Below are 56,781 nucleotides of genomic sequence, written 5' to 3'. Positions count from 1 at the left end.
CCTTTGATGCAAATGCAGGCTTAGTCAATGGTGATAACGGTCTGGTAATCAATGCTAACAAAGATGGCGCAATTACTAGTGGCACTCTTACCAACGTTAAGAAGACCAACAACGTAGGCAGCTACGAGTGGAATGGTACTGCCAGCGGCGTAGAGAACCTGAACACTAACTACGATGTAACAGTTAAGGCAGGTAAGTCTGACGTAACAAAAGCTAACCTCGTAGTAAATCTGAATGACATCACCCGCGTATACGGCAACCTTGATGCGAAGGACTACAGCAACGCATATACCTTTGATGCAAATGCAGGCTTAGTCAATGGTGATAACGGTCTGGTAATCAATGCTAACAAAGATGGCGCAATTACTAGTGGCACTCTTACCAACGTTAAGAAGACCAACAACGTAGGCAGCTACGAGTGGAATGGTACTGCCAGCGGCGTAGAGAACCTGAACACTAACTACGATGTAACAGTTAAGGCAGGTAAGTCTGACGTAACAAAAGCTAACCTCGTAGTAAATCTGAATGACATCACCCGCGTATACGGCAACCTTGATGCGAAGGACTACAGCAACGCATTCACCTTTGGTAACAATGCAGGCTTAGTCAATGGTGATAACGGTCTGGTAATCAACGCTAACACTGATGGCGCAATTGTTGGCGGTACTCTCACCAACGTAGAGAAGACCAATAACGTAGGCAGCTACGAATGGAATGGTACTGCCAGCGGCGTAGAGAACCTGAACAATAACTACGATTTAACAGTGAACGCAGGTAAGTCTGACGTAACACCTGCTAAGCTGACCTTTGTGGTAGATGACAAAACCATTACCCAGGGCGTACCGACAGAATACACCGGCAAAGCCAACGGCCTAACCAATGGCGACACCTTGGCTGGCATCGGCGTAGGCGGTTATGAGCTGGACAGCTCGGTAAATCCGTTAATTGTTGGCGTTTACGAAGACAAAATCGGCGTCCTGATTAATGGCAGCGTACATCTGACAGGTGGCGACGACCTGCTCAAAAACTACAAGGTGGAAATTGACCCCGGCACCCTGACAGTTTTGGCAAGCTTTAACCCGGCTGACGATTACTGGTTCGGCACTGCACCCTGGGATAAGGAACGCAACCTGCGTGAGCGCAAGGCTGAATTCCATTATGTAGCTGGCGGCATGAGCCTCTAAGCAAAATTGAATATTGACGGTTGAAGCACTTCAGGCAATCATAGTCGAAGCGCAGCTAAAGCAAAACCCCGGCATTTGCCGCATCGTCAACGATGCGCCTGTGCCGGGGCTTTTGTCAGGATGCAGCATTACCCGAAGTAAAGCAAAGCTTAATATAAGCACTCTTTTTTTGCAAGTTAACTAGAAAAACACAGCTTTTTTCAAAAAAATGTGCTACAATATATTTACGAAAAACGAAAGGAGTGTTTCGTATGTCTGAAGTATCCCAAGAAACTATGATGTTCAAACGTGAGCCGGAAAAGCTGAACGTTGCTGAAACTATAAAAGAAGTATATGCTGCCCTGGAAAAGAAGGGCTATAACCCTGTGGACCAATTGGCAGGCTACCTGCTGAGCGGTGACCCCACTTATATCACCAGCTTTGAGGATGCGCGCACCAAGCTGCGCCGCCACGAGCGTTATGAGCTGATTGAAGAGCTGGTAAAGAATTATCTGCAGCAGATTAACAAGTAAAAGGAGAATTTGACTTAATGCGAAAAATGTCCCTAGATGTAGGAACAAGAACTATCGGTATCGCCGTGAGCGATTTGCTGGGCATGATTGCCAACGGCGTGGAAACCATCCACCGTACTACGGAAGAACGCGACTATGCCCGCATTGCCGAGCTGATCGCTGAGCATGAGGTAGACACGCTGGTTGTAGGCTATCCCAAAAACATGAACGGTACTATCGGCGAACGCGCGCAGGCCTGTGAAGCAATGGCCGAAAAGCTCCGCACCATGTTCCCGAAGGTGCAGGTTGTGCTGTGGGATGAACGCCTGAGCACAGTGGCTGCCGAAAAGGTGCTGGTTGATGCGGACTTGCGCCGCAAAAAGCGTAAAAAGGTTATTGATATGATGGCGGCAGTAGTTATTCTGCAAAATTATCTGGACAGCAAGAGCTTTAAAATTTGACAGATAGCGTTACCTATTATACAATATGGTTAGATTAAAATTGGGCTTTTTATTTATTGAGCTATAACGAAAGAGGTGCCTTTATGGAAAAAGACATTAGAGATGAAGAATTAGCAGCTATGCAAGCTGAAGGTGAAGAAGAAGTTATCTGCGTTATTCTGACTGACGAGCAAGGCAACGAGCACGAGTTCTATCAGGATATGGTTATCACTGTTGATGACAAGCAATTTGCAGTACTCGTTCCGATGGAAGACTGCTGCTGCGAGGATGACGACTGCGATTGCCATGACGAAGATGAAGATACCTGCGTTATCGCACGCATTGACTTTGACGAAAACGGCGAAGCTGTTTACACCGCTCCGACTGATGAAGAATACGAAGCAGTTGCTGCTAAGTATGACGAAATGTTTGAGGACGAGGAGTAATTCACAGTCAATAATTTTACCGGACTTCGGTCCGGTATTTTTATGCGATGTGACGATGTTTTCTGATGGATATAGAAAAGCTGAAAAAACTGGTGCGCGACAATCCGGTGCAGGCTGCAGCAGGCGCTTTGGCGGTGCTGTTGGTGGCCGGAGTGGTAGCGTTTACAATTTATCTTAATGGACAGGGCAATAATAAGGGCTTTGCTGTAGAAGGCTCACGCCTGATAGTTGTCAAGGACGGCATGACTACGGCGGATATTGCCGAGCTGCTGCATGAAAAAAAGCTGGTAAAAAATCCCGCTGCCTTTAAAATGGAAGCACGCTGGAAGGGACTGGCGACTAAGCTGCAGGCAGGTGCCTACCAGATTGACGGCGGCATGAGCAACCAGCAGATTGTTGATGTTATGGTCAAGGGACGCATCAAACAGGTGCGCTTTACCGTACCGGAAGGCTACAGCGTGGTGAAAACTGCGAAAAAGCTGGAGGCGGAAGGCCTTGGCAGTGCTGACAAGTTCATCGCAGCGGCGAAGGATTATGCGCCCTATTCCTATATGCAGACCGATGACAGCAATGTGCTGTTTAAGGCCGAGGGCTTTATCTATCCGGCAACCTATGATTTCCCAGTGGGAATCAGCGAGCAGGAGATGCTCAAAATGATGGTTGCACAGTTTGATAAGGAAATGCAGAGCAGTGGTATTGCCAAAACTGTGGCAGAACGTAATCTATCCTTGCGTGATGTAGTCAACATGGCTGCAATGGTAGAGCTGGAGGCCGTTTTTGCCGAGGAGCAGCCGAAAATCGCCGGTGTTTTCCTCAAGCGCGTGGCCATCGGCATGCCGATTCAGTCTGATACGACGATCCAGTATCTTTTGGGAACGCAGAAGGAAGTAGTTACCTTTGCGGATACCAAAATCCAAAGTCCGTACAACACTTATCAAAATCCCGGCTTGCCTCCGGGACCGATTGGCAGTCCTGGACTGACCGCGATTAAGGCGGTGTTGCAGCCGGAACAGACAGAATATCTGTACTTTGTTGCGGAAAAGGACGGACACCATCGTTTTACCAAAACCTACGCCGAGCATCTGAAGGCGATTGAGGAAATAGGTTAACAACAGTTTATTACATATTTCTGCGCTGTCAGTGTGGCAGAGCAGAGAAGTGTTTTAAGGAGAATTAATGAGCAGAAACTTAGTTAAACCCGAATTACTGGCACCTGCCGGTAATATGGAAAAAGGAAAAATGGCACTGCTGTATGGTGCTGATGCTATTTATCTGGGCGGCAAGCTGTTCGGCCTGCGTGCCTTTGCCAACAATTTCTCTTTAGAGGAAATTGCGGAGATGGCAGAGTATGCGCACAGCCTCGGCAAAAAGGTTTATGTAACGGTAAATATTTTTGCGCATAACGAGGATATCGACAGATTGCCGGATTATCTGCGCGGTCTGCAACAGGCCAAGGTTGACGCTTTGCTGATTAGCGATTTGGGCGTATGGAGCACTGCCCGTCAGGTTGTGCCTGATATGCCGCTGCACGTGAGCACACAGGCTAATACCACCAACTACGCCGCTGTACAGGCGTGGGAGCAGCTGGGCGCTGAACGCGTGGTGCTGGCGCGTGAGCTGTCCTTGGCAGAAATCAGCGAAATCAGCGAAAAAACGTCGGTAGAGCTGGAAACCTTCGTGCATGGCGCGATGTGCATTTCCTACAGCGGACGTTGCCTTTTGAGCGCCTATCTGACAGGGCGCGACGGCAACCGCGGTGCCTGCACTCAGGCCTGCCGTTGGGAATATAATATGTATAAGCTGGGCGAGCAAAAGCGCCCGGGCGAATACTTCGACCTCGAGGAGGACGAACGCGGTACCTATGTGATGAACTCCAAGGACCTGTGCCTGATTGAGTATCTGCCGGAGCTGATGCGTGCCGGTGTGTGCAGCCTGAAGATTGAAGGCCGCATGAAGAGCGTGCATTATGTAGCAACGGTAGTCAGCGTTTACCGCAAGGCTATCGACCAATGCTGGGCAGATATGGAGCATTACAGTGTGCCGGAGGCGTGGATTACCGAGCTGAACAAGGTTTCCCACCGCCAGTACACCACAGGCTTTGCTGTGGCTAAGCCTGACAGAGATGCGCAGGTTTATACCAGCTCGAAGTACGAGCAGACACATGATTTTGTCGGTATCGTTACAGGCTACGATGTTGAGAAAAAGCGCGCTTATTTTGAGCAGCGCAATAATGTAAAGGCAGGCGAGCCGCTGGAGCTTTTGATGCCCGATGGCAGCACAATGCCCTTTGTTTTGACAGAAATGCTGGATGAAGCAGGTACGCCGATTGACTGCGCACCGCATGCCCAGCAGAAATTTTCCGCAGCCAGCGACAAGCCGCTGCTGCAATTCAGCTTATTACGCAGAAAGGTTGTAAAAGAATGAGTGACAATGACCCCGGACCCCACAGTATGATCTACGCGCAGGTTGAGCCTGAGCGTATTGCAGATGTTAACTGGATTATGGAAGGCTATGAGCATCTGGCCATGGTGAGCACCGTAGACGGCACCAGCGGACTGATTAAGTTTTATGCTACGCCGGATACGTATTTTGATACACTGGATATTATTGAAAATATGCCGTTTAAGGTAGATGTAATCGATAATATGGAAAACGGAGTGTACCACAGACTTTGGCAGATTTAAACTGCAGGGAAAGGATTGCTGTAAGCAGCTTTCGTTTTTTCTACAATCGCATATCGTACAAGGCTGAGAGCTTTGCTCTCAGCCTTTTTATATGTTTACGGCTCCTTGCTTTTCTGATATAATGGTAACAAAAAGGCAGAACAATACTGCCATGTTGTGAAAGGAGGGAGAAAAATGGAAGCTTTATATGATTACTTGTTGAAAAACTTTGAGCCCAATAAGCCTATCTTCTTAAGTGATGTTAAGACTAGCGGTATCAATTATGCTAATATCAGAAAACAGATGAAGAAGCTGGTTGATTCCGGGAAAATCAAACGGTTTGATAGTGGCATTTATTTTCTTACGACTAAGACTGTTTTTAAGTCAGGTTCTGAGCTTTCTCCTGATGATGTTCTTGAATATAAATATCTTTTGAGTGACAATAAGCGCTGCGGTTATATTAGCGGCCTTATGTTTTTTAATCAGCTAGGCCTGTCGACGCAACTGCCGATGGTTTATGAGGTAGTTTCCAACAAGGCTACAAAAGACCGCCGCGAGACTACTCTCGGAGGCTCAAAGGTTGTTGTTCGTCGCCCTAAGGTGACTGTAACTGAGGGGAACTATAAGATCCTGCAGTTTTTGGATCTTCTCAGAGACATTGATATGTATTCTGAGGTTACTGGCGATTCTTTAAAGGAAAAGCTTTACCGGTACATGGATAAGTCTGGGCTGACTGTCAACGAAATGAAACCTTATTTTTCTTATTATCCCGATAAGCTGTATAAGAATCTTGTGGAAACGGGGGTTATCTTTAATGGTATATTTGCATGAGGATCGTGAACAATTTCTTCAGGCGCTCAGATTAACATATAAACAGACCAGGCAGATGATGCAGATTATAGAAAAGGATTATTATGTAACTGTATTGCTTAAACTGCTAGCCGAAAAAATTCCTTTTATTGTTTTTAAAGGCGGGACTTCACTCAGTAAATGTCATAAGGTAATTCGTAGATTTTCCGAGGATATAGATCTTACAATTGATGTTTCTTTATCCCAAGGACAGAAAAAGAAAGTCAAAAAAGCAATACTTGATTCCGCTGAAGAACTGGGAATGGTAATTGAAAATGTCGATGAAACCAGAAGCCGTCGTGATTATAATCGTTATGTTGTTGCGTATGATTCGGTTTTGGCTTCTTCTAGTTCCATTGTGAAATCTGCGGTTTTATTGGAAACATCTTATACGGCAGTATCTTTCCCGACTGTTTTACTGCCTGTATATAGTTATGTTGGTAATATGATGCAGCATGAGGCTCCTGAATTTATTGATACTTTTGGCTTAGCTCCTTTTATGATGAAAGTCCAGGGAATAGACCGTACTTTAGTTGACAAAGTTTTTGCTGTTTGTGATTATTATTTATCTGGAAAGGTTGCTAAGCATTCTCGTCATCTTTATGACATTTATAAATTATTACCATTGGTATCGCAAGATGATACGTTCAAAGATTTGATTAAGGAAGTGCGCGAAGTTCGAGCACAATCCGCTATTTGTTTTTCTGCTTTGCCAGATGTTGATGTGAGTGGATTGCTTAAAGAAATAATTAAGGAAAATGTTTACAGGAAGGATTATGAAAATCTGACAATACAGTTATTAGAAGAAAATATTTCGTATGATACGGCTATAGAATCATTAAAAAAATTGGCTGAAAGCAAGTTTTTTGATTCTTAGCTTACACAAAAAAACTCAACACCGCCCGACAGTATTACCAAGTGATGCTGCCGGGCTCTTTTACTCCTGTTAATTTTTTTACCTAAATTTAACAGGAAAAAATTCCGCTTTGCGTATATAATAATGCATAAGAGTATAGATTGGTGGTGTTTTTCATGATTTTCTGCGTGGAAGATGAACAAAATATTTGCGAGCTGGAGGTTTACACCCTGCAGTCCGTTGGCATGGAGGCACAGGGCTGCGGCAGTGGCCGCGAGCTTTTCGCTTTGTTGGAAAAGCAGGTTCCTGAGCTGATTGTTTTAGATATTATGCTGCCGGATGAGGATGGTGTAAGCATTCTCAGACGTTTGCGTGCCGATAAACGTTATGCTAATATCCCTGTGATTATGGCTACAGCCAAGGGCTCGGAGTTTGATAAGGTCAAGGGCCTGGACAGCGGTGCCGACGATTATATTGCCAAGCCCTTCGGAATGCTGGAGATGGTGGCGCGCATCAAGGCAGTACTGCGCCGTTGCGCAGCACCACGCCCCAGTGAGAATGAAGAGGAAACTATCCGCATCGGCTGCCTGGAGGTCAACCAGCTGGAGCATAAGGTGAGCGTAGGCGGCAGTGAGGTTGTGCTGACGCTGAAGGAATACGAGCTGTTGCGCAAGTTTTTGCAGCATCCGGGCATTGTCTTTTCGCGTGACAAGCTGCTCAACGATATCTGGGGCTATGAATTCAGCGGTGAAACCCGCACCGTTGATGTGCATATCCGTACCCTGCGCCAGAAGCTGGGCGATGCAGGTGAGCTGATTGAAACTATCCGTGGCGTTGGCTACAGAATGGCGGGCGTAAAATGAAGCAGAGGCTTTTCCGCAGCATACTGCTGCTGACAGGGGCAGCGGTAGGCCTTGTTTTGCTGCTCTTCTTCTGGGTTTCCTGCCAATATATTACGCAGGACAGCTTCGCCAGCCTTAAGCGTGAGGCGAATCTGCTGATTGTGGCTGACGGCGAGGGCAATGTGCCGGTGAGCGAGCTGCAGCGTCTGCAGCTTGCCGACCGCGTAACGCTGATTGCACCTGACGGTCACGCTTTGTACGACAATTATGCTGATGCTGTATCAATGGAAAACCATTTGGAGCGCGAGGAGGTGCAGGAGGCGCTGACAAGCGGCGAAGGCCGCAGCCAGCGTGCATCCGAAACCATCGGCAAGAATATTTTGTACTATGCTGTGCGCCTGCCGGACGGTAATGTACTGCGCCTGTCACGCACGAATGACGCTGTTTTTCAACAGTATAAGATAATTCTTGGTTACTTTGTGCTGTTGGCACTGGTAGTTTTGTGCGGTGCGTTTTGGGCAGCCAAAACAATTACCGCCAGAGTACTGCGGCCGTTGGAAAATCTTAATCTGGAGCAGCCTGATTCTGAGGCGGCAGTATATCCTGAGCTGAAGCCGATTGTGGAATATTTTGAGCTGCAGCAGGAAAAGCTGCAGAAGGAAATGCGCCGCTATAAAAATAAAAAGCAGGAGCTGAAGGCCGTAACCAATAATATGGATGAAGGCATGATGTTCCTTAATCCCGTGTGGGAAATCGAATCGGTCAATAAAAGCGTTACGAAATTCTTCGGCAAGGAAAAGCAGGAGCTTTTGGGCAAGAGCTTTTACATGATTGATGACAGCGACGAAATTCGGGAGTTTTTTGCCAAGATTGAGCAGGAGGGCAAGGGACGCATTGTAATCGACCGCGGCAGCAGCTATTACCAGCTCAACGGCAGCAGAATTACCGATAAGGGCTTTGTACTATTGATTATGGATGTAACGGAACGCACGGCCTCGGAGAAAATCCGCCGTGAGTTTTCGGCTAATGTTTCGCATGAGCTGAAGACGCCGCTGCAATCGGTATTGGGCTATTCGGAAATTATGCTCAGCGGCCTGGTGAAGCCGGAGGATACCAAGCGCTTTCTGCAGAAAATCAATGACGAGGCACACAATCTGCTGCGTCTGATTGATGATATCATGCAGCTGTCGAAGCTTGATGAGCTGACGCATGATATGATGGAGGAATTTACCCTGCAGGATGTGGCACAGAGTGCGTTGGCACGCCTGAAGGATAAGGCAGGCAGATTGCAGGTCAATCTGCAGCTTATCGATAACACTAGTGGCAGCTGTAAGCTACTGGGTATTTCTTCGCTGATGGAGGAGATTTTCTTCAATCTGCTTGATAACGGCCTGAAGTACAATCATCCCGGCGGTGAGGTGACGCTGCGCCTGAGCGAAGGTGAAAATAAATATACTGTCAGCGTGGCAGATACCGGCATTGGTATTGCCGGTGACGAGCTGCCGCATATCTTTGAACGCTTTTACCGCGTCGACCGCAGCCGTCATAAGGCGATTGAGGGCACGGGCTTAGGCCTTTCCATCGTCAAGCATGGCGTCAGCTTCCATGGCGGCAGTATCCGTGTGTTGAGCACAGTGGGACAGGGGACGGAGTTCATTATGAAGTTCCCTAAGCCGAAGTATGAGGCTGAAAAATAAGCGCCTTCTTCATGTATACAACACAGAACTTCAAAGATGTGATACAATAAGAGCAGTACTATGAGTGCTGCTCTTAATTTATTTTGAAGGAGGACGCAGATATGCGAGTTGTTTTAACTATCGTAGGTAAGGATAAGGTAGGTATTACCGCTAAAGTCAGCAATGCTTTGGCAGAAATGAATATTAACATTATCAACATCAATCAAAACATTATGCAAGGCTTTTTCAATATGGTGCTGATTGCTGATATGGCAGAGGCTAACGTGCCCATTGCCGAAGCACGTGACAAAATGGCTGCGCTGGGCGAAGAAATCGGTGTAGAAATCCGTCTGCAGAGTGAAGAGATTTTCAGCGCAATGCATCGTATATAGGAGGCTGTCATGTTATTCAATACTGACGATATTTTAGAAACTACGCGCATGATTACCCAAAATAAGCTGGACGTGCGTACTATCACCATGGGCATCAGCCTGCGTGATTGCGGTCATCCGGATATTAAGGTAACAGCGCAAAAGATTTATGATAAGATTTGCCGTAAGGCAGAGCATCTGGTAAAAACCGGTGAGGATATCGAGGTTGAGCTGGGCGTGCCCATCATCAACAAGCGTATTTCCGTAACGCCGATTTCCATGGTTGGTGAAAGCTGTGACAGCAACGATTATGTACCGCTGGCACAGGCTTTGGACAATGCAGGCAAGCAGGTCGGCGTCAACTTCATCGGCGGTTTTTCCGCTCTCGTGGACAAGGGCTACACCAAAGGCGACCGCAATCTGATTGCGTCCATTCCGGAAGCACTGGCAGTTACTGATATTGTCTGCTCCTCTGTAAGCGTAGGTTCTACCAAATGCGGCATCAACATGGATGCTGTAAAACAGATGGGCGAGGTTGTGAAGGCTGCCGCTGAGCGTACTGCTGACCGCGATGCGATTGGCTGCGCTAAGCTGGTAGTATTCTGCAACGCTGTGCCAGATAACCCGTTCATGGCAGGTGCCTTCCATGGCGTAACAGAGCCGGAAAGCGTTATCAATGTTGGCGTCAGCGGCCCGGGCGTTGTTAAATACGCACTGGAGCAGGTGCGTGACGGCGATATCGGTATGGTTGCCGAAACGATTAAGAAAACTGCCTTCAAGATTACCCGCGTTGGCCAGCTGGTAGCACAGGAGGCTGCACGTCGCCTGAATACCCAGTTCGGTATTATCGATCTGTCCTTGGCGCCGACTCCGGCAATCGGCGACAGTGTTGCGCATATTCTGGAGGAAATCGGTCTGGAAAGCTGCGGTGGTCCTGGCACTACCGCGACATTGGCTATGCTGAACGACGCAGTTAAAAAGGGTGGCCTGATGGCTTCCAGCTACGTTGGCGGTCTGAGCGGTGCGTTTATCCCTGTAAGTGAGGACGCTGGTATGATTGCTGCGGTAGAGCGCGGTGCCCTGTCTTTGGAAAAACTGGAGGCTATGACCTGCGTATGCTCCGTTGGCCTTGATATGATTGCCATTCCGGGAGATACTACGGCAGCAACTATTTCCGCAATTATTGCCGATGAAGCTGCAATCGGTATGATTAACAATAAAACTACTGCTGTACGTCTGATTCCTGTTCCGGGCAAGGACGTAGGCGATCGTGTTGAATTCGGCGGCCTGCTGGGTTATGCGCCTGTTCTTGGTGTGAAGAAGTTCAGCGCTGAAAAATTCATCAACCGCGGCGGACGTATTCCTGCACCGGTAAGGAGCCTGACCAACTAATGCGTAAGGCTCAAAGAGAAGCTATTCTGGCCAAGCTGGAGGAAACCTACAAGGGCAGCAAGACGGCGCTGAATTATAGTTCGCCGTTTGAGCTTTTGGTAGCGGTAATCCTTTCGGCCCAATGTACGGATGAACGCGTAAATGTGATTACGGCGCGTATGTTTCCGCGTCTGAATACGCCGGAAAAAATGGGCGCACTGACGCAGGAGGAAATGGAAGCGGAAATCCGCGACTGCGGTCTGTACCATGCCAAGGCCAAAAACCTGCTGGGCATGTGCCACATGCTGACGGAGCGCTTTAACAGCGTGATTCCTAATGATATCAAAACGCTGATGGAATTACCCGGCGTGGGGCAGAAAACGGCGAACGTTATTGCCAGCATTATCTACAACATTCCGGCGCTGGCTGTAGATACGCATGTTTTCCGCGTGTCGCACCGTCTGGGGCTGGCAAAGGGCAAGGACCCGCTGACTACGGAAAAGGAGCTGGAAAAAATCATTCCGCGTGAAAAGTGGAGTGAGGCGCATCACTGGTTTATCTGGCACGGGCGCAAAATCTGCAAGGCACGCAAGCCGCTGTGCCGCGGTTGTGTGGTTGTAGAGGAATGCCCGTTCAAAGAGAAAAACTTTGAGTAAGTCTGCCTGCTGCTAAACGCGTAAGCGTTTACAGGCGGTGCTTGCGGTAGAAGTGCTGACAGAAGTGATAAGTAAAAAGCGAAGCAAAAAAATTGGCCTGCAACCCGCGAGGGTGGCAGGCCTTTTTGCGGTGTGTTGATTTGCTTTTTCAGTGTCTATCTGTGATGTACTTTTTTGCACTGTATTTTTATGACGCACACGGTTAGCAGAGGCTTTGCCTTGCTACAGGTGCAGTTCACACGTATGTCAAAAAAATGTCCACTGTGACAAAAATCTTTTACATATTTTTGCTCATAATTATCGTTAAAATAAAGAGTATATTAAGGAAAAAGAATGATAATTCCTGTTAATTTAAAAAGTTACAAATTAATTATTCTTAACGTGTGAAAATTGATTTTGATGTCTTCTTCAAAAATATAAAAGTTTGACCGAAGAAGATAATTAGCGTACAATAAAAGTAGGTAAAGGAGACGAACTGCTAAATTTTCAAGGCCTTGAATTTTAGTACCACCTTATCTGAGTTATATTTGATTAGTGAAATGCTTTGTAACGAGGATTAAGCTTGCGCCACTGTGGCGCAGCGTGGAAAAGGGGGATTGAAAATGAAAAAAACTAGAAAGCAAACTGCTTTGGCAAAGTGCGTGCTGGCGACAATTATGGCGATGGGCATGATGGGTTACACTACTGTGTGGGCTGAAGATACTGTTACGCCTACGCCGTCTCCGATTGATAAGACTGTTTCTAAAGACGCTGCAGGACATATCTATGATGCTTCTCATAATTATGGTAGGGGTTATTTCTGGACGGATTTAGGACATGCACAGGTACAGATCGGCTCCGACAAGCAGATTGAATTGTTTACACCTTTTATTTATCATACTAATAATGCTCAATGGGAAAATGGTGGTGCTAACTGGAGTCCTGTACATGAGGGCGACAATTCCGAAATGCAGTGCGAAGAGTCTATGAGTAATATCACTGTAGGCGAATTCGACAGAATTATCAAATCTCTCTATACCAATGATATCACCATGGCAAAGACCATTTACGGTGAAGAAGGTCAGGCAGGCTTGCAGGATAAGCTTATTAAAGAGGTAATGGCAACTGCAGGGCAGGGCGCAATAGTTAATACCTATACATTGGTACGCGAAAATGGTACAGAGGTTGAAACCAGTATTGTTGATACCAACACCATTACTACTGTAGCAGATGACGAGAATGGTTATGTAACTGTTAGCGGCGGAATGGGTGAAGATGGCAATTATAATTACACTGTAGGCTTTGACGAAACACAACTTGACAATAGGATTGCCGAGAAGGACAAATATGTTATCGGAGGCAGCATCAGCAATGACGGCAAAATCAGCCTGAACCTGCGTAATGTCGAAGCGCCTATTGAGCTGACAGGCCAACTGAAGGATGCACAGCTGACTGAAATTGCGAGAGATAAGGAAGCCGGAACTGCTACATTGGTAGTAAAAGATGGCTATACCAATGACGAAGTACGCAGACTGAAGATTGAAGATATCGCAAGCAAGGAACAAAATGATAGAGACCATGCTGAATTCAGAGAGCATTTTAATGAGCTCGATCATCGCGTTGACAGCCTCGGCAGCCGCGTTGACAAGGTTGGCGCCGGTGCCGCCGCTCTCGCAGCGCTGCACCCGATGGATTTCGATCCCGATGATAAGCTGACCTTTGCTGCAGGCTACGGCAACTACAAGGGCAAAAACGCTGCTGCGGTAGGCGCGTTCTACCGTCCGGATGAAAAGGTTATGTTCAGCATTGGCGGAACCTTTGGCAACGGCGAGAACATGGTGAATGCAGGTATTTCCTTCTCCCTGGACCGCACCGCACGCGTAAGCAATTCCCGTACAGCGATGGCTAAGGAAATCGTAGACCTGAGAGCGAATGTAGCTAACCTCACCGCGCTGGTAGGCCAGCTGACCGCAGGCATGGGCGGCACGATTGAGATGGATAGAATGAAGCTCTTCCCGGATGTTCCCGAAAACCATTGGGCTTACGAGTACATCGGACGTCTGGCAGCAGCAGGCATCATCGAGGGCTATCCCGATGGCATGTTCAACGGCAACCGCATGATGAGCCGCTACGAATTCGCAGCAATGCTGTACAGAGCACTGGAAAAAGGCGTGAAGCTGGACCACAAGCTGGTACGCGAATTTGAGCCTGAAATGGGACGTATCCATGTTGCCCGCATCTCCGGTGCGGATGGCGACAGAGGCAAGATTGAGCGTGTACGCGTATATGGCGGCGACAACCGTGACCATTACGGCAGCAAGCTGAAATAAGGCTGGCTGTATAGCTTGAGCTTTACATAACACTCCCTTTTCTATACTAAAAAGAGGAGAGCACCAAAATCCCCTATAGGATTTCAGGTGTTCTCCTCTTGCTTTTGTTTTACACAGTGTTTGGCTTAATCCCAGCGCTTGAGCATGTCCTCAATAATTTCCTTATTGGTTTTGCGGCGCTTCTTCTCGTAGTTACGGAAGTTATTATCTCTGTGGTCGGTGGAGTAGTCGGCGTAGTCAAAGTCGTCATCGCTGCGTTCGTAGCTGCGGTTGTAGTCGCCGTGGCCATCGTCCAGGGAAAGCGGGATTTGCTGTGTGTAGGTATAGGGTTGTGTGTACATGATTGACCTCTGAAGATGGGAAGTTATTTGCTTTTATTCAGCTTCTTTCATAACTGAAAGAAGCTGGCAAGAAAGGTTCGCGCTTTTTGTAAAGCGCGGCAAAACAAAAACTTTTTCGAGAAAAAGTTTTACCAAAAAGCTTTATAAATAGGGTTGCTTTGCTGTTACTAGCGCCTGTTCGAAATTCTTTCGAATGTTCTTCGTAACCTATGAAGTGCTTTGTTGTTTGTCTAAGCCTTGTTTTCGGTGACTAAACTTCGCGTTAGTCTAAACCTCAAAAAATGCTTGTACATTCGTCAATTCGTTGTAATAGCCTTTCGCTTATCACGAACCAAGGAGAATATGGTAAAGCATTTTTTGCTAAGCTTTTTTGTGCGAGCAAAAAAGCGACTGTTTCCCGCGCTTTCGCAAAGCGCGCCCCTTTCTTGTTACTTCTTTCGGGGACGAAAGAAGTAAAACTAGAGCAAGCAGTAACAACTTCCCTTTTTTAACTTACATATAATTATGCTCTTTTACATGGTCAGAGTGCAGCAGCTGCTCTGCCTTCTCACTCAGCGGTTTTTCTAGGAAGTCCTTATAAAGCTCCTGTACATCCGGATTGTTGTGGGACTGGTGCAGAGGACGGTTGCTGTCGATGGCATAGAGCTTATTGCCAAGTACGTCGGCACGTTCTTCGCCGTCATGAATCGGCTGACCGCCGCCGCCAACGCAGCCGCCGGGGCAGGCCATGACTTCTACGAAGTCATAATGAACCTTGCCTGCTTTCAGCTCGTCGAGCAGCTTGCTTGCATTACCCAGACCGCTTACCGTGCAGGTGCGCAGAGTTGCACCGCCAAGGGTGAATTCACGTACCTTGCGGCCTTCTGTACCGCGAACGTCGGTGAAGGCATCCTCAGGAGCTTCCTTGCCTTCGATTACATGGTAAGCGGTACGCAGTGCTGCTTCCATAACGCCGCCGCTGGCACCGAAGATAACTGCAGCGCCGGTGCTTTGGCCGAGCGGATTATCAAAGGGCAGTTCACCCAGCATTGCCGGGTTGATGTGCTCGGCACGCAACAGTCGGATAAGCTCGCGGGTGGTGAGTACGATATCTACATCATGGGTACCACTGCTGCGCATAGAGAAGAGAGCGGCTTCGCGTTTTTTGGAAACGCAGGGCATGATAGAAATAGAGCAGATTTCCTTTGGCTTCAGGCCTTTCTTCTGTGCAAAATAGGATTTTGCCAGCGCACCGAAAATCTGTTGCGGAGATTTGGTGGTGGAAAGGTTAGGCACGAAGTACGGATGAGTTTTGTTTACATAGCTTACCCAGCCGGGGCAGCAGGAGGTGAACATGGGCCAGCTGTGGTCCTGCGGATTTTGCAGATGCTCTAACAGCTCGCTTGCTTCCTCCATGATGGTAACGTCGGCAGCGTAGCAGGTGTCGAATACATAGTCGAAGCCGATTTTCTTCAGTGCTGCAACCATGCGGCCTTCTGTTGCCAGCTCGGGCGGCAGGTTAAAGGCTTCGGCCCAGGCGGTGCGAACTGCAGGTGCAACCTGTACTACGGTTACCTTATTGGGATCGGCCAATACGTCATAAATTTTGGGAACGTCGTTACGCTCCTTCAGCGCGCCAACGGGGCAGTGGGTGATACACTGACCGCAGAGACTGCAGTCACTGTCCTCAATGGAAACATTGCCGGCAACGTCTACAGTAGTACGGGAGCCGGTGTTCTGTACGTCCCAGATATGCAGCTTTTGCACCTTGTCACAAATCTGGACACAGCGCATGCATTTGATGCATTTTTTTGAATCGCGGATGAGCGGGAACTCCTGGTTCCAGGGAGTGTCGACAACATCACGCTCATAGGGAATATCGTAAATGCCAAGGTCATTAGCCAAAGTCTGCAGGCTGCAGTTGCCGCTGCGCACGCAGGTTGCGCACATGCAGTCATGCTGGGATAAAATCAGCTCCACGTTGGTGCGGCGGATGCTGCGGGCCTTAGGGGAGTTGGTGAATACTACAAGTCCTTCCTGTACCGGAGTGGTGCAGGCGGTAACTACACGGTTCTGTCCCTGAATTTCAACTACGCAGACCTTGCAGGCACTGATTTCGTTGATGCCTTTAAGATAACACAGGCGGGGGATTTCGATGCCGACGGTGGCAGCAGCCTGCATGATTGTTGTCCCCTGGGGAACGGAAACTTTTTGTCCGTCGATTGTCAGGTTTACCATTTTAAGGTTCTGCCTCCTTTCAGTGTGCTGAAGCCGAATTTGTCGCAGCGCAGGCAGCGTCCTGCTTCCTGGCAGGCTTCCTGCTTGGTCATGCCGCATTCAATCGGCTCAAAGGTATGCTTGCGTTCGCCTGCTTCGGTTTCGTGCATCTGGATACGGCCGCAGGGACGTTTATCGTCAATAGACGGGTCGGGGATAACTACATCACAGGAAATGGTGTGGTTATAGCCCAGATATTCATCAATATTAGCGGCAGCAACCTTACCGGCAGCAATAGCGCGGATTACGGTTGCAGGACCGGTTACGCAGTCGCCGCCGGCGAATACGCCTTCATTGTTGGCAAGCTCACTGCTGGAGAGGGCGGAAATAGTACCGCGTTTGATTTTGATGCCGGCCTCCTCGAACGGACGCAGCTCAATGCCCTGGCCGATAGCAACAACGATAACGTCGCAGGGAATGCGCTCTAGCTCTACGTCAGCGTGAATCGGACGCGCACGTCCCCAGGCATCGATAGGACCGATGATTTGCGGTTCAGCCCAGAGAGCGGCCACATTACCTTCGGCATCTGCTTCGATGTGGTGCGGAGCCTTTAAGCCGTACAGCTCAGCGCCCTCGGCGATAGCGCCTTCGATTTCCTCAGGCAGTGCAGTCATATCGTCCTGACGACGGCGGTAGGCGATGATAACCTTCTTGGCACCGAGGCGGATAGAGCTGCGGGTGCAGTCCATAGCAACGTTGCCGCCGCCGATAACGACAACGGTTTTATCCTTAAAGTCAGGCATTTTTTCCTCACCGATGTTGCGCAGCATTTCTACCGCACTGATAACACCGTGGGAATTCTCGCCTTCAATACCGATTTTTTTGTCGGTGTGGGCACCGATGGCAATATAAACTGCGTCAAATTCCTCACGCAGCTTTTCAAAGGGGATATCGCCCTCCTCGTTGCCGATTCTGGTGTTGCGATGTACCTCTACGCCGGTGGACAAAATAGCGTCCAGGTCCTCCTGCAGACGTTCACGCGGGAAGCGGTAAGCAGGAATGCCGTAGCGCAGCATGCCGCCGAGCTTGCTCTTTTCTTCGAATACAACAGCATGGTGTCCCATCAGCTCCAGGTAGTAGGCTGCGGACATACCGCTGGGGCCGCCACCGATGATGGCGATACGTTTGTTGGTAGCAGGCTGTTTTTCGGGCAGCGGCACAGTGTTGCTGGGCGCATTGTCGACAGCCATACGCTTCAGACCGCGGATGTTGATAGGAGCATCAATCATGCTGCGGCGGCAGCGTGCTTCGCAGGGGTGCTCGCAGATAAGACCGCAGGCAGTAGGGAAGGGGTTATCCTTGCGGATGAGCTTGACAGCGTCAGCATAACGGCCTGCGCCAACCAGCGCAATGTAGCCGGGGATATCAACCTGTGCCGGGCACAAAGCAACGCAGGGGATAGAATGATGAACGTTGACAGAGCATTTGCCCTTCTTTATGTGGTTAATGTAATCTTCACGGAAGCCTTCCAGACCGGCCAAAACCATTTTGGCTGCTTCGAAGCCGATGGCGCAGTCAGCGCTGTTGGCAACATTTTGTGCGGTGCTTTCGATTAAATCCAGAGTGTGCATGTCAGCCTTGCCGGCGAGCACGTCTTCCATAAGATTCTGCAGCTGCGCGAGGCCTACACGGCAGGGCACGCATTTGCCACATGTTTGTGCGTGGCAGACTTTGAGGAACGACAGCTGCAGGTCAACAGGGCACAGTCCCGGGGGGCTGGCGATGATGTGTCGTTCCAGGTCCTTGTACAAGCGCTCGACCGTAAGCTGTGCCTGGTCGGGTGTTTCAATTCTTAAACGGCTCATAATTTTCCTCCAAAAAGCATACACTAAATATATAAAGGTATAAACTATATTATACAGAAAAAAGCTGAATTTCGCAATAATAAAGAAGATAGTTTTTCTGTAACAATCTGAGCAGAAAACAGGCCGCAAGCGCTTTTTTTGCCTGCTGTAGCAGGCAAGCACGCTTGCGGGGGCTATGCTTTTTTTGCCTTGTTTTTTGTGTTATACTAATACTAAGCTTTAGAGCATTAATGCTGTCGGCAGAAACGTTTGCATCCGGCGGCTTAAAATATTGGAGGGTTAGATATGCAGCTTACTGCTACACATTATATCAGCCTGGCGGTGACGCTTTTGGTGACGCTGCTGCCGGGGCTTTTGGCAGCCAGAAGGGTGAAATCTGCCGATGATTATAACGTAGGCGGTCGCAGCTCGGGCGCAGGCCTTGTCGCCGGTACCATTATCGGCACGATTGTCGGCGGCGCTGCTACCGTTGGCACGGCGCAGCTTGGCTTTAAGCTGGGACTGACGGCCTGGTGGTTTACGCTGGGCAGCGGCATTGCGCTTTTGCTGATGGCGGCGTTTTACGCTGTGCCCTTGCGCCGCAGCTCACTGACCACAGTAGCGGAGTACCTCGTTACGGATTACGGCAAGCCTGCGGGGTGGCTGGCGACCTTCAGCGCCTGCGCCGGTATTTTTTTCAGCATCGTAGCGAGCACGCTGACGGCGTTGCATCTCATTGCAGGCTTGTTCGGCGTACCACTTTTGGCTGCATCGGGCATCGTTATCGCTGTTACCTTGCTGCTGGTGTTTTTCGGCGGCCTCAGCAGCAGCGGTATGGCGGGTATTTTCAAGATTGTGCTGATTTTCGCCAGCATTTTCGTCGGCGGCTTGCTGGCCTACGCCGATATGGGACAGTGGCAGGGCATGACGCAGAGCTTTGCGCCGTATCCCTGGTTCAGCCTTTTCGGGCGCGGGATGGAGGATGGACTTGTCAGCCTCGGCTCGATGATTGTGGGCGTTATTTCTACGCAGACCTATGTGCAGGCGCTGTTTTCGGCGCGCGACACCAAAACAGCAGCTGTTGGCTGCTGTGTTGCCGCTCTGATTGTCATTCCCGTGGGATTACCGTCGGTGCTGATTGGTATGTTCATGCATCTGCATCACCCGGAAATTAATTCTATCGACGCATTGCCGCTGTATCTTGTTACTTATCTGCCGCAATGGCTTGGCGGTATCGGTCTGGGCGCTGTGCTGCTTTCGGCCTTAGGCTCAATTGCCGGTCTGGCGCTGGGTGTAGGCACGATGATTTCGCGTGACATCGTCAGCAAAATCTGGCTGAAGGCTACGGCTGTAGGCCAGCTGTGGGCAAGCCGCCTGAGCGTGCTGGCCGTTTCTGTTGCTGCAATGGTGTTCGTCTTTATGCATCTTGATTCGTCGGTGCTGGAGTGGAATTACCTGTCCATGGCGCTGCGGGGCAGCGGTATCTTTCTGCCGCTGACGTTCTGCATCTTCTTCCCGGGCAGGGTGCGCGCTTCGATGGGCGTGGCTGCTATGGGTGCAGGCATTTTTGCGGCGCTCTTCTGGAAGCATATCAGCCCGTGGGAAATCAACAGTCTGCTGCCGGCGCTCGTGTATAATCTGTTCTTTTTACTCATCGGTTTAGCGTGGGGCAAGGAAGGTGAATAGAAAAGAAAAAGCTGCTTTTACAGCAAGCGGTTGCTTGCAAAAAGCAGCGTGATATGCTATGTTATAGGCAAAGGACAACTGCCTATGCGGTGAGTTGCCTTAGTGGAAAATCAGTTCAAGAAGCCACTCCGCCACGGGGCAATGTGTAGGAGTGGTTTTCTTGTATCCGGTTGTTTGTTCTAAAGAAAAAGCTGCTTTTACAGCAAGCTGTTTGCTTGCAAAAAGCAGCGTAATGTGCTATATTATAGACAAAGGACAACCGCCCACGTCGGTGGGTTGCCAAAGCTTTTATTGCGGAAGAACCGCCCTGTCACTAGGCAAAGATTAAGGGCGGTTTTCCTATGTCTGGGCTATTTACTGAACTGAAAAATAAATGTCAGCAACGCCAGAATGAATACGCCAAAGGCCATCAGGTCCTTAAAGTCGTAGTTCTTCATAGGCATCACCTCCATTCTGTTGGAGAATGATGGCAATGCCCACCCGTAAGCACGATTGTCCAAAGTCTGAATATATTGTAACATAGATAAAGAGAACATACAACGAACGAATTGTGAATTCACGGTTGTATGTTTTTTCAGTTTTAGGCAGGAAATTTATCTGTAATGCTAGAATAGTTTTACATACATTTGCCGCAGATTTGCGCGGCAGAGGTCTTTTAATTTAAGGAGCAAGAGATGACAAAACGCTTTACTCATTTACATGTACATACGGAATACAGCCTGCTGGACGGCGCTTCAAAAATCCCTGAGCTGGTGGCCTATGCCAAGGAGCTGGGTATGGACAGTCTGGCGATTACCGACCACGGCGCAATGTACGGCGCAGTGGAATTTTATCAGGAGTGTACCAAAGCAGGCATCAAGCCGATTATCGGCTGTGAGGTGTATCTGGCGAAGGAATCGCATCTGGAAAAGAATAACCGTGGCATGTATCATCTGATTCTGCTGGCGGAGAACGATACAGGCTACCATAACCTGATGAAAATTGTCAGCATTGGTCAGCTGGAGGGCTTTTATTATAAGCCGCGTGTAGACAAGGACGTACTGCGTACCTATCACGAGGGAATTATCTGCCTCAGCGCCTGCGTTGCCGGTGAGGTGCCGCAGATGATTTTGCAGGACAACCTGGAGGGAGCACGCCGCTGCATTCAGGAATATATCGATATTTTCGGCAAGGACAATTACTTTCTGGAAATTCAGGACCATGACCTTGATGAGGAGCACAAGGTCAGCGCAGTGCTGAAGCAGCTGGCGCAGGAGTTTAGTCTTGGTCTGGTGGCGACGAACGATTTGCATTACGTGCAGCAAAAGGATGCGGCGGCGCAGGATATTCTGCTGTGCATTCAGACGACGAGCACGGTAGATGAACCTGACCGTATGCGCTTCAATAACGACAGCTATTATCTGAAAAGCTATGATGAGATGGAGGCACTGTTCGGCGACTGTCCGGAGGCTTTGAGCAATACCAATAAAATTGCCGACCGCTGCAACGTAACGATGGAGTTCGGACACCTGCTGCTGCCGGAGTTCCCGGTGCCGGAGGGCTTTGACGCTGTGAGCTATCTGCGCCACCTGTGCGAGGAAGCTTTGCCTAAGCGCTATGAGGTTGTGGATGACAAGGTGCGTGAGCGTCTGGACTTTGAGCTGGATATTATCAACACGATGGGCTACGCCTGCTACTTCCTGATTGTCTGGGATTTTATCAACTACTGCCGTAGCCATGATATTCCGGTAGGTCCTGGACGTGGCAGTGCCGCAGGCAGTATCGTGGCTTATCTGCTGCGCATAACGAATATTGAGCCTTTGCGCTATCATCTGCTGTTTGAACGCTTTCTGAATCCGGAGCGCGTCAGCATGCCTGATATTGATACCGACTTCTGCTACGTGAAGCGTAACCAGGTGCTGGATTATGTAGTGCGCCGTTACGGACAGGAGCGTGTGGCGCAGATTATTACCTTCGGCACCCTGCAGGCGCGCGCGGCAGTGCGCGACGTGGGCAAGGCGCTGGGCATGAGCTACAGTGCGGTTGATGAAATTGCCAAGCTGATTCCGCGCGAGGTTGGCATTACGTTGGAGAAGGCGCTGAACGGCAGCAAGGACTTCCGTAATGCGTACGACACGCGTCCGGAGATCAAAAAGCTGATTGACCTTGCGCAAAGCGTGGAGGGCCTGCCGCGTAACGCAGGCACACATGCCGCCGGTGTTATTATCGCACCGCATAATATGAAAAACTACGTACCGCTGCAGCAGGGCAGTGAGGGTGGCGTCATCACCCAGTACGATAAAAATAAGGTAGAAGAGCTGGGCCTGCTGAAGATGGACTTTCTGGGCCTGCGCACACTGACAGTTATCGGTGATTGTATTCGCTTTATCCGCGAAACTACGGGTGAAGAGATTGATATCGATAACATTCCGCTGGCAGATGAGGCGACCTGCGCTATGCTGCGACGTGGTGAAACGTCCTGCGTCTTCCAGCTGGAGTCGGCCGGCATCACCAAGCTGGTTGTGGACCTGGCGCCGGAAAGCTTTGAGGATCTGATTCCGCTGGTGGCACTGTACCGCCCCGGTCCTCTTGGTACCGGTATGGCAGAAGATTTTATCGCCGGTCGTCATGGGCAGCGCACAGCGAAGGTGCTGCACCCGCTGATGGAGCCAATTTTGCAGGATACCTATGGCGTTATTCTGTATCAGGAGCAGGTTATGCAGATAACATCTGCGCTGGCAGGCTTTACGCTTGGTCAGGCCGATATCCTGCGCCGCGCGATGGGCAAGAAGAAGGCCAAGGAGCTGGATTCCATGCGCCAGTCGTTTATCGACGGTGCCAAAAAGCTGCATGATATCCCGGAAGAGCTGAGCGACCAGATTTTCTCGCTCTTGCAGCACTTTGCCGGTTATGGCTTCAACAAATCGCACTCCGTTGCCTATGCGCTGGTAGCCTATGAAACTGCGTATCTGAAGGCGCATTGGCGTCCGCAGTTCTACGCCGCCTTTCTTAACAGCATTATCGGTGATGCGGATAAGGTGAGCTGGTATATCAACGTCTGCCGCAATGATAATATCCAAATTCTGCCGCCCGATGTCAACGAGAGTGGCAACAACTTCACAGTTCATCAGAATAATACTATACGCTTTGGTCTGGCAGGCATCAAAAATACAGGCGAGGCTGCTGTAGATGCCATTATCAGCGCGCGTAACGAAGGCGGTCCCTTTAAGAGCCTGATTGATTTCTGCTGCCGCGTGAATATGCGTGCTGTCAACAAGCGTGTTATTGAAAATATGATTAAATGCGGTGCTATGGATTCCTTTGGTGCCAGACGCTCGCAGTTGCTCGCTGTTCTGGACCAGGCAACGGATTTGGGCGCTGCCTGCCAAAGAGACATGGCCAACGGCCAGCTGGGACTTTTCGGCGATGTGCAGGATGTTGGCGCAAGCGAAATCAGCCTGCCGCAGCTGGATGAATTTCCCAAGCAGCTTATTCTGCAATATGAAAAGGAAATCATCGGCTTTTACGTTACCGACCATCCGCTGAGCGATTATAAAAAGATGCTGGAACGCTTTATGCCGCTGCACCAGTTTGGCGGCGATACCCAGGTCGCAGACGGGCAGTTCGTGCGGGTGGCAGGCATTATTACCAACTGCACGATCAAAACAACTAAGCGCGGAGATACGATGGCGGTGCTGACGCTGGAGGATTTCAGCGGACGCTTCCCGATAATTGTCTTCCCGCAGGCCTACCGCAATAGTGTCAAGGATATTTACGAGGACAGTGTGGTAGCAATTGAAGGACGCTTCAGTGTAGACGAACGTGAAAGCAAGATTATTGCCAACAGCGTGCGTGTGCTGCCCTCTAAGCCGCCGACAGAAATATGCCTGCGCATTGAAGCGCATCTGGAAAATCCGCTGATCCAGCGTGAGCTGATGCAGCTGTTCCAGAAATATAAGGGTGATGACTGCGTATACCTGCAGCTGATGGGCTCGCGTAAGCTGATCAAGACTACGCCTAACTTCTGGGTGAACAGTGAAGCACCGGGCTTTGCCGAAGATGTTGTCAAAATTTTGGGCGATAACTGCGTAGTAAAGCGGAACTGAGTATAATTGATTGAGCTATTTTTCATAAACTTTCATGATATACTTGCAAGTTTAAGTGCAAAAATGCTAAAATAAAGAGAAGAATGTAAAAAAGCCGGAGCAACAGCTCCTGTATAAAGCTTAAGGAGGCAGCAAATGAATATTCTCGTTTGTTTAAAACAAGTGCCGGATACGGCAAAAGTAAAATTTAACCGCGAAACCAATACCTTGGACCGTACGGGTGTAGAAAATATTATGAACCCTTATGACCGTCAGGCATTGGAGGTAGCTCTGTGCCTGAAGGACAAGGAAGGTGCTAAGGTAACTGTACTGACCATGGGCCTGCCCCAGGCAACCGATATTTTGAAGGAAGCAATCGCTATGGGCGCTGATGATGGCGTTCTGCTGAGCGACCGCGTTCTGGGCGGCAGCGATACTCTGGCAACCAGCCTGGCTCTGGCTGCTACTGTTAAACATTTGGGCGAGTTCGACCTCGTGCTCTGCGGCAAGCAGGCAGTAGACGGCGATACTGCACAGGTTGGCCCGGAAATGGCTGAGCATCTGGGAATTCCTCAAATTACCGGCGCTCTGAGCCTGAGCTACGAAGACGGCAAATTTGTTGTGGTACGTGAAAACGAAAACTACCAGCTGACTTTGGCTTGCGCTGCACCGCTCTTAGTTACCGTAACCAAATCTGAAAAAGAGCCGCGTTTTGCCAGCATTAAGGGCAAAATGAAAGCACGTAAGGCGCAGATTCCTACTCTGACTGTTGCAGACCTGGAGCTTGATCCGGCAACCGTAGGCCTGAAGGGCTCTCCGACCAAGGTTAAAAAAGCCTTCACCCCGGCTCCGCCTGAAATCAACGGCGAAATCATTACCGAAGCAGATGCTGATGCAGCAGTAGATATGCTGTTTGAAAAGCTGGTTAAGGCAGAGGTTATTACCCGCTAAGGCGAACCATGCTGATAAAAGTAAACAGGCAGCTTTGCTGTGGCTGTGAGGAATGTGTTGCAGTATGCCCGATGGGGGCTATTGCGCTGTACGAGGGCAGGGCGCAGATTGATATGCAGCAGTGTGTCTGCTGTGGTGCCTGCATCCGCGAATGTTCCATGGAGGCCATAGCTATTGCCGAAAATGACAATACTGAAGATAACGAATAGGAGTGTGTAAATATGTGGGTTATTGCTGAACAGGAAAATGGTCAGCTGATGAATGTTACCTTTGAGCTGTTGGGCGCTGCCAAAGAGCTGTGTGCCAAGCTGGAGGAAAAATGCTGTGCGGTACTGGTGACCGCTGCTGCAGGCGAGCTGCCGCAGCAGCTGATTGCTGCCGGTGCTGACGTTGTTTATGTTATTGAGGATGCTAAATATGCAGAGTATGACACCGAGTTATATACCGATGCTATCTGCCAATTGTCTAAAAAATATGATCCCGCATCCATTATGTTCGGTGCTACCGATGACGGCCGTGACCTGGCTCCGCGTGTTGCAGCACGTCTGCATACCGGTCTGTGCGCTGACTGCACCGCTCTTGATGTAACCGATGAGAAGCTCGTTGCCTGGACTCGTCCTGCACTGGGCGGCAACATCTGTGCTACCATCATCTGCGACGTTAACCGTCCGCAAATGGGCACTGTACGTCCTAAAGTGTTCAAGCCGGCAGAACTGGACAACACCCGCACCGGTGAGGTTATTGCCTTCACTCCGGAAGCAGGTGCTGTAAGCCGCGTTGAGCTGGTTAAAAAAGAAGCTCTGAGCAGCGAAAACGCTGTTAAGATTGATGAAGCTGATATGATCGCAGCAGGTGGCCGCGGCTTTGGCAGCAAAGAAAACTTTGATGTGCTCGAGCAGCTGGCAGCTCTCTTTGAAAACTCTGCAGTAGCAGGCACCCGTGCTGCTATTGACGAGGGCTGGCTGACTCACTCCCAACAGGTTGGCCAATCCGGTAAATCTGTTACTCCGCATATCTACTTTGCCTGCGGCATCAGCGGTGCTATCCAGCATCTGTCCGGCATGAAGGACAGTGATATCATCATCGCTATCAACAAGGACGCAGAAGCACCGATTTTCACCGTTGCTCATTATGGCATCGTAGGTGATGTTAACGTAATTCTGCCGAAGCTGATTGAAAAAATCAAAGCTTACAAGGCATAATTTGATACCTGATTTACAGGAGGCATTCTAGTATGTGGAAAACAATTTATATTGCCCACACTGAGGAACAAGCCAATAAAATAAAACAGTTGCTTACGGAAAACGGCTTTTTGGTACAGCTTAAAAGTTCCGGAGGCAAGCATAACAAGGCTTATGAAATCTGCCTGCCGGTTTCGGAGGCAGAGGATGCCTATGAGGTTTTGTGCGAGAATAAGTTTCAGTACTGAGGAGGCGCTGTCCTGATGAAGAAGACGAAGATTATCTGTACAGTCGGTCCAAGCACGGACAATGTCGAGCTTTTGCGTAAGATGATGCTGGCAGGCATGGATCTGGCACGCTTCAACTTTTCCCATGGTAACCATGAGGACCATGGCAAAAGGCTGCAGCTGGTGCGCCAGGCAGCAGAAGAGGCCGGTAAGGTAATCGCTACGATTGCCGATACCAAGGGGCCGGAAATGCGTCTGGGCATGTTTGCCGAAAGCAAAATCCAGCTGAACGAGGGCGATGATTTTTGCCTGACTACCGAGGACTATTTGGGCGACCGCCATATGGCACACGTCAATTATGCCGGCCTGCCGCAGGAGGTAGAAATAGGCAGCAATATTCTGCTGGCCGACGGTCTGCTTTCCCTAAAGGTTGTACGCATTGATGGCTGCAGAATTTATACCAAGGTAGTCAACGGCGGCGAGCTCAGCTCGCGTAAGCGCGTGGCCTGCCCCGGCATTGAGCTGAAGCTGCCGTTCTTGTCGGAACAGGACAGGGCAGATATTCTTTTTGCTGTCGAGCATGATATGGATTATATTGCGGCATCCTTTGTACAGAAGGCCGATGATGTACTCGCTATCCGCAAGGTGCTCGAGGAAGCAGGCTCTTCTATCGGGATTATTTCCAAAATCGAAAACGAGGCCGGTGTGCAGCATATTGATGAGATTATCGGTGTATCTGACGGCATTATGGTTGCCAGAGGCGACCTGGGCGTAGAGATTCCGACCGAGGATGTACCGCTGGTGCAGAAGGATATCATTGCACGCTGCAACAAGGCAGGCAAGCCTGTTATTACGGCTACGCAGATGCTCGAGAGCATGATTAACAGCTATCGTGCAACACGTGCCGAGGCCAGCGACGTTGCCAACTCTATTTTCGACGGCAGCGATGTTATTATGCTGAGCGGCGAAACTGCCAGCGGCAAATATCCGCTGGAGGCAGTGCAGACGATGGCCAAGATTGCTGTGCGCACGGAAAATGCGCTTGATTATGTGCATATCTTCCAGAAGAAGGGCATAAGCGAGCGCATCCATTCTACCGATGCCATCAGCCATGCTACTGTGCAGATTGCCCAGGAGATCAAGGCAGATACTATTCTTACGATTACGGAATCAGGCTTTACGGCGCGCATGATTGCCAAATATAAGCCTCAGTGTACTGTTGTTGCTGTATCACGTTTGCCGGAGCGCGTGCGTGCAATGCAGCTTTATTGGGGTGTGCTGCCGCTTTTGGGGCCATACTCCACAAATACTGACGAAATGATTGAGCTGTCTTTGCAGTGTGCTTTGCATCACTCTGTAATCAAGGACGGCGCATCTGTTGTTATAACTGCTGGTGTACCTATCGGTACTCCGGGCAGTACTAATCTGATTAAGGTGGTTACAGTGGGTACCAAGCTGCTCAGCGGCACCGGTATCGGCAGCAAGACTGTCACCGGACGCATCTGCGTAGGCCGCACTGCAGCAGACTTCAAGGACAAGTTGCAGAAGGGCGATGTCCTTGTAGTTGATGTGCTTAATGACGAGTTTGTACCGCAGGCTGCTGCCAAGGCAGCAGCGATTATCGCCGAAGAGGGTGGCCTGACATCTTCTACCGCCATTGTTGCGGTAACCTGTGGCCTGCCTGTTATCGTAGGCGCGGAAAAGGCAACATCAAAGCTGACTGATGGACTCGTGGTAACGGTTGATCCTGTTTCCGGCGACGTTTACGAAGGCGATATTAACCTGTAGGAATATGGTAGCAGAACTTATTTTAGAAACATGTGTTGCTCTGCGCGAAGGCAGAGAAGAAAACGCCTGCACAGCTTTTTCGGGTATTATTGCTGAAGCAGCAGATAACGAAGCATTACAAGCAATCAGCTGCTGTCTGCTGGTGGCCTTACGCCACCGGCAACGGCAGCTTTTTGCGGCCTGGATGCAGGCAAGCAGGCTGCGCCTGGAGCAGTTGCTGGTTAATCCGCAGTTGGCTAGGCAGGGCGGCAGCTTTTTGCTGCAGCTGGCCTTTGCTGTGTGTGACAGGCGTTTGAGCGAGGAGCGCGCCGCGCTCGCGCTGCTGGCGCGGCGCTGGCTGCGGACGCACGCCGGTGATACGGAGCTGCTGCAGAAGTTTATGGCTGAATGGCTAAACCTGGCGGCGCGTATGGCACGCAGGCGGTGGCGCGAGGAGACAGCGTTTTTGCTGCGTGAGGCCGGGCGCTGGCTGTTGAAGCAGCAGGACCTGCAATGTTGGGCGTGGAGCCTGCAGCAGCTGCAGCTGCACTTCGTTGTTTATGCACGCTGGGATGGCTTTGACAAGGCCTGCAGGATGTACAGGGAGCTGACGCTTCTGTATCGCCTGCTGCTGCGGCGCGTGCCCATGGCACAGCCTGAGCAGCAGGCTGTGCTTTTGCAGCTGCTTTTGCGCCATCTGCGCGATGTAACGGCCAATGTATCGCGCTCAGCGATGCTGGACGATGCCGACATCTTCCGCCAATGGTACAGCTTTTGGTGGCAGCTTACTGCCGAAGACAAGAGCGCCAGGGAAGAGCTGCTGCGACTGCTGCAGCTCGCCATAACCTATTGGCAGCAGACCATGCCAAAAACGAGCCGCAAGCAGATAGCACTGCTCAAGGATTTGCTGCAGCCAAATCTGATTGTCGGCGAATATGCTTTGTTATTACAAAAAATAATCTAAATATAGACAGCAGATACATACTGTGATAGCAGAAAGTACGCTGCTGTAATAATCCTGAAGACAGGAGGTTGTAAATATGTCAAAGATTGTCGTAGTAGGTAGCTGTAATATTGATATTACCGTGGAATGTGACCGCTGGGTGCACCCCGGAGAAACTATTTTCGGCAACCGCCTGACCGTTTCCCCCGGCGGTAAGGGTGCCAACCAGGCTGTTGCTGCTGCCCGTCTGGGAGCAGATGTTATGATGGTTGGCTGCATCGGTGATGACGTATATGGTCAACTGGTGCTGAAGGCTTTGAAGGAGAACAATGTTGATTCCACCTATGTGAAGGTACTGCCGGGTGAAAACAGCGGTACTGCTCACATTACTGTTGCAGAGGACGATAACACAATTATCGTTATCAAGGCAGCGAATGACCTGGTATCCCCTGAGCTGATTGATGAAGCATGGGAAGATATCAGCAAGGCAGATATGGTGCTGCTGCAGCACGAAATTCCTGCTGCCACCAATGCCTATGTTATTGAAAAATGCGCAGCGCATGGTGTACCGGTGCTGCTGAATCCTGCGCCTGTTGCTCCGGTGCCGCAGGCTTTGCTGGATAAGATTACTTATCTGACTCCCAACGAGCATGAGGCAGCAACACTGTTTGCCGGTAAGGGCAAGGCGGATATCCTTGACCAGAACCAGGGCAAGGTGATTATGACGCTGGGCAGCAAGGGTGTTGCCTATGCGGAAAAGGGCCAGGTTATTACTGTTCCCGGCTTTAAGGTAAAGCCGGTTGACACTACGGGTGCAGGCGACACCTTTAACGGTGCCTTTGCCGTTGCCCGTGCAAATGGCAAATCCATGCAGGAAAGCATCAGCTTTGCCAATGCTGCCGCAGCTCTTTCGGTACAAAAGCTGGGAGCGCAGGGCGGTATGCCTTATTTACATGAAGTAGAGGAGATGCTTAAATAATGCAAAAGGGTGGAATGTTAAACAGCTCTATTGCGAAGGTGCTGGCTGATTTAGGCCACACTGACACCATTGTTATCGGTGATTGCGGCTTGCCTGTGCCTGCAGGCGTGCAGAAAATCGACCTGGCGCTGAAGCCGGGAACTCCCTCCTTTTTGGAGGTTGTGGAAGAAGTAGCCAAGAATATGGTTATCGAAAAGGTAGAAATTGCAGCGGAAATGGAAGGCAAAAATCCTGCTGTCTATGGCGCTATGAAGCAGCTCTTTACCGAAGAGCAGTGGATTATCGACGCAGACCACGAAGCCTTCAAGGAAGCAACCAAGCATGCCAAATGCATTATCCGCACTGGCGAAATTACTCCGTATGCCAATGTAATTTTGCACAGCAATGTTTTCTTTTAAAAATTAGCGTAAGGTAGGAATAAGGAAAGTATGGAGATTGAATTAAGAAATATCCATAAGGCCTTTGGTTCCAATGAGGTGCTCAAGGGTGTTGACCTGAAGCTCAAAAGCGGTGAGGTACATGCTCTGATGGGTGAAAACGGTGCTGGCAAATCAACGCTGATGAATATCCTCACGGGTATTCACAAGCAGGATAAGGGACAGATTTTTGTCGACGGCAAGGAAATAAGCTTCAAAAATCCTTTGGAGGCCGAAGCCTATGGCATTGCCTTCATCCATCAGGAGCTGAATATCTGGCCGAACCTGAGCATTCTGGAAAACCTGTTTTTGATGCACAGCGTAACCAATGGCATGGGTATCCTGGACTTTAAGGCTATGCGTGCTCTGGCAGAGCAGAAATGCCGTGAAATTGAAATTGAGCTGCCGCTGGATATGGAAGCGGGCGAATGCTCAGTAGGACAGCAGCAGATGACGGAAATTGTGCGTAACCTGCTGCTGGACGCCAAGGTTGTTATTATGGACGAGCCTACGGCAGCGTTGACCGAAAGAGAGACAGAAAAGCTCTTTGAGGTTATGCGCTCACTGAAAAAACGCGGTGTAGCTATGGTTTATATTTCGCACCGTATGGAAGAGGTTACGCAGAACTGCGATACCATCACCGTTATGCGTGACGGCGTATCTGTAGCAACCAAGCCTGTTAAGGAATACAGCATGGAGCAGATTGTCCGCGATATGGTTGGCCGTTCTATTACGGAATTTTATCCCGACCGCCGCAATAAGCCGGGCGAGGTGCTGCTGGAGGTTAAGCACTTTGAGCAGCCGGGAGTTTTCCATGATATTAACTTTAACCTGCGCAAGGGCGAGATTTTGGGCTTTGCCGGCCTCATGGGCAGCGGTCGTACCGAAATCATGCGCGCCGTTTTCGGCGTTGATCCTCATGCAGGCGGCGAGCTGGTTTTCAAGGGAGCGCCTCTGAAGATTACCAAGCCTGAGGACGCGATTAACGCAGGATTGGGCTTCGTAACGGAAAACCGCAAAACTGAGGGCCTGATTCTGGATTTTTCCATTTTGCGCAACATTGCTCTGCCGAGTGTTGACAGCTTTGCCAAAAGCGGTGTCATCAATTTTAATGTGCTTAATGATTTTGCCGATAAAATGGCCAAAAAGCTGGGCGTAAAGACCAGCAGCCTGAACCTAGAGGCCGGTGCACTTTCCGGCGGCAACCAGCAGAAGGTGGTTATTGCCAAGTGGGTTGGCATGCACCCGGAGGTCATTATTATGGATGAGCCTACCCGTGGTATCGACGTAGGTGCAAAACGCGATATATATGAGCTGATGAACGAGCTTACTGCAAGTGGTGTTTCGATTATTATGGTTTCTTCGGAGCTACCGGAGGTACTTGGCATGAGCGACCGCATCGTCGTTGTCCACGAAGGCCGCATTGCCGGCGAACTGCTGCGCGATGAAGCAGACCAGGAAAAAATTATGACACTTGCAACGGGAGGGCAATAAAAATAATGGATATAAAAGCAGTCTTTAAAAAATCCGGTTCCATAATCGGACTCATCGTGTTGTTCGTGGTCATTTCCTGCCTCAACAGCAGCTTTATCGACCCCAGCAACCTGAAAAACCTGCTGCGTCAGGTTTCTATCAATGCCTTGATTTCCTTTGGCATGACCTTTGTTATCTTAACCGGCGGCATTGATTTGTCTGTCGGCAGTATTCTGGCGCTTTCCAGTGCACTGATGGGCAGCTTTATCAAGGGCGGCATGGATCCTGTTTTCGGTATCGTGCTGGCCTGCCTGATTGGTGCAGCGCTGGGTAGTGTCAACGGCCTGGTAATTACCTACGGCAAGGTGGCGCCCTTTATCGCAACCCTGGCGACCATGACCATTTTCCGTGGTCTGACACTGGTATATACCAACGGCAACCCTATCAGCAGCCTGTCCGAGGATGACCGCTTCCTGGAATTTGGCCAGGGCTACGTTGCCGGTCTGCCGGTTCCTGCTATTATGATGCTGATTATGTTTTTCATTTTGTGGTTTATCCTGCACAAAACTCCGCTGGGACGCAAAACCTATGCTGTCGGCGGTAATGAGAAGGTTTCCTTCATCGCAGGTATCAAAATCAACCGCATTAAAATATTTGCCTATACCGTGACAGGTTTCCTCTGCGGTATGGCAGGCGCAATCCTTACCAGTCGTCTGAACAGTGCCCAGCCTACTGCCGGCACTGGCTATGAGCTGGATGCTATCGCAGCTGTAGTACTTGGCGGCACCAGTCTTTCCGGCGGTAAGGGCCGCATTTTCGGTACTATTATCGGTGCGCTGATTATCGGTACGCTGAACAATGGTCTGAATATCTTAAACGTATCCAGCTTTTACCAACAAGTTGTCAAAGGTATAGTAATTTTGCTGGCTGTGCTGATGGACAGAAAGAAAAACTAAGCGTGCTGCGGACGCTGAAGCATCAAACGGTTCTTTGGCGTCTGCTTCCTGCTGCTGGTGAAGCTTTTTAGTCCCCATCTCAATTTCCAATTCCGGGAGGTATTTTCTCACATGAAAAAAATTTTATTAGTATTAACCTGCATTGTAGCAATGGCTATGATGATTGTTGGCTGCGGCGGCAGCGACAAGAAGGATGCTGCAAAAGGCAACGATAAGAAAATCACCGTTGGCTTCTCTGTATCCACTCAAAACAATCCGTTCTTCGTTTCCCTGGCTAAAGGCGTAGAAGCTAAGGCTAAGGAGCTGGGCGTAACCGTAAAGGTTGTTGACGCTCAGAACGACCCTGCAAAGCAGGCTAATGATATTGCTGACCTGCTGCAGCAAAACATCAGCGTTCTGCTGGTTAACCCTGTTGACTCCGATGCAATTTCTACTTCTGTAAAGGCTGCCAATAAGGCTAACATCCCTGTTATCTGCCTGGACCGCAGTGCTAACCAGGGTACTGTAGCTTGCCTAGTTGCTTCTGATAACGTAAAAGGCGGCGAAATGGCTGCTGATTACATCGTTAAGAAGCTGGGCGAAAAAGTTAAGGTTGCTGAGCTGGAAGGTATCCCCGGTGCCAGCGCTGCTCGTGAACGTGGCGAAGGCTTCCACAAAATTGCTGATAGCAAGCTGACTGTTGTTGCTAAACAGACTGCTGAATTTGACCGCAGCAAGGGCCTGACTGTAGCAGAAAACATGCTGCAGGCTAACCCGGATATCAAAGCTATTTTCGCTCAGAACGACGAAATGGCTTTGGGCGCAATCGAAGCTGCTAAGAGTGCCGGCAAGCAAATCTTCATCGTTGGCTTTGATGGCACTGCTGATGGTGTAAAGGCTGTTGAAAGCGGCGCTATGAGCGCTACTATCGCTCAACAGCCCGAAGTTATGGGCCAGCAAGGTCTGGAAGTAGCTGTTAAGGCTGCTAAAGGCGAAAAGGTAGATGCAAAGATTTCTGCTCCGCTGAAGCTCATCGAAAAGAAATAATTGCCGCTGAATTTACGTTAACCTGACAACTTGAAATGAAATGCCCCTGCGCGAAGGTGTGGGGGTGTTTTTTTGCACTTCGCATAGCACGCAAAACACAGTAAAGGCGTTCTACCTGACTGCGGTAGAACGCCTTTACTATTTAGAGTTCGTATCGGTTTCAAGTAACTGATTTCATCGTCAATCTGCTTAGTGAAATCAGTAGTTACAATGTGATTGTTTACATAATCATAAAAGCTTTTTAAGATCCTTAGAGATTTCGCCATGCGAACCCTTAGTGTTCAAAAGCATCGTAGTTGCTTCATCAGGAAGCTCCAGCTCCAAGTTTTCCAGACAGCGCTTTTTAAAGGTGTAGACATAGTTACCCTTTTCAAAGAAATCAAAAACACAGATGAAGATGATAATATTTTCTCTCCTTTCATTTTAACACATGCGAATAAAAAAATACATAAGCAGTTTTTTGATGCTAAAAACAAAAAAGAGTAGTACCCTGGCGATTAAAAAATCGTCAGTTTGTACTACTCTTAGAATGTACCATATAAATGGCCTTGCTTAAGCTTCTGCAGAAAAGTTTAGATTTGCAGGATATACTGCTTATTTTCTTGTCCGTAGGTAAGGTAGCTGGAAGCGTAATGTTACCTGCAGTTTTGGAAGAACATACGTTAAGTTTACTTGAAATTCAGGAGAATGTCAAGGGAGCAGAAGGGATTCACCATCTGTCACGCCAAAGTTTCGGAAGCAGAGGTGCGCGAGCTGACTTCTAAGCTGACAGCATAAGAGCAAAAACGTTTTTGGAAGTAAATATAATATAGCATTGAGTAAAACGTCTTATGTATTATTAACTTTAATGCATAAGGCGTTTTTACTTTCTTTCAATCAGATAACTTATGAGCCTATGTGCATTTTTTTCTCTTTTCAATTATAGGGAAAATATGGTAAAATATAATAGAATAAGTATGCAATACAAGGAGAATGGGAGGGCAGTATATGTTGACAATTCGTGAATATAAACAGGCAGCAACGCTGGAGGAGGCGTGGCAGCTGAACCAGAAGCGCCCCAACCGCGTGCTTGGCGGTATGCTGTGGCTGCGCCTGAGCAAGGGTAATGTGCAGACGGCGATTGATTTGTCGGCGCTTGGCCTGGATACAATAGAGGAAACAGAAACAGAATTCCGCATCGGTGCGATGGTGAGCTTGCGCCAGCTGGAGCTGCATGAAGGCTTTACTGCTTATAGTGAGGGAGCAAATAAGGAGGCACTGCGCCATATTGTCGGCGTACAGTTCCGCAATCTTGCTACCGTAGGTGGTAGTGTATTTGGTCGCTTTGGTTTTTCCGATGTGCTGACACTGCTTTTGGTGATGGACAGCTATGTGGAATTATATAAGGGCGGTATTGTGCCGCTGGCAGATTTTGTGAATATGCCGTATGACAGAGATATTCTGGTGCGCATTATCGTTAAAAAGACAGCAGCGCATTACAGCTATAAATCTGTGCGCATCAGCAAAACCGATTTTCCGGTGCTGACCTGCGCGGCAGCGCTGACGCAGGAAGGCGTGCAGGCTGCAGTGGGCGCACGTCCGGCAAAGGCTGCGCTGGTGAAGGATGCCGAGCAGCTCGCAACTCTGCCTATGACTGCCGAGAAGGCGCAGGCCTTTGCGGAATATGCTGCCGGTTTACTGCCGACGGAAACAAATCCGCGTGGCAGTGCTGCGTACCGTACACACCTGATTAAGGTGCTGACAGCAAGATGTTTAACAGAACTGGGAGGTAAGGCCTGATGGAGATAACCTTAACCTTAAATGGCAAAAAGCTGACACGTATGGTGGAGGCTGATACGGTTTTACTCGATTTCCTGCGCAAAGAAGGCTGCTACAGCGTAAAGCGCGGCTGTGACACTACCAACTGCGGTTTGTGCACTGTATTTATGGATGATAAGCCGGTGCTTTCCTGTGCTATCCTGGCAGCGCGTGCCGCAGGCCACAGCATCGTAACGATGGAAGGAATGCAGCAGGAGGCAGAGAAATTCGGTGCCTTTATTGCCGACCAGGGCGCGGAGCAGTGCGGCTTCTGTAACCCCGGCATGATTATGAACGCTATCGCGCTGTTGCGTGAAAACAGCGAGCCTACGGAAGAAGAAATCAAAGAATTTCTGGCAGGCAACCTGTGCCGCTGCTCCGGCTATGAGGGACAGTTGCGCGGTATCCAAAATTTTATCGCCTGGAAAAAAGCTCAGGCGCAGGCATAAGGAGGGGAGCTGCAGATGAAAATAGTTAACCAATCCTACCGCAAAAAGGATGCTATGCAGCTGGTGACAGGCCAGCCTGTCTACACCGATGACCTGGTGCCGAACGACTGCCTGCTTGTCAAGGTGCTGCGTTCTCCGCATGCGAATGCTATTATTGAAAGCATCAACACCGCTATTGCAGCCAAGGTGCCTGATATCGAAGCAATTTATACCTGGGAGGACGTGGACCAGGACGGCGAGCGCTGCACCTATGCAGGCCAGACCTATCCCGAACCGAGTCCTTATGACCGTCTGCTGCTGGACCGTCATGTACGCTTTGTGGGTGACATCGTAGCGATTGTTGCCGGCAAAACGGAAAAGGCTGTCGACAAGGCGTTGTCTTTGATTAAAGTAAAATATCAGCTGCTGGATGCAGTGCTTGACTTCCGCACTGCGCTGGATAACCCTGTGCTCGTGCATCCCGAGGATACTTGGAAGGCTCACTGCCCGGTTGGTGCCGACAATAAGCGCAACCTGTGCGCCCATGAGGTTATCGAGGATGGCGAGGTTGATAAGATTCTGGCGGAATGCGATGTTGTTATCGACCAGACTACGCATACCAAGGCTGTACAGCAGGATATGATGGAGCCTTTCGTAACCTATTGCTCCATTGATACCTACGGCCGTTTGAATGTCCTCAGCTCTACGCAGATTGTTTTCCACTGCCGCCGCATTATTGCAAACGCGCTGCATATCCCCAAAACCATGGTGCGCGTGGTTAAACCGCGTATCGGTGGTGGCTTCGGTGCTAAGCAGAGCTGTGTCAGCGAAATGTATCCAGCATTTGTTACCTGGAAAACAAAAAAGCCGAGCAAGATGATTTTCTCGCGTTACGAATGTCATATAGCTTCCAGCCCGCGCCACGAGATGGAGGTGCGCGTGCGTCTTGGTGCTACCAAAGAAGGCAAAATCCGCGCGATTGATTTATATACTCTTTCCAATACCGGTGCTTACGGCGAGCATGGTCCCACGACCGTCGGCCTTTCCGGTCACAAGTCTATTCCTCTGTATCGTACCGAGGCCTTCCGCTTCGGCTTTGACGTAGTTTACACCAACCTGCAGGCTGCAGGTGCTTATCGCGGTTACGGTGCTCCTCAGGGCATCTTTGCCGTAGAGTCCGCTGTGAACGAGCTGGCAGCACGCCTGAAGATGGACCCGATTAAGCTGCGTGAGATGAATATTACGCGTGAGGGCGATATTATGCCTGCTTATTATGGTGCGCCCAATACAAGCTGTGCGCTTGACCGCTGCCTGGAGCAGGTACGCGAGATGAGCGGCTGGGAGCAGAAGTTCCCGCTGCAGCAGCTGCCTGACGGCAAGGTACGCACTATGGGAGTAGCTATTGCAATGCAAGGCAGCTCCATTCCTTACTGCGACGTCGGCGGTGCTACCCTCAAAATTAACGACGAGGGACATTATACTCTGCTGATTGGTGCTGCTGATATGGGCACCGGCTGCGATACCGTTTTGGCGCAGATGGCAGCAGAGGTTTTGGAATGTGATTACGATAACATTACCGTATTCGGTGCGGATACCGACGCGTCTCCTTATGACTCCGGTTCCTACGCATCCAGTACAACATATATTACCGGCAAGGCCGTAGAAATCTGCGCACAGCGTTTGCGTGGCAAGATTTGCCAGCTGGGCGCACGTCTGCTGGAATGCGGCACGGATCAGGTTGTCTTTGACGGACGCGAGGTGCGTGATACCGTCAGCGACAAGGCTGTAAGCCTCTTTGATATCGCTACCGCTTCCATGGTGAACAACGATATCGCTCTGGAAGAAACCGTGGAGCAGAACAGCGTGCTGTCCCCGCCGCCGTTTATGGCCGGTGTTGCTGAGGTAGAAACCGATTTGCTGACAGGCGAAGCGCAGGTAGTGAACTTCTACGCATCTGTTGACTGCGGTACTCCGGTTAATCCGCATCTGGCGAAGGTGCAGACCGAGGGCGGCATTCTGCAGGGCATCGGCATGGCGCTGATGGAAAATGTAACCTACAGTCCCAAAGGACGTATTTACGAAAACTCCTTTATGCAGTATAAGGTTCCCTGCCGTGAGGATATCGGTCATATCTATGTTGATTTTGCCAGCAGTTATGAGGAAAGCGGTCCCTTCGGTGCCAAATCCGTGGGCGAGCTGGTAATCAATACACCTGCTCCGGCTATTACTGACGCAATTTATCAGGCAACCGGCAAGCGCTTTATGACGCTGCCGATTACCCCGGAAAAAATTGCTATGGGTGTTGACGAAGAATAAGATTTTAATAAGCTGAAAACAAATGTGGTTGCAAGACCACATTTGTTTTGGCAGGCGTTATTCTCGTGTGAGAGTGACGCACAACCCTCAGTCATCGCCTACGGCGATGACAGCTCCCTTGCAGGGAGCATATAAAGTTAGCGAGAAACGAAATCTAGAACTTCTCAACACCTTTATATCTCCCCTGAAAGGGGAGGTGGATGCGAGCATAGCGAGCAGACGGAAGGGTTGGGATACTCTTTGTTCACGCTTTGTAAACAATTTTCAATTCACGTAAAAAAGGATTACCAATATGTACGACCAATACAACCGTAAAATCGATTACCTGCGCATTTCCCTTACAGACCGCTGCAATCTGCACTGCCGCTATTGCCGGCCGGAGGTGAGCGAACATGTGCCGCATAATGAAATTTTGCGCTACGAGGAGCTTTTGCGTATTTGCCGCGCTGCGCTGCAGCTTGGCATCCGCAAATTCAAAATCACCGGCGGCGAGCCTTTGCTGCGCAAGGGCTCCAGTGATTTTATCGCCAGCCTGAAGCAGCTGGACGGTGTAGAGCAGGTGACGCTGACGACTAACGGAACACTGCTGGCGCAGCAGCTGCCTGCGCTTATTGAAGCAGGTGTGGACAGCATCAACGTTAGCCTGGATACGCTGGATGCGGCGTATTATACAGAGCTGACCGGCGGCAGCCTGGACAGCGTGCTGCAATCACTACAGGAGCTGCAGATTGCAGGGATACCGTTCAAGCTGAACTGTGTTCCCTTGGCGGAAGCCGGTTTGTCAGATATCATGCAGCTGTTGAAGCTGGCACACAGGTATAATGCACCGCTGCGCTTTATCGAGCTGATGCCGTTGGAATGCAACACTGATCTAAAAGGATTGAGCGGCAGCGAAATCCGCAGTTTGTTGGAACAGGCAGGCTTACAGCTGCAGCGTGACGCGCAGCGCTACGGCAACGGTCCAGCAAGCTATTGGCGCATCGGCGGCTATAAAATGCCGGTGGGCTTTATCGAACCGCTGCATAATAAATTCTGCGCTGTCTGCAACAGGGTGCGCCTTACCTCCGTGGGGATGCTGAAGCCTTGTCTTTACTGTAACGAGGGCATGAACCTCAAGCGCTTGCTGCGTGACGGCGCAAGTGATGCTGATTTGCTGCAGGCCATGCAGGAGATTATTTACGCTAAGCCTGCGGGACATAGCTTTGAGGTGGAGGCGGCAAGCTTTAATATGAGCCAGATAGGCGGATAAATACAGGCTTTGAAGGAGCAGACGATGAGTGAATTTACACATTTTGACGCTGCGGGCAATGCGCTGATGGTGGATGTCAGCGATAAGGCTGACACCGCAAGGGTTGCCGTGGCTCAGGGAAAAATCTGCGTAAGCAGGGAAATATATGAAAAGATTGCTGCCGGCAGTATGGCCAAGGGTGATGTGCTGGGCGTAGCGCGTGTTGCCGGAATTATGGCGGCCAAGCGCACCAGTGAGCTGATTCCGCTGTGTCATCTGCTGCAGCTGACGAAGTGCACGGTAGATTTTGAGCTGTTGGCGGAAAACGGCAGCTACGCTGTACAGGCACAATGCTTGGTCAAGACTACGGGTAAGACCGGTGTGGAAATGGAGGCGCTGACAGGCGTACAGATTGCTTTGCTGACGATTTACGATATGTGCAAGGCCGTGGACAAGGCGATGGTGATTACAGATGTGCATCTGCTGAGCAAAGCAGGCGGAAAGAGTGGTGATTTTGTATGGAAGCAAGCATAAAGGGTATAATCAAGGCTGTTTGTATAAGCGAAAAGAAGGGTACGGAAAAGCATCCTGTTAATGAGATTGTTCTTAAAGAAAATTTCGGCATTGAGGGTGATGCCCACGCCGGCAAATGGCACCGTCAGGTGAGCTTGCTGAGTGCGGAAAAGGTAGATGAGTTCAATGCACGCGGCGGTGATGCTGCTATCGGTGCTTTCGGTGAAAATATTCTGGTAAGCGGTATTGATTTCAAAAAGCTGCCGGTAGGCAGCATCATGCGCAGTGGTGAAGTAGTGATGAAGCTGACGCAGATTGGCAAGGAATGCCACAGTCACTGCACGATTTATGCACGTGTGGGCGATTGCATTATGCCGCGTGAGGGTGTTTTTGCCACGGTAGAGCATGGCGGCGTTCTGCGCAGCGGCATGGAGCTGGAGGTGACGCTGCCTGCAGCCGACGCTCCCTTGCGTGCGGCGGTTATGACGCTTTCGGATAAGGGTGCAGCGGGTGAGCGTGTCGATACCAGCGGCCCGCGGGCAGCACAGCTTTTGGCGGAGGCAGGCTACGAAATTGTGGAGCAGGTTTTGCTTCCCGACGCTCAAAAGAAAATCGAACGCGAGCTGGTGCGCCTTGCGGACAGCAGACAGGTTGATCTGATTATCACTACAGGCGGCACAGGCCTCTCGCTGCGAGATGTTACACCGGAGGCAACAATGGCGGTGGCTACACGCAATGTGCCCGGTATTGCGGAGGCCATCCGTGCGGAATCGCTGAAGATTACGCGGCGGGCAATGCTGAGCCGCGGCGTGAGCGTAGTGCGCGGACAGACGCTGATTGTGAATCTGCCGGGCAGCACCAAAGCAGTGGAGGAAGCACTGGCAATCGTATTGCCGCAGCTGGAGCATGGACTGCGTATCCTGAAGGGCAGCGCCCATGACTGTGCGAGAAAATGAGCGCTATAGACTGGTCACCGCTATGGATTTCATTACACACTGCGGCAGCAACAATCGTCATAGTTTTCTTTATCGGTGTGATTATTGCCTGGTGGGTGGAACAGCTACAGAGCCAAAGCCTGAAGATTTTTGCCGACGCTGTAATAACACTGCCGATGGTGCTGCCACCTACGGTAGCAGGCTTCTTTCTCTTATATTTCTTTGGCAACAACCGCTTTTTGGGCCAGCTTATTTATCAGCTGACGGGTATAAAAATAGCCTTCAGCTGGCTGGCAACTGTGCTGGCAGCAGCGGTAATTTCGCTGCCGCTCATGTACCGCAGTGCGCGCGGAGCTTTGTCGCAGGTTGACAAGGGCATGCTGGAGGCGGCGCGTTCCTTGGGCATGACGGAATGGCGCATCTTCTGGCGCATTCATCTGCCTAATGCCCTGCCCGGCATTATCGCAGGCGGCCTGCTGGCCTTCGCCCGCGGTCTGGGTGAATTCGGCGCTACGGCGATGATTGCCGGTAATATCGCAGGACGCACACGCACACTGCCGCTGGCAGTTTATTCTGCCGTAGCGGCAGGCGATTGGGATGCCGCAGGCTGGTATGTGGCTGTAATTGTGGGCATCTGCCTTTTGGTAGTTATCGGTCTTAATGTTTACTTATATAAAACTAAACAACAACAGGGAGATTAAAATGAAAAAACTCGTATGCTTAGTATTTTCTTTGATGTTGGCTGTTATGGCTGCAGGCTGCGGCGGCGGTGAGAAGCAGGCTGCTGCGCCGCAGGCAGGCAAAACACTGCGTTTGGCAGCTGCTGCCAGCATGGAAAAGGTGTTTACGCAAAAGCTCATTCCGTTGTATCAGCAAAAGCATCCGGAAATCAAAATTGAGGGCGTATATGATGCCAGCGGCAAGCTGCAGGCACAGATTGAAAGCGGTCTTGCAGCCGACGTGTTTATTTCTGCGGCTAACAAGCAGATGAACGCGCTGAGAGACAAGGGCTATATGGACAAGAGCACTGTAAAGCCGCTGCTGGAAAACAAGCTGGTGCTGATTGTGCCTAAAAGCGGCAGTGCAATTAAGGGCTTCCATGATTTCAGCAAGGCTAAGCATCCTGCTATCGGCGATTCTGCCAGCGTTCCTGCAGGCCAATATGCTAAGGAAGCACTGACTAAGCTGGACCAGTGGGACGGTATTCAATCTAAGGTTAGCCTGGGCACTAACGTAACGCAGGTTTTGAACTGGGTTGCCGAAGGCAGTTCCGATGCAGGCCTTGTTTACGCTACCGATGCAGCGCTCCTGAAGGATAAGGTAACTGTTGTGGCCGAGGCTCCGGCAGGCTCCTTAAAGAAGCCGGTAATTTATCCTATCGGCGTGCTGGCGAAGGCTCCGCAGGCTGAGGTTGCCAAGGATTTTGCTGCTTTCCTGCAGACAGAAGAAGCTATGAATATTTTTGCCGCCTACGGCTTTGCGCAGGCTAAATAAGAGGTAGATAAGCATGAAATTAATTCGTACTGAAGATGCGGTCGGCAGTGTTCTCTGCCATGACCTGACACAGATTATCAAGGGCGTTACCAAGGATGCCGTGTTCCGTAAGGGACATGTAGTGCAGCCGGAGGATATTCCGGTGCTGCTTTCCATCGGCAAGGAGCATTTATATGTGTGGGAAGCTAATGAAAGCATGCTGCATGAAAATGATGCCGCACGCATTTTGCGCGACATCTGCAAAAACACTATGATGGATGAATCGCCTGTGAAAGAGGGCAAGATTGAGCTGGCTGCTGCTGCCGACGGTCTGTTCAAGGTAGACGGCGCGCGTCTGCGCCTGGTGAACAGCTTCGGACAGATGATGATTGCGACGCGTCACGGCAATACGCCGGTGAAAAAGGGCGACAAGCTCTGCGGTACACGCATTATCCCGCTGGTTATCGAAAAGGAAAAGATGCAGCGTGTGCGTGAGCTGTGCGGTGATGAACCGCTGCTGCAGCTTTTGCCGTATAAAATCAAAAAGGCTGCCGTGCTGGCGACAGGCAGTGAGGTTTTCCATGGACGCATTAAGGATACCTTTACCCCCGTGCTGGAGGAAAAGCTGGCAGAGTTCAACGTGGAGGTAGTTTATAAGCAGGTGCTGGATGATAAGCCGGAGCAGATTACCGCTGCGATTAAAACCGCAATAGAGGAAAAAGGCGCGGAAATGGTGCTCTGTACCGGCGGCATGAGCGTTGACCCGGATGACCGCACGCCGCTGGCAATTAAAAACACAGGCGCACGCATTGTGTCTTATGGTGCGCCGGTGCTTCCTGGGGCCATGTTTTTGCTGTCCTACTACGGTGAAAAGCAGGTGCCTGTTCTGGGCTTGCCGGGCTGTGTAATGTACGCTAAGCGCACTGTTTTTGACCTGGTGCTGCCGCGTGTGCTGGCCTGTGACCTTGTTACGGCCGACGAGCTGGCAGCGTTGGGTGAGGGCGGACTGTGCCTGAACTGCGCAGTTTGTACCTATCCTGCCTGCGGCTTCGGTAAGGGGTGGTAAAATGACCTATGCAGAGCCGCAGCATTATCATGTGAAGGTGCGCGTTTATAACGAAAGCATTGATTTCGGCAAGGGCGTAGCGGAGCTTTTGCAGCGCATTGAGGCCACCGGCTCGCTGAGTGCTGCCTACAAGGCTATGGGTATGTCGGCCAGCAAGGCGTGGAAGATTCTGCGGCGTGCGGAGGCAGACCTGGGGTTTGCGCTGGTCAGCAGCACGGCAGGCGGCAAAAGTGGCGGCGGCAGCGTGCTGACGCCGGAGGGACGCCTGCTGCTCGAGCGGTTTACAGCCTTCAATGCAGAGGTGCAGTCGGCGGCGGCGCAGGCCTTCGCTAAGTATTTCAAATAACATAAAGCTTTGGGCAGTACGGGGAAATTTCCCTGTACTGCCTTTGTTTATATAGTTTGTATTTTCTTGACGCAGATTAGTAAAAAGACTATAATATAAATATCTAGTAAATAGCAACAAGTATCAGATATGGAGGCTTTGCCAACTTCCTTCCGCTGTGTATAGGCGGATGATGAGCTTGCGATTTGCCGCAAAAAAATTGCAGCGTTATTTTTTTGAAAGAAGGTTTAAGTATGAGTATTTTTGCCGGAGCTGTTGATTATTTTGTTAAGGGTGGTCCCTGCATGTGGCCGCTGCTGATGTGTTCCTTTGCCGCTATTGCTATTGGTGTGGAACGATATCTTTTCTATAAAAAAGCAATTTCCGGAGAAAAGTTCGCGAGCAGCTTTTGCCGCATGATGAATGACTTTAATCTGGTTGGCGCTAGTGAGCTGGCAGAGCAGAGCAAGGGCGAGGCTGCTGCCATGGCTAAGGAAATTCTGGATATTAAGGGTGACCTTGGCCAGCGTTTGGAAACCATTGTCTATACTAAGGCTGATCGCATTATCGACAGCCTGGAGAAAAATATCAACTATCTGAGCGTTGTTATCGGCCTTTCGCCGATGCTCGGTCTGCTTGGTACGATTACCGGCATGATTTCCTCCTTCAACGCTTTGAACGAGAGAACACAGAATCCGATGGCTGTTACCGCAGGTATCGGCGAAGCGCTGATTACTACTGTTTTCGGCCTGTGTATTGCCATTATGGGTATGTGTATCCATGCTTATCTTACAAGTAAAATCAAAACCGAAACTCTGAATATCAACGAGGTGGCAGATACGCTGGTTGATATTTTCAAAGCTAACGAGCAGAGCAAATGAGGGGCGGTGTTGAAAAATGCGCAGACGTCGTAAAAGAGTGATGAAGTCACCGGAAATCATGCTTAGTCCTATGATTGATATGATTTTCCTGCTGCTGGTATTTTTCATTGTCAGCACTATGTATATGAGCGAGGTCAAGACGATTCCTATTCGCCTGCCGGTTGCTAAGCATTCGGAGAATGTCAGCAAGAGCAACTTTAATGTAACGATTAAAAAGGATGGCAGCCTTTATCTTGATGAAAATAAAATCGAGATGGATATGCTGGTTCAGAATGCTGCGATTGAAAGCAAGCAGGATTCCTCCTTCTCGGTTATTATCAGAGCGGAGGACGAAGCTCCCTATAAAACTATTATCCAGCTGATGGATAAAATGAAGGGAGCAGGTGTCACACGCTTTGGTCTGGCTACGGATACAGGTGAGAGCAAATGAAGGATGAACAGAAGCGATTTGGCAAGGGTTTTGCTGTAGCCCTGGCAGTGCATCTTGTTCTTGCCGCCGGCCTTGGCTTTTTCGGCTACCGCTTTGTGCATACGCCTCCGGAAATTCTGGAGGTTTCCCTGGAAGGCGGCGGTGGCGGCGCTGAAGCTCAGGAGGAAGAAATCGAACAAGAGGAGCAGCAGGAAGAGCCTATTATCCAAAGCCTGGAGGATATTATTGACCAAAAGCTGAAGCCTAAGCCACAGAAAAAGATTGTTAAGAAAAAAGCAACTGCAGCCCCCGGACCGAAGGCTCCTGCCGGTAATCCTACAGGCAATGGTACGGGCACAGGTACGGGCAGCGGACCAGGTAGTGGCAGTGGTAGTGGAAGCGGCAACGGTAATGGCAGTGGCAGTGGCGAGGGCCGCGGTGTGCCGGTCAAGCCGCCACGTCTGCTGCGTGAGATTGCGCCTGTATATCCTGCGTCCGCACGCAACAGCGGTGCTACCGGCGTGGTAACAGTACGTATTCTTGTTGGTGCTGACGGCAGTGTGGAGGATGTAACGGTAGTCGGTTCTTCCGGCAACAGCGCTATGGATAACAGCGTTGTGACTGCGGTCAACAAATGGCGTTTCAGTCCTGCCAAGGATAAGTACGGTCAGAACGCACGCTGTCGCGTTACGCGCGCAGTAAGCTTTAACTTAAGATAATAATTATACGCAGATGCTTTTATGCAAAAAGCTGCCGTCTCCGGCTTAGTCCGGGGCTGGCAGCTTTAACTGTTTTAGCGGGAATATGATGATGTTTTTTTCATGCAGATTTTTTGTTTAGCTTACGCTGCTGCTGCAATAGAATAATCAAAAAGCTTTTTCAAAAAGAAAAAACACGGCTGATAAACACCGTGTTTTTCTTATGTGCTATATCTCATGGAAGGAAAGTGAGATATAGCGAAATCAAGACAAAGAATTTTTAAGCAGATATCAAATCTACAATTGATATTATATACTAATAAGATAACTGTGTCTAATAATTAATCAGCATAACAGTTATTTTGCTTTGTTCAGATTTCTGTATTTTGTTACGAAGAGGGCGATGCGCTCTAGCGCCTTATGCAGGATTTCTTCGCTGTAAGCATAGGAGCAACGGATGTAGCCTTCACCGCCAGCACCGAAGATGTTGCCGGGGATTACGAGAACCTCTTGTTCTTCCAGCAGCTTTTCCACAAATTCCATGCTGGAAAGGCCGGTTTCCTTGATGCAGGGGAAAACATAGAAGGCGCCTTCGGGCTCATACAGCGGCAGGCCCATCTTGTGGAAGCCGTCAATCATAATCTGACGGCGGCGGCTGTATTCAGCAACCATGTTGTCAACGTCCTGACGGCAATATTTCAGTGCCGCAATCGCACCATACTGTGCTGTAACGTTGGGGCAGAGCACAACGTACTGATGCAGGATGTTCATAGCATTGATGATTGCTGCCGGTGCCATGATATAGCCAAGACGCAGGCCGGTCATAGCGTAGGCTTTGGAGAAGCCATTGAAAATGATGGTGCGGTCGCGGAATTCCGGGAAGGAAGTAAACATAGTGTGTGTTTTGCCACCGTAGGTAAGATGTGCATAAAGCTCGTCGCTGATGACAATCAGATCATGCTTTACAGCCCAATCACCGATAGCCTTAATCTGCTCCTTGCTCATAATAGCGCCGGTCGGATTGTTAGGATAGCCAAGCATAATAGCTTTAGTCTTGGGAGTAACAGCCTTTTCCAAATCTTCAATAGTAGGTACAAAGCCGTTTTCCTGATATGTTTCAACGGAAACAGGTTTGCCGCCTGCCAGAATAACGCAAGCCTTGTTGGCAACGTAACAGGGCTCGGGCAGAATGATTTCGTCGCCTGGGTGCATAATCGTGGTGATGGTGGTGTACAGTGCTTCGCTGACACCGACGGTTACCATGATTTCTGTTTTGGGATCGTATTTAACGCCGTAGTTTTTATGGATATCATCTGCTATTGCTTCGCGCAGCTCCAAAAGGCCAAGCGTAGGCGTGTAGCAGCTTTTGCCTTCGCAGATGCTGTTGATTTCAGCATCCTTGACAGCCTGCGGGATATCAAAATCAGGTTCACCGACGCTGAGAGGCACGATGTTGGGGTTAGCAGCCATAATATCAAGAAACTTTGCCAGACCGGAGGGAGGCAGTGCTTTAATAAAGGGAGAAACAGCAGCATCAAAATTATAGGACATAAAAATACCACCTTTCATAAAAAGCTTGTCGATAAAGCGCCCTTGCAAAAACTGACACTTTTTCCACAATCTCTATCTGTTTACTATATTACTGTAGCAGATATTTTTGCGGCTGGCAAGAATAAGCGCAATGTATACATTTTTAGTGGAAGATTTAGCATTTTTTTGTACAAAATTTAACATCTCATCACTATATATAGCGTCAACTACTTGCAAGACTTGTCAACAGATGCTATAATAAGGATAGCCAAAATAAGTATGACTTGTGAAAGAGTGGGTTTAAAGCCCGCTCTTTCCGCTTATTACGATGTTTCTGACGCGCTGGCGGCGGAAGCAGCTGTTAACCGCAAGGTTAATGCAGAAAGAAAAACTTAATATGGAGGTGAAAATGATGCAGGCAAAAGAAGTTGAAGCACTGATTACCGCGATGGTAGAACCACTTCTGCAGGATACCGGTCTTACGCTGGTAGATGTAGAATATGTGCGTGAAAAGGACTGGTACCTACGGATTTTTCTCGATAAGCCTGGTGGAGTAGAAATTGATGATTGCCAGATGGTCAGTGAAAAGCTGACGGAGATTCTGGATGCCGAGGATCCTATTCCCGACAAATATTTTCTGGAGGTTTCTTCTCCGGGCATTGACCGTCCGCTGAAGAAGGACAAGGACTTTGTTGCTGCTTATGGCACCAAGGTTGATATTATGTTCTATACTCCGTGGGAGGGAATGAAAAATCTGACCGGCATTCTGGTAGCACATGATGACGAAGCTGTACAGGTTAAAAAGATTATTAAAGGTAAGGAATTCAAAAATCCTGACCGCATTGAACGTAGGCTGATTGCGAATATCAGACCGCATATAGACTTTTAATTAAAAAATAGGAGGCTTATTAAGTGAACGCAGATTTTATCTCAGCAATCCAGGAATTAGGAAAGGAAAAGGGTATTGACCCCGAGCTTTTGTTCCAGGCTGTTGATGACGCTTTGGTTGCTGCTTACAAGAAGAACACCGGTACAAACCAAAATGTCCGTGTTGATATGAATAAAGAAACTGGTGAAATCCATGTATATGCACAGCGCACTGTAGTTGAAGGTGAGGCTGACGGCATTAACGAAATGTCCCTGGATGATGCTCAGGAAATCAATCCGCATTATATGGCAGGTGACATCGTAGAGGTGGAGGTTACTCCGAAAAACTTCGGCCGTATTGCTGCCCAGAACGCTAAGCAGTTTGTTGTACAGCGTATCCGTGAGGCAGAGCGCGGACAGGTTTATGAGCGCTTCCAAAGCCGTGCTAATGATATCGTAACCGGTATTATTGAACGCATGGAAAACAAAAATGTTTATATCGATTTGGGCAAGGTTGAAGCTGTGCTGACTCCCAACGAGCAGATACCCGGTGAAATCTACCAATACCATGAGCGTATGAAAACCTATATTGTTGAGGTTAAGCGCACCACCAAGGGACCGCAGATTATGGTTTCCCGTACTCATCCCGGCCTGCTGAAGCGCCTGTTTGAGCTGGAGGTTCCGGAAATCCATGATGGCGTGGTTGAAATCAAATCCGTAGCCCGCGAGCCTGGTATGCGCTCCAAGATTTCCGTATATACTGCTGACAGCAATGTTGATCCGGTAGGTGCCTGCGTAGGCCATAAGGGCATGCGCGTGCAGACTATTGTTAACGAGCTGCGCGGCGAGAAAATTGATATTGTCAAATATAGTGAAGATCCGGCACAATACGTTGCTAACGCTCTGAGCCCGGCAAAGGTTGTGAAGACAACTGTTAACGAAGCAGATAAAATCTGCCGCGTTATCGTACCGGATTACCAGCTGTCCCTGGCTATCGGCAAGGAGGGCCAAAATGCTCGCCTGGCTGCTAAGCTGACCGGCTGGAAGATTGATATTAAGAGCGAAACTCAGGCTGCTGAAGAGGCTGCTGCTGAGACTGCTCCTGTGGAAGAAGCATGATGAAGGTAAAAAAGGTTCCGCAGCGTAAATGCTTAGGCTGCAACGAAATGAAGGATAAAAAGTCTTTGCTGCGTGTTGTACGTTCGCCTGAGGGTGAGGTCAGCCTTGATCTTACCGGCAAGAAGAACGGACGCGGTGCATATGTCTGCCCCGATAAGGAATGCATTACCAAGGCTGTGAAGGAAAAACGTCTGGAGCGTGCTTTGGAGAAGCCTATCGGCGAAGATGTGCTCAAGCAGCTGCTGGAGGATTTTGAACATGGCAGGCAATAATGTTGCTTTTGCTTTAGGGTTGGCGCAAAAGGCCGGCAAAACCGCCTCTGGCGACGTAGCCGTGCGTGCTGCCTTAAAAAGCGGCAAGGTTAAAGTACTTGTTTTGGCACAAGATGCTGCCCCTAATTCAAAAAAAGAAATATTTTTCCTGGCAGAGATGGCAGGTGTGCAGGTCATCGAGCGTTTGACGCGCGATGAGCTGGGTTATGCAATCGGTAAGGGCCCGCGCATTGCAGTGGCAATTACTGATGCGAACTTTGCCAATATGCTGCTGAAAAAATAATAAAGTTAAATCACAGTTGTCTGCACAGCTTGCGCGAGCTACGCAGATGAATCTGCTTCTTATTTATCTGGTCTGGAGGTGGATGAATGGGTAATAAAAGAATATACGAGGTTGCCAAGGATTATGGCAAGCCAGTAAATGAGGTCATTGACCTTTTGAAGAAAAATAATATCGAAAAAACTAATTTTAGTGCAGCTGATGACAAGGCTATGTCTGTTATCCGTAAAGCTTACGATAAAAAACCAGAACCGCCCAAACCGGCGAAGACGGAAAAACGTGATGTCAGCAAACCGGCTGCTCCTGCGCATCCGCAGGCTACAGCTAAAAGAAACGATAACAATATGAATAGGAATAACGGACAGAGGAATATGCAACAAAATCAGCAACAAAATCAACGCAACAACAACGCTCAACAAGGGCGTAATGAAAATCGTCAGGGTGGCCGCAACGAAGGTCGTCCCCAAAATCGTAACGGCCAGCAGGGCAACCGCCAAGGTGGCCAGGGTAACTATCAAGGTGGCCGTAATGAAGGTCGTCCGCAAAATCGTGGCGGCCAGCAGGGTGGTCAGGGCAACCGTCAGGGTGGCCGCAACGGCCAACAACGCCAGGGCGGCATCTTTGTAGGTCCTAAGAGTCAGCAGGGCCCGAGCGTACACGGCGAAAGCCGTGCACAGGTTAGCGGTGGCCGTAGCGAAGGCCGCAATGGCGGCCGCAGCGAAGGCGCTCGCGACAACCGCCAGGGAGGTCGTAATGCAGGCAAGAGCCGTAAGGATAATAATAAGCCGCAGATTAAGGGCAGCTACGCTACCCGCGAAAGCCGTCCGAACCGCAGTGCTGGTCATCAGATGCCGGTAAACCGCGGCGGCAAGAAGCCTGCACCGAAACAGCAGCAGGCTCCGATAGAAATCGTTCGTCCGACCTATGTAGAAATCGGCGAATCTATTAACGTACAGGAATTTTCCAAGCTCATTAAACGTGAGGTTAATGAAGTAATCAAGGCTCTGTTTATGTTGGGCGTAATGGTTACCATTAACCAGGATATCGATTTTGATACTGCACAGCTTATTGGCGACAACTTTGGTGTAGAGGTTGGTCAAAGAGCACCTGAGGAGGATCCGACTGAGATTCCTGAGGTTGACGATCCGCCTGAAAAACGAGTTCCGCGTCCGCCGGTTATTACCGTTATGGGCCACGTTGACCATGGTAAAACCTCTTTGCTGGATGCTATCCGTAAAACTAACGTTACCTCCCGCGAGGCTGGCGGTATTACCCAGCATATCGGTGCTTACAAGGTTAACTACCAGGGCAAGCAGATTGTCTTCCTGGATACCCCGGGCCATGAGGCCTTCACTGCTATGCGTGCCCGCGGCGCTCAAGTAACTGACGTTGCTATCTTGGTTGTAGCAGCAGATGACGGTGTAATGCCGCAGACCATCGAGGCTATCAACCATGCTAAGGCTGCTAAGGTACCTATCATTGTAGCTATCAATAAAATCGATCGTCCGGGCGCAAATCCGGATCACGTTAAACAACAGCTGGCTGAGCACGAGCTCATTCCTGAGGACTGGGGCGGCGACACCATTATGGTACCGGTTTCCGCACATCAGAAGACCGGCATCAGCGATCTGCTGGAAATGATTCTGCTGGTTGCTGAAATGCAGGAGCTGAAGGCTAACCCGAATCTGCCTGCTCACGGCACTATTATCGAGGCACAGCTGGACAAAGGCCGTGGCCCGGTTGCTACCGTCCTGGTACAACGCGGCACGCTGCATATCGGTGATACCATTATTGCCGGAACCTCCTATGGTAAGGTTCGTGCAATGATCAATGACCGCGGCGAAAAGGTTAAGAAGGCTCTGCCTTCTACCCCTGTAGAGGTACTGGGCTTGAACGATGTACCGGCTGCCGGCGATATTCTGGACAGCACCGACGAGAAGACTGCCCGCGGCGTTGCCGAAAAACGTATCGCTAAGAAGAAGGAAGAGGAAATCAAGCTGAACTCCAAGGTTTCTCTGGATGACCTGTTCCAACGCATTAAAGAAGGCGAAATCAAAGAGCTGAACATCGTAGTTAAGGCTGACGTTCAGGGCACTATCGAAGCATTGAAGGCATCCCTGGAGAAAATCAAAAACGATGAGGTTAAGGTTGCCGTTGTCCATGCAGGCGTAGGCGCTATCACCGAGTCCGACGTTATGCTGGCATCTGCTGCTAACGCGCTGATTATCGGCTTTAACGTTCGTCCTGACGCCAACGCGCGTAAGGCTGCCGAAACCGAGAAGGTTGATGTACGCACCTACCGCGTTATCTACGACGCGATCAACGATGTTGAGGCTGCTATCAAGGGTATGCTTGCTCCTAAATTCAAAGAGGTTATCCAAGGCCGCGTAGAAATCCGTCAGCTGATTACTATTTCCAAGCTGAAGATTGCAGGCTGCTATGTAGTTGAAGGCAAGGTTACCAACAGCTCCAAGGTTCGCGTTGTCCGTGACGGCATCGTAGTTCACGAGGGCGTTATCGAATCTCTGCGCCGCTTCAAGGACGATGTGAAGGAAGTTGCTCAGGGCTACGAATGTGGTATTACTTTAGAGAAGTTCAGCGACCTCAAAGAGGGCGATGTCTTTGAAGTATACGACATGGAAGAAATCGCAGTAGAATAGTCTGTCGCATAAGGCATATTGCGCAGGAATGCAGGCAGGAGTAGCAATACGCCGCCGCATTCCCTGCACCTGTTGCCTTTAGTCAGCTTATATCTATATATAGAGGAAAAGAAAATGGCAAGACTTAGAGTAGAAAAAGTACAGGAGGCCATTCAGCATGAAATCAGCAAAATGCTGCTGCATGATGTCAAGGATCCGCGCATTCAGTTTGTTACTGTAACCGGTGTGGAGCTGACAGATGACATGAGCTATGCCAAGATTTTCATCAGCATGTATGGTCCCAAGGATAAACAGGAAGAAACCTGGAAGGCTCTGAACAAGGCGTTAGGCTTTATGCGTACGGAAATTGCCAAACGCATTCGTCTGCGCTTCGCGCCGACTCTGATTCTGCAGAAGGATACTTCCGCAGAATACAGTGCGCATATTCAGAGCATCTTAGATAAGATTAAGCAGGAAGAAAAGCCTGCAGCCGAGGAAGTAGAGCATGAGTAAGGAGCTTAGCCTGCAGGAAACAGGCGCTATGCTTTTGGCGGCAGAAAAAATTGTGCTGTGCACCCATGTAAGCCCGGATGGCGATACCCTGGGCTCCACCTTGGGACTGGCACGCTTTTTGCTGGCGCAGGGCAAGCAGGTTACTGTTTTCTGTGATGACGTTATCAACAAAAGCTTCGGCTTTATTCCTGGTATTGAATTGTGTGAACGCCCGGTAGAGGGCAGCAAGCTGCAGACGGATTTGCTGGTAGTTATTGATGCCAGCTCCTTTGACCGTGTAGGTCTGGTGGCCGAGGTTGTGGAAGCAAAAACGCTGCTGAACATCGACCACCATATTTCCAACGAACGCTTTGCCGAATATCTCTACTTGGATGCCAAGGCAGCAGCCGTGGGCGAGGTAATGTGTGATCTGTTCATGGCGATGCAATGGCCCTTTGATAAGGAAATTGCCACCTGCTTTTACACAGCAATCAGCACTGACTGCGGCTCGTTCCGCTATGCCAACACTACGCCGAAAACTATGCGTAATGCTGCCAAGCTGCTGGAATACGGCGTGCAGCCTAACGAAATCAGTGATGCACTGGACGTGCGCTCCCGCGATACGGTAGAGCTGCTGGCCAAGGTACTGCCTTCGCTGACCTTCGCTTATGATGGCAAAATTGCTTATCTCACAATTACCAACGATTTATATGACAAGGATGTCCAAACCGACAGCTTTGTGTCCTACCCGCGCTATATTGAGGGCGTTGACGTAGCTATTATGTTCAAGGCCGTCGAGCCGGCGGTAACGCGCGTGAGCATGCGCTCCAAGAGCGTTGACGTATCCGCTGTGGCTGTAGCCTTCGGCGGCGGCGGTCATCTGCGGGCAGCAGGCTGTACGATTTATGCACCGGTAGAGGAGGCTCGCACTCAGCTGCTGGAGGCATTGGGCAAATTGGTTTAATATGGACGCAATTTTTAATGTATTAAAACCACCACAGATGACATCGCATGATGTTATCGGCTTTTTGCGGCGCGTACTTAACACAAAGAAAATCGGACATGGGGGAACTCTTGACCCTGACGCGGCAGGAGTTCTTCCTGTTTTTGCGGGCAGTGCCACCCGTCTGCTGGAATTTGCTGTGGAAGGCCGCAAGGAATATATTGCTGAATTTACGCTGGGAGCGCAGACTGTTACCGGCGATGACAGCGGTGAGGTTGTCAAAACGATGATTGTGCCTGCGTTCGGCAGAGAGGAGCTGGAAGCTGTGCTGGCACGCTTTACCGGCAAGCAACTGCAGCTGCCGCCGATGTATTCGGCAATCAAAATCAACGGCAAAAAGCTGTATCAGCTGGCACGTCAGGGCGTAGAGGTGGAACGCACCGCACGTCCCATCGAGGTCTATAAGCTGGAGCTTCTGCATTATACGGCGACGAGCTTCACAGTGCGCGTGGCTTGCTCCAAGGGCACCTATATCCGCGTTCTGGGCGAGGACCTGGCGACGGCGCTGGGAACCTGCGGCACGATGAGCTTTTTGCTGCGTACCCAGGTGGGAGCCTACACAATCGACAAGGCTTGCACGCTGCAGGAAATTGCGGAAAATCCTGTAGCCTGTTCAGCAGAGCCGCTGACTGCTGTTGCAGAACTGCCTAAGCTCAAGGTGAATGCCCGTCAGGCGGCACGCATTACCAACGGTGTGCGCACTACAGTGGCGCAGACGGCTGACGGCAGATATGTACTGCTGGGACCTGGCGACGAATTTTTAGGTATCGTCCGCTGTGAGCAGGAGCGTCTGCAGGCAGAAAAAATCTTAGAGCATTACCCGATGCCAGAGGAATAAGCATGGAGATTATTACTTCTTTAGAACAACTGCATAAATTTTCCGCTCCCTGTGTGGTAGCATTGGGTACCTTTGACGGTTTGCATCGCGGTCATCTTGATGTAATTGAAACCGCAAGAGACAAGGCGCGTGAATGTAACTCCAAGCTGGCAGTCTTTACCTTCAGCAATCATCCCTTTGAATGGATTCGTCCGGGTATGGTACCGCCGGCGCTGATCACCGGCGCGCAAAAGCAGGAGCTTTTGCAGCAGTTTGGCGTGGATGTGCTGGTGGATATTCCCTTTAATCAGCAGGTTGCGGATCTTTCGCCGCAGGAGTTTTTGCAGCGCTTGCAGCAGCTTGATTACAGCTGTCTGGTAGTCGGTTCCAACTTCACCTACGGCTGCCGCGGACAGGGAACTGTCTATACGCTGGCTGCTTCCGCCAAGGCCATGGGCTTTGAGCTGATTGTTCGCGAGCTGGTAAGCGAGGGCGCAACTGTGATCAGCAGCACCGCTATCCGTCAGCTGATTGCTGAAGGCGAGGTAGCAGAGGCCGCAGCAATGCTGGGGCGTAGCTACAGCATTTGCGGTACTGTGGCGCATGGCAACGAGCGTGGCCGTTTGCTGGGATATCCTACGGCCAACATTGAGCTGGAGGCTGCTCATGTGGCAGTGCCTCTGGGCGGTGTGTATGCTGTGCGCGTACTGGTGAATGGCGCAAGCTATCACGGTATGGCGAATATAGGCTATAATCCCACCTTTGGCGATGTTGCCAAACCGCGTCTGGAAACGAATATCTTTGATTTTACCGGTGACCTTTACGGTCAGCAGCTCACAGTGCAGTTTGTGCAGCGCATTCGCGGCGAAGTAAAATTTGCCGGCATTGAGCAGCTCAAGCAGCAGCTGGCGCAGGATAAGGTTGACTGCGAAGCGGCTTTACGGTAAATCAAACTATTTTTATAAAAAACTTTACAAAATGCTTGCTATCTGGTGGCAAGATATGGTATACTATCATAGTATTTGAACCAAGGCCTGGCAGTTCGATTCTCCAACGGCTGCTACGCTTATGGCAATTTGAAATTTTAGGAGGAAACAAACAATGTTAACTAGCGAAGCTAAACAAGCAGTAATTCTGGCAAACGCACGTCATGAAGGTGACACCGGTTCTTCTGAGGTACAAATCGCAGTTCTGACTGAACGCATCAAATATTTGACCGAGCATCTGAAAGAGCACAAAAAAGACCATCATTCCCGTCGTGGCCTGCTGAAACTGGTAGGTAAACGTCGTGGCCTGCTGAACTACCTGGCTGGTAAAGACATCGAGCGCTATCGTGCAATCATTGCTAAACTGGGTATCCGTAAATAATTCGGTTTATGCTGAAAAGTCCGTCCGCAAGGACGGGCTTTTTTTGGTTCTTTGTCAAGTTTTGGGGTTTTTAATAATTTAGCACCCTGAAATCTGTAAAATTACTCTTTACAACTTAAAT

General features: G+C 49.9%; 54 protein-coding genes and 1 pseudogene. 51 read left to right on the top strand and 4 right to left on the bottom strand.

The genetic code is table 11. The features are described from left to right. The 15 genes and pseudogenes from Q0G26_RS09585 to Q0G26_RS09515 form a co-directional block, all read left to right on the top strand. Positions 1–1,184 (top strand): annotated as a pseudogene (locus Q0G26_RS09585) (hypothetical protein); the annotation flags it as partial. 251 nt (positions 1,185–1,435) lie between these two features. Continuing rightward, positions 1,436–1,696 carry an IreB family regulatory phosphoprotein gene (locus tag Q0G26_RS09580; protein WP_009146301.1) on the top strand — a complete coding sequence of 87 codons (261 nt, stop codon included), beginning with the start codon at positions 1,436–1,438 and terminating at the stop codon, positions 1,694–1,696. A gap of 17 nt (positions 1,697–1,713) precedes the next feature. After that, the gene (gene ruvX / locus Q0G26_RS09575) at positions 1,714–2,136 is read left to right on the top strand and encodes a Holliday junction resolvase RuvX (RefSeq protein ID WP_009146302.1); all 423 of its coding nucleotides are present in this window, start codon (positions 1,714–1,716) and stop codon (positions 2,134–2,136) included. An 83-nt stretch (positions 2,137–2,219) separates the two neighbouring features. Next, positions 2,220–2,561, top strand: coding sequence for a DUF1292 domain-containing protein (locus Q0G26_RS09570; RefSeq protein ID WP_293830156.1), 342 nt, complete (start codon positions 2,220–2,222; stop codon positions 2,559–2,561). 65 nt (positions 2,562–2,626) lie between these two features. Beyond that, a complete protein-coding gene (mltG, locus tag Q0G26_RS09565; protein ID WP_293830154.1) occupies positions 2,627–3,670 on the top strand; it encodes an endolytic transglycosylase MltG in 1,044 nt (347 codons plus the stop codon). A 67-nt stretch (positions 3,671–3,737) separates the two neighbouring features. Beyond that, a complete protein-coding gene (locus Q0G26_RS09560) occupies positions 3,738–4,985 on the top strand; it encodes a U32 family peptidase (protein ID WP_293830152.1) in 1,248 nt (415 codons plus the stop codon). After that, positions 4,982–5,245 carry a DUF4911 domain-containing protein gene (locus Q0G26_RS09555; RefSeq protein WP_009146306.1) on the top strand — a complete coding sequence of 88 codons (264 nt, stop codon included), beginning with the start codon at positions 4,982–4,984 and terminating at the stop codon, positions 5,243–5,245. The genes Q0G26_RS09560 and Q0G26_RS09555 overlap by 4 nt, the downstream gene beginning before the upstream one ends. A gap of 174 nt (positions 5,246–5,419) precedes the next feature. Continuing rightward, positions 5,420–6,055 carry a hypothetical protein gene (locus Q0G26_RS09550; protein ID WP_293830151.1) on the top strand — a complete coding sequence of 212 codons (636 nt, stop codon included), beginning with the start codon at positions 5,420–5,422 and terminating at the stop codon, positions 6,053–6,055. A gap of 55 nt (positions 6,056–6,110) precedes the next feature. After that, the gene (locus tag Q0G26_RS09545) at positions 6,111–6,950 is read left to right on the top strand and encodes a nucleotidyl transferase AbiEii/AbiGii toxin family protein (RefSeq protein WP_293830149.1); all 840 of its coding nucleotides are present in this window, start codon (positions 6,111–6,113) and stop codon (positions 6,948–6,950) included. Positions 6,951–7,105: 155 nt separating this feature from the next. After that, the gene (locus tag Q0G26_RS09540; RefSeq protein WP_293830147.1) at positions 7,106–7,792 is read left to right on the top strand and encodes a response regulator transcription factor; all 687 of its coding nucleotides are present in this window, start codon (positions 7,106–7,108) and stop codon (positions 7,790–7,792) included. Beyond that, complete coding sequence (locus tag Q0G26_RS09535) at positions 7,789–9,468, top strand: ATP-binding protein (RefSeq protein ID WP_293830145.1); 1,680 nt, start codon at positions 7,789–7,791, stop codon at positions 9,466–9,468. The genes Q0G26_RS09540 and Q0G26_RS09535 overlap by 4 nt, the downstream gene beginning before the upstream one ends. A gap of 101 nt (positions 9,469–9,569) precedes the next feature. Next, the gene (locus Q0G26_RS09530; protein ID WP_210684603.1) at positions 9,570–9,839 is read left to right on the top strand and encodes an ACT domain-containing protein; all 270 of its coding nucleotides are present in this window, start codon (positions 9,570–9,572) and stop codon (positions 9,837–9,839) included. Between the two features lie 9 nt (positions 9,840–9,848). After that, positions 9,849–11,210: a PFL family protein gene (locus Q0G26_RS09525; RefSeq protein WP_210684602.1), complete on the top strand. Its 1,362-nt coding sequence runs from the start codon at positions 9,849–9,851 to the stop codon at positions 11,208–11,210. Then, on the top strand, positions 11,210–11,845 hold the full coding sequence (nth, locus tag Q0G26_RS09520) for an endonuclease III (protein WP_293830143.1): 636 nt from the start codon (positions 11,210–11,212) through the stop codon (positions 11,843–11,845). The genes Q0G26_RS09525 and nth overlap by 1 nt, the downstream gene beginning before the upstream one ends. Positions 11,846–12,447: 602 nt before the next feature. Further along, positions 12,448–14,154 carry an S-layer homology domain-containing protein gene (locus Q0G26_RS09515; RefSeq protein WP_293830141.1) on the top strand — a complete coding sequence of 569 codons (1,707 nt, stop codon included), beginning with the start codon at positions 12,448–12,450 and terminating at the stop codon, positions 14,152–14,154. Positions 14,155–14,279: 125 nt separating this feature from the next. Here the strand turns inward: Q0G26_RS09515 and Q0G26_RS09510 are convergent, their stop codons facing one another. The 3 genes from Q0G26_RS09510 to Q0G26_RS09500 all read right to left on the bottom strand — a co-directional run bounded on the left by Q0G26_RS09510 (position 14,280) and on the right by Q0G26_RS09500 (position 18,556). After that, positions 14,280–14,495, bottom strand: a complete 216-nt coding sequence (locus tag Q0G26_RS09510) for a hypothetical protein (protein ID WP_021719892.1) — start codon at positions 14,493–14,495, stop codon at positions 14,280–14,282. Between the two features lie 492 nt (positions 14,496–14,987). After that, positions 14,988–16,712 (bottom strand): [FeFe] hydrogenase, group A, encoded by a 1,725-nt coding sequence (locus Q0G26_RS09505; RefSeq protein WP_293830138.1) that lies wholly within the window; start codon positions 16,710–16,712, stop codon positions 14,988–14,990. Further along, positions 16,706–18,556 (bottom strand): NAD(P)-binding protein, encoded by a 1,851-nt coding sequence (locus tag Q0G26_RS09500; RefSeq protein WP_293725184.1) that lies wholly within the window; start codon positions 18,554–18,556, stop codon positions 16,706–16,708. Before Q0G26_RS09500 ends, Q0G26_RS09505 begins: the two co-directional genes overlap by 7 nt. A gap of 285 nt (positions 18,557–18,841) precedes the next feature. On the opposite strand from Q0G26_RS09500, the gene Q0G26_RS09495 reads away from it, so the two are divergent. The 26 genes from Q0G26_RS09495 to Q0G26_RS09370 all read left to right on the top strand — a co-directional run bounded on the left by Q0G26_RS09495 (position 18,842) and on the right by Q0G26_RS09370 (position 46,294). Further along, positions 18,842–20,221, top strand: a complete 1,380-nt coding sequence (locus tag Q0G26_RS09495; protein ID WP_293830136.1) for a sodium:solute symporter family protein — start codon at positions 18,842–18,844, stop codon at positions 20,219–20,221. Between the two features lie 674 nt (positions 20,222–20,895). Then, positions 20,896–24,306 carry a DNA polymerase III subunit alpha gene (locus Q0G26_RS09490; protein ID WP_293830134.1) on the top strand — a complete coding sequence of 1,137 codons (3,411 nt, stop codon included), beginning with the start codon at positions 20,896–20,898 and terminating at the stop codon, positions 24,304–24,306. A 135-nt stretch (positions 24,307–24,441) separates the two neighbouring features. Next, positions 24,442–25,236: an electron transfer flavoprotein subunit beta/FixA family protein gene (locus Q0G26_RS09485; RefSeq protein ID WP_293830132.1), complete on the top strand. Its 795-nt coding sequence runs from the start codon at positions 24,442–24,444 to the stop codon at positions 25,234–25,236. An 8-nt stretch (positions 25,237–25,244) separates the two neighbouring features. After that, positions 25,245–25,445: a 4Fe-4S dicluster domain-containing protein gene (locus Q0G26_RS09480; protein ID WP_293830130.1), complete on the top strand. Its 201-nt coding sequence runs from the start codon at positions 25,245–25,247 to the stop codon at positions 25,443–25,445. A 12-nt stretch (positions 25,446–25,457) separates the two neighbouring features. Further along, on the top strand, positions 25,458–26,438 hold the full coding sequence (locus Q0G26_RS09475) for an electron transfer flavoprotein subunit alpha/FixB family protein (protein WP_293830128.1): 981 nt from the start codon (positions 25,458–25,460) through the stop codon (positions 26,436–26,438). Between the two features lie 32 nt (positions 26,439–26,470). Then, the gene (locus tag Q0G26_RS09470) at positions 26,471–26,665 is read left to right on the top strand and encodes a hypothetical protein (protein WP_021719883.1); all 195 of its coding nucleotides are present in this window, start codon (positions 26,471–26,473) and stop codon (positions 26,663–26,665) included. Positions 26,666–26,680: 15 nt separating this feature from the next. Next, complete coding sequence (pyk, locus tag Q0G26_RS09465) at positions 26,681–28,432, top strand: pyruvate kinase (RefSeq protein ID WP_293830126.1); 1,752 nt, start codon at positions 26,681–26,683, stop codon at positions 28,430–28,432. A 4-nt stretch (positions 28,433–28,436) separates the two neighbouring features. Further along, positions 28,437–29,375, top strand: coding sequence for a hypothetical protein (locus Q0G26_RS09460; RefSeq protein WP_293830124.1), 939 nt, complete (start codon positions 28,437–28,439; stop codon positions 29,373–29,375). A 76-nt stretch (positions 29,376–29,451) separates the two neighbouring features. Continuing rightward, a complete protein-coding gene (rbsK, locus tag Q0G26_RS09455) occupies positions 29,452–30,333 on the top strand; it encodes a ribokinase (RefSeq protein WP_293691331.1) in 882 nt (293 codons plus the stop codon). Then, positions 30,333–30,731: a D-ribose pyranase gene (rbsD, locus tag Q0G26_RS09450; RefSeq protein WP_293830122.1), complete on the top strand. Its 399-nt coding sequence runs from the start codon at positions 30,333–30,335 to the stop codon at positions 30,729–30,731. The genes rbsK and rbsD overlap by 1 nt, the downstream gene beginning before the upstream one ends. A gap of 30 nt (positions 30,732–30,761) precedes the next feature. After that, a complete protein-coding gene (locus Q0G26_RS09445) occupies positions 30,762–32,243 on the top strand; it encodes a sugar ABC transporter ATP-binding protein (RefSeq protein ID WP_293830120.1) in 1,482 nt (493 codons plus the stop codon). A 5-nt stretch (positions 32,244–32,248) separates the two neighbouring features. Further along, on the top strand, positions 32,249–33,178 hold the full coding sequence (rbsC, locus tag Q0G26_RS09440; RefSeq protein ID WP_293830118.1) for a ribose ABC transporter permease: 930 nt from the start codon (positions 32,249–32,251) through the stop codon (positions 33,176–33,178). A gap of 111 nt (positions 33,179–33,289) precedes the next feature. Beyond that, positions 33,290–34,204, top strand: coding sequence for a ribose ABC transporter substrate-binding protein RbsB (gene rbsB, locus Q0G26_RS09435; RefSeq protein WP_293830116.1), 915 nt, complete (start codon positions 33,290–33,292; stop codon positions 34,202–34,204). A gap of 987 nt (positions 34,205–35,191) precedes the next feature. Next, a complete protein-coding gene (locus Q0G26_RS09430) occupies positions 35,192–35,983 on the top strand; it encodes an FAD binding domain-containing protein (RefSeq protein ID WP_293830114.1) in 792 nt (263 codons plus the stop codon). Then, positions 35,983–36,450 (top strand): (2Fe-2S)-binding protein, encoded by a 468-nt coding sequence (locus tag Q0G26_RS09425; RefSeq protein ID WP_293830112.1) that lies wholly within the window; start codon positions 35,983–35,985, stop codon positions 36,448–36,450. Before Q0G26_RS09430 ends, Q0G26_RS09425 begins: the two co-directional genes overlap by 1 nt. 15 nt (positions 36,451–36,465) lie before the next feature. Continuing rightward, a complete protein-coding gene (locus tag Q0G26_RS09420) occupies positions 36,466–38,745 on the top strand; it encodes a molybdopterin cofactor-binding domain-containing protein (protein WP_293830110.1) in 2,280 nt (759 codons plus the stop codon). Between the two features lie 292 nt (positions 38,746–39,037). Further along, the gene (moaA, locus tag Q0G26_RS09415; protein WP_293830108.1) at positions 39,038–39,994 is read left to right on the top strand and encodes a GTP 3',8-cyclase MoaA; all 957 of its coding nucleotides are present in this window, start codon (positions 39,038–39,040) and stop codon (positions 39,992–39,994) included. A gap of 24 nt (positions 39,995–40,018) precedes the next feature. Further along, positions 40,019–40,507 carry a cyclic pyranopterin monophosphate synthase MoaC gene (gene moaC / locus Q0G26_RS09410; RefSeq protein WP_210684559.1) on the top strand — a complete coding sequence of 163 codons (489 nt, stop codon included), beginning with the start codon at positions 40,019–40,021 and terminating at the stop codon, positions 40,505–40,507. Continuing rightward, positions 40,492–41,442, top strand: a complete 951-nt coding sequence (locus Q0G26_RS09405; protein WP_293830106.1) for an MOSC domain-containing protein — start codon at positions 40,492–40,494, stop codon at positions 41,440–41,442. Before moaC ends, Q0G26_RS09405 begins: the two co-directional genes overlap by 16 nt. A gap of 5 nt (positions 41,443–41,447) precedes the next feature. Continuing rightward, the gene (modB, locus tag Q0G26_RS09400; protein ID WP_366517767.1) at positions 41,448–42,122 is read left to right on the top strand and encodes a molybdate ABC transporter permease subunit; all 675 of its coding nucleotides are present in this window, start codon (positions 41,448–41,450) and stop codon (positions 42,120–42,122) included. A gap of 1 nt (position 42,123) precedes the next feature. Next, positions 42,124–42,915, top strand: a complete 792-nt coding sequence (gene modA / locus Q0G26_RS09395) for a molybdate ABC transporter substrate-binding protein (RefSeq protein WP_293830102.1) — start codon at positions 42,124–42,126, stop codon at positions 42,913–42,915. Between the two features lie 13 nt (positions 42,916–42,928). Further along, on the top strand, positions 42,929–43,960 hold the full coding sequence (locus tag Q0G26_RS09390) for a molybdopterin-binding protein (RefSeq protein ID WP_293830100.1): 1,032 nt from the start codon (positions 42,929–42,931) through the stop codon (positions 43,958–43,960). 1 nt (position 43,961) lies between these two features. Beyond that, the gene (locus Q0G26_RS09385) at positions 43,962–44,306 is read left to right on the top strand and encodes a LysR family transcriptional regulator (protein WP_293830098.1); all 345 of its coding nucleotides are present in this window, start codon (positions 43,962–43,964) and stop codon (positions 44,304–44,306) included. 233 nt (positions 44,307–44,539) lie between these two features. After that, positions 44,540–45,166, top strand: coding sequence for a MotA/TolQ/ExbB proton channel family protein (locus Q0G26_RS09380; protein ID WP_009145240.1), 627 nt, complete (start codon positions 44,540–44,542; stop codon positions 45,164–45,166). A gap of 16 nt (positions 45,167–45,182) precedes the next feature. Next, positions 45,183–45,596 carry a biopolymer transporter ExbD gene (locus tag Q0G26_RS09375; RefSeq protein WP_293830096.1) on the top strand — a complete coding sequence of 138 codons (414 nt, stop codon included), beginning with the start codon at positions 45,183–45,185 and terminating at the stop codon, positions 45,594–45,596. Next, positions 45,593–46,294, top strand: a complete 702-nt coding sequence (locus Q0G26_RS09370) for an energy transducer TonB (RefSeq protein ID WP_293830094.1) — start codon at positions 45,593–45,595, stop codon at positions 46,292–46,294. The genes Q0G26_RS09375 and Q0G26_RS09370 overlap by 4 nt, the downstream gene beginning before the upstream one ends. Before the next feature lie 336 nt (positions 46,295–46,630). On the opposite strand, the gene Q0G26_RS09365 is transcribed toward Q0G26_RS09370, so the two are convergent. Continuing rightward, complete coding sequence (locus tag Q0G26_RS09365; protein ID WP_293388818.1) at positions 46,631–47,824, bottom strand: pyridoxal phosphate-dependent aminotransferase; 1,194 nt, start codon at positions 47,822–47,824, stop codon at positions 46,631–46,633. Positions 47,825–48,212: 388 nt separating this feature from the next. Between Q0G26_RS09365 and rimP the strand changes: the two genes are divergently transcribed. The 10 genes from rimP (at position 48,213) to rpsO (ending at position 56,660) form a co-directional block, all read left to right on the top strand. Next, positions 48,213–48,692, top strand: a complete 480-nt coding sequence (gene rimP / locus Q0G26_RS09360; protein ID WP_021720228.1) for a ribosome maturation factor RimP — start codon at positions 48,213–48,215, stop codon at positions 48,690–48,692. A 23-nt stretch (positions 48,693–48,715) separates the two neighbouring features. Beyond that, positions 48,716–49,789: a transcription termination factor NusA gene (gene nusA / locus Q0G26_RS09355; RefSeq protein WP_293830091.1), complete on the top strand. Its 1,074-nt coding sequence runs from the start codon at positions 48,716–48,718 to the stop codon at positions 49,787–49,789. Continuing rightward, positions 49,789–50,061 (top strand): YlxR family protein, encoded by a 273-nt coding sequence (locus tag Q0G26_RS09350; protein WP_366517766.1) that lies wholly within the window; start codon positions 49,789–49,791, stop codon positions 50,059–50,061. Before nusA ends, Q0G26_RS09350 begins: the two co-directional genes overlap by 1 nt. Beyond that, a complete protein-coding gene (locus Q0G26_RS09345) occupies positions 50,048–50,344 on the top strand; it encodes a ribosomal L7Ae/L30e/S12e/Gadd45 family protein (RefSeq protein ID WP_293830088.1) in 297 nt (98 codons plus the stop codon). Before Q0G26_RS09350 ends, Q0G26_RS09345 begins: the two co-directional genes overlap by 14 nt. An 86-nt stretch (positions 50,345–50,430) precedes the next feature. After that, positions 50,431–53,001, top strand: coding sequence for a translation initiation factor IF-2 (gene infB / locus Q0G26_RS09340; protein ID WP_293830086.1), 2,571 nt, complete (start codon positions 50,431–50,433; stop codon positions 52,999–53,001). A gap of 114 nt (positions 53,002–53,115) precedes the next feature. Continuing rightward, on the top strand, positions 53,116–53,493 hold the full coding sequence (rbfA, locus tag Q0G26_RS09335; protein WP_293830084.1) for a 30S ribosome-binding factor RbfA: 378 nt from the start codon (positions 53,116–53,118) through the stop codon (positions 53,491–53,493). Then, positions 53,486–54,436 carry a bifunctional oligoribonuclease/PAP phosphatase NrnA gene (locus Q0G26_RS09330; RefSeq protein WP_293830082.1) on the top strand — a complete coding sequence of 317 codons (951 nt, stop codon included), beginning with the start codon at positions 53,486–53,488 and terminating at the stop codon, positions 54,434–54,436. The genes rbfA and Q0G26_RS09330 overlap by 8 nt, the downstream gene beginning before the upstream one ends. A 1-nt stretch (position 54,437) precedes the next feature. Next, positions 54,438–55,313 carry a tRNA pseudouridine(55) synthase TruB gene (truB, locus tag Q0G26_RS09325; protein WP_293830080.1) on the top strand — a complete coding sequence of 292 codons (876 nt, stop codon included), beginning with the start codon at positions 54,438–54,440 and terminating at the stop codon, positions 55,311–55,313. A 2-nt stretch (positions 55,314–55,315) separates the two neighbouring features. Continuing rightward, positions 55,316–56,239 carry a bifunctional riboflavin kinase/FAD synthetase gene (locus Q0G26_RS09320; RefSeq protein WP_293830078.1) on the top strand — a complete coding sequence of 308 codons (924 nt, stop codon included), beginning with the start codon at positions 55,316–55,318 and terminating at the stop codon, positions 56,237–56,239. Between the two features lie 154 nt (positions 56,240–56,393). Next, positions 56,394–56,660, top strand: a complete 267-nt coding sequence (rpsO, locus tag Q0G26_RS09315; protein WP_210684546.1) for a 30S ribosomal protein S15 — start codon at positions 56,394–56,396, stop codon at positions 56,658–56,660. Positions 56,661–56,781 lie beyond the last annotated feature (121 nt).

Source organism: uncultured Phascolarctobacterium sp., assembly GCF_934190775.1.
Classification (GTDB): Bacteria; Bacillota; Negativicutes; order Acidaminococcales; family Acidaminococcaceae; genus Phascolarctobacterium_A.
Note: the sequence above shows the minus strand (reverse complement) of the source record. Positions and strands in the feature narration are given on the sequence as shown.

Coding starts and splice junctions, on each gene's coding strand:
- Q0G26_RS09580 (WP_009146301.1), top strand. CDS start 1,436: ATGTCTGAAGTATCCCAAGAAACTATGATGTTCAAACGTGAGCCGGAA.
- ruvX (WP_009146302.1), top strand. CDS start 1,714: ATGCGAAAAATGTCCCTAGATGTAGGAACAAGAACTATCGGTATCGCC.
- Q0G26_RS09570 (WP_293830156.1), top strand. CDS start 2,220: ATGGAAAAAGACATTAGAGATGAAGAATTAGCAGCTATGCAAGCTGAA.
- mltG (WP_293830154.1), top strand. CDS start 2,627: ATGGATATAGAAAAGCTGAAAAAACTGGTGCGCGACAATCCGGTGCAG.
- Q0G26_RS09560 (WP_293830152.1), top strand. CDS start 3,738: ATGAGCAGAAACTTAGTTAAACCCGAATTACTGGCACCTGCCGGTAAT.
- Q0G26_RS09555 (WP_009146306.1), top strand. CDS start 4,982: ATGAGTGACAATGACCCCGGACCCCACAGTATGATCTACGCGCAGGTT.
- Q0G26_RS09550 (WP_293830151.1), top strand. CDS start 5,420: ATGGAAGCTTTATATGATTACTTGTTGAAAAACTTTGAGCCCAATAAG.
- Q0G26_RS09545 (WP_293830149.1), top strand. CDS start 6,111: ATGATGCAGATTATAGAAAAGGATTATTATGTAACTGTATTGCTTAAA.
- Q0G26_RS09540 (WP_293830147.1), top strand. CDS start 7,106: ATGATTTTCTGCGTGGAAGATGAACAAAATATTTGCGAGCTGGAGGTT.
- Q0G26_RS09535 (WP_293830145.1), top strand. CDS start 7,789: ATGAAGCAGAGGCTTTTCCGCAGCATACTGCTGCTGACAGGGGCAGCG.
- Q0G26_RS09530 (WP_210684603.1), top strand. CDS start 9,570: ATGCGAGTTGTTTTAACTATCGTAGGTAAGGATAAGGTAGGTATTACC.
- Q0G26_RS09525 (WP_210684602.1), top strand. CDS start 9,849: ATGTTATTCAATACTGACGATATTTTAGAAACTACGCGCATGATTACC.
- nth (WP_293830143.1), top strand. CDS start 11,210: ATGCGTAAGGCTCAAAGAGAAGCTATTCTGGCCAAGCTGGAGGAAACC.
- Q0G26_RS09515 (WP_293830141.1), top strand. CDS start 12,448: ATGAAAAAAACTAGAAAGCAAACTGCTTTGGCAAAGTGCGTGCTGGCG.
- Q0G26_RS09510 (WP_021719892.1), bottom strand. CDS start 14,495: ATGTACACACAACCCTATACCTACACACAGCAAATCCCGCTTTCCCTG.
- Q0G26_RS09505 (WP_293830138.1), bottom strand. CDS start 16,712: ATGGTAAACCTGACAATCGACGGACAAAAAGTTTCCGTTCCCCAGGGG.
- Q0G26_RS09500 (WP_293725184.1), bottom strand. CDS start 18,556: ATGAGCCGTTTAAGAATTGAAACACCCGACCAGGCACAGCTTACGGTC.
- Q0G26_RS09495 (WP_293830136.1), top strand. CDS start 18,842: ATGCAGCTTACTGCTACACATTATATCAGCCTGGCGGTGACGCTTTTG.
- Q0G26_RS09490 (WP_293830134.1), top strand. CDS start 20,896: ATGACAAAACGCTTTACTCATTTACATGTACATACGGAATACAGCCTG.
- Q0G26_RS09485 (WP_293830132.1), top strand. CDS start 24,442: ATGAATATTCTCGTTTGTTTAAAACAAGTGCCGGATACGGCAAAAGTA.
- Q0G26_RS09480 (WP_293830130.1), top strand. CDS start 25,245: ATGCTGATAAAAGTAAACAGGCAGCTTTGCTGTGGCTGTGAGGAATGT.
- Q0G26_RS09475 (WP_293830128.1), top strand. CDS start 25,458: ATGTGGGTTATTGCTGAACAGGAAAATGGTCAGCTGATGAATGTTACC.
- Q0G26_RS09470 (WP_021719883.1), top strand. CDS start 26,471: ATGTGGAAAACAATTTATATTGCCCACACTGAGGAACAAGCCAATAAA.
- pyk (WP_293830126.1), top strand. CDS start 26,681: ATGAAGAAGACGAAGATTATCTGTACAGTCGGTCCAAGCACGGACAAT.
- Q0G26_RS09460 (WP_293830124.1), top strand. CDS start 28,437: ATGGTAGCAGAACTTATTTTAGAAACATGTGTTGCTCTGCGCGAAGGC.
- rbsK (WP_293691331.1), top strand. CDS start 29,452: ATGTCAAAGATTGTCGTAGTAGGTAGCTGTAATATTGATATTACCGTG.
- rbsD (WP_293830122.1), top strand. CDS start 30,333: ATGCAAAAGGGTGGAATGTTAAACAGCTCTATTGCGAAGGTGCTGGCT.
- Q0G26_RS09445 (WP_293830120.1), top strand. CDS start 30,762: ATGGAGATTGAATTAAGAAATATCCATAAGGCCTTTGGTTCCAATGAG.
- rbsC (WP_293830118.1), top strand. CDS start 32,249: ATGGATATAAAAGCAGTCTTTAAAAAATCCGGTTCCATAATCGGACTC.
- rbsB (WP_293830116.1), top strand. CDS start 33,290: ATGAAAAAAATTTTATTAGTATTAACCTGCATTGTAGCAATGGCTATG.
- Q0G26_RS09430 (WP_293830114.1), top strand. CDS start 35,192: ATGTTGACAATTCGTGAATATAAACAGGCAGCAACGCTGGAGGAGGCG.
- Q0G26_RS09425 (WP_293830112.1), top strand. CDS start 35,983: ATGGAGATAACCTTAACCTTAAATGGCAAAAAGCTGACACGTATGGTG.
- Q0G26_RS09420 (WP_293830110.1), top strand. CDS start 36,466: ATGAAAATAGTTAACCAATCCTACCGCAAAAAGGATGCTATGCAGCTG.
- moaA (WP_293830108.1), top strand. CDS start 39,038: ATGTACGACCAATACAACCGTAAAATCGATTACCTGCGCATTTCCCTT.
- moaC (WP_210684559.1), top strand. CDS start 40,019: ATGAGTGAATTTACACATTTTGACGCTGCGGGCAATGCGCTGATGGTG.
- Q0G26_RS09405 (WP_293830106.1), top strand. CDS start 40,492: ATGGAAGCAAGCATAAAGGGTATAATCAAGGCTGTTTGTATAAGCGAA.
- modA (WP_293830102.1), top strand. CDS start 42,124: ATGAAAAAACTCGTATGCTTAGTATTTTCTTTGATGTTGGCTGTTATG.
- Q0G26_RS09390 (WP_293830100.1), top strand. CDS start 42,929: ATGAAATTAATTCGTACTGAAGATGCGGTCGGCAGTGTTCTCTGCCAT.
- Q0G26_RS09385 (WP_293830098.1), top strand. CDS start 43,962: ATGACCTATGCAGAGCCGCAGCATTATCATGTGAAGGTGCGCGTTTAT.
- Q0G26_RS09380 (WP_009145240.1), top strand. CDS start 44,540: ATGAGTATTTTTGCCGGAGCTGTTGATTATTTTGTTAAGGGTGGTCCC.
- Q0G26_RS09375 (WP_293830096.1), top strand. CDS start 45,183: ATGCGCAGACGTCGTAAAAGAGTGATGAAGTCACCGGAAATCATGCTT.
- Q0G26_RS09370 (WP_293830094.1), top strand. CDS start 45,593: ATGAAGGATGAACAGAAGCGATTTGGCAAGGGTTTTGCTGTAGCCCTG.
- Q0G26_RS09365 (WP_293388818.1), bottom strand. CDS start 47,824: ATGTCCTATAATTTTGATGCTGCTGTTTCTCCCTTTATTAAAGCACTG.
- rimP (WP_021720228.1), top strand. CDS start 48,213: ATGATGCAGGCAAAAGAAGTTGAAGCACTGATTACCGCGATGGTAGAA.
- Q0G26_RS09350 (WP_366517766.1), top strand. CDS start 49,789: ATGAAGGTAAAAAAGGTTCCGCAGCGTAAATGCTTAGGCTGCAACGAA.
- Q0G26_RS09345 (WP_293830088.1), top strand. CDS start 50,048: ATGGCAGGCAATAATGTTGCTTTTGCTTTAGGGTTGGCGCAAAAGGCC.
- infB (WP_293830086.1), top strand. CDS start 50,431: ATGGGTAATAAAAGAATATACGAGGTTGCCAAGGATTATGGCAAGCCA.
- rbfA (WP_293830084.1), top strand. CDS start 53,116: ATGGCAAGACTTAGAGTAGAAAAAGTACAGGAGGCCATTCAGCATGAA.
- Q0G26_RS09330 (WP_293830082.1), top strand. CDS start 53,486: ATGAGTAAGGAGCTTAGCCTGCAGGAAACAGGCGCTATGCTTTTGGCG.
- truB (WP_293830080.1), top strand. CDS start 54,438: ATGGACGCAATTTTTAATGTATTAAAACCACCACAGATGACATCGCAT.
- Q0G26_RS09320 (WP_293830078.1), top strand. CDS start 55,316: ATGGAGATTATTACTTCTTTAGAACAACTGCATAAATTTTCCGCTCCC.
- rpsO (WP_210684546.1), top strand. CDS start 56,394: ATGTTAACTAGCGAAGCTAAACAAGCAGTAATTCTGGCAAACGCACGT.